47 protein-coding genes (1 of these 47 running past the window's edge) are annotated in these 48,334 nt (G+C 67.2%); 23 read left to right on the forward strand and 24 right to left on the reverse strand.

All coding sequences use genetic code 11. The annotated features are described in order from the left end of the window. The 3 genes in view from AC1RM6_RS14070 to AC1RM6_RS14080 are tightly spaced (each overlapping or abutting the next) and all read right to left on the reverse strand, a layout consistent with a single transcriptional unit that may run on beyond the window. Window positions 1-1,323: the 5' portion of a sensor histidine kinase gene (locus tag AC1RM6_RS14070; protein WP_493102190.1), read on the reverse strand. Its footprint begins 309 nt before the window's first position; the window shows 1,323 of its 1,632 coding nt (coding positions 1-1,323); its start codon is at window positions 1,321-1,323; its stop codon lies off the left edge, out of view. After that, window positions 1,320-2,045 (reverse strand): response regulator transcription factor, encoded by a 726-nt coding sequence (locus tag AC1RM6_RS14075; protein WP_493102192.1) that lies wholly within the window; start codon window positions 2,043-2,045, stop codon window positions 1,320-1,322. Before AC1RM6_RS14075 ends, AC1RM6_RS14070 begins: the two co-directional genes overlap by 4 nt. Then, window positions 2,042-3,658, reverse strand: coding sequence for a DUF4153 domain-containing protein (locus AC1RM6_RS14080; protein WP_493102194.1), 1,617 nt, complete (start codon window positions 3,656-3,658; stop codon window positions 2,042-2,044). The genes AC1RM6_RS14075 and AC1RM6_RS14080 overlap by 4 nt, the downstream gene beginning before the upstream one ends. 286 nt (window positions 3,659-3,944) lie before the next feature. Here AC1RM6_RS14080 and AC1RM6_RS14085 point away from each other — a divergent pair, with 286 nt between their 5' ends. Further along, on the forward strand, window positions 3,945-4,529 hold the full coding sequence (locus tag AC1RM6_RS14085; RefSeq protein ID WP_493102196.1) for a YdeI/OmpD-associated family protein: 585 nt from the start codon (window positions 3,945-3,947) through the stop codon (window positions 4,527-4,529). An 84-nt stretch (window positions 4,530-4,613) separates the two neighbouring features. Next, window positions 4,614-5,138: a CAP domain-containing protein gene (locus AC1RM6_RS14090; protein ID WP_493102197.1), complete on the forward strand. Its 525-nt coding sequence runs from the start codon at window positions 4,614-4,616 to the stop codon at window positions 5,136-5,138. 60 nt (window positions 5,139-5,198) lie between these two features. On the opposite strand, the gene AC1RM6_RS14095 is transcribed toward AC1RM6_RS14090, so the two are convergent. From AC1RM6_RS14095 to AC1RM6_RS14110, 4 genes are all read right to left on the reverse strand, one after another. Continuing rightward, window positions 5,199-7,727 carry a calcium-binding protein gene (locus AC1RM6_RS14095; RefSeq protein ID WP_493102199.1) on the reverse strand — a complete coding sequence of 843 codons (2,529 nt, stop codon included), beginning with the start codon at window positions 7,725-7,727 and terminating at the stop codon, window positions 5,199-5,201. 193 nt (window positions 7,728-7,920) lie between these two features. Beyond that, window positions 7,921-10,425: a hypothetical protein gene (locus AC1RM6_RS14100; protein ID WP_493102201.1), complete on the reverse strand. Its 2,505-nt coding sequence runs from the start codon at window positions 10,423-10,425 to the stop codon at window positions 7,921-7,923. Window positions 10,426-10,719: 294 nt separating this feature from the next. After that, window positions 10,720-12,684 carry a calcium-binding protein gene (locus tag AC1RM6_RS14105; protein ID WP_493102203.1) on the reverse strand — a complete coding sequence of 655 codons (1,965 nt, stop codon included), beginning with the start codon at window positions 12,682-12,684 and terminating at the stop codon, window positions 10,720-10,722. Window positions 12,685-13,018: 334 nt separating this feature from the next. Then, window positions 13,019-13,222 carry a hypothetical protein gene (locus AC1RM6_RS14110; RefSeq protein WP_493102204.1) on the reverse strand — a complete coding sequence of 68 codons (204 nt, stop codon included), beginning with the start codon at window positions 13,220-13,222 and terminating at the stop codon, window positions 13,019-13,021. A gap of 170 nt (window positions 13,223-13,392) precedes the next feature. Between AC1RM6_RS14110 and AC1RM6_RS14115 the strand changes: the two genes are divergently transcribed. Next, a complete protein-coding gene (locus tag AC1RM6_RS14115; protein WP_493102206.1) occupies window positions 13,393-14,451 on the forward strand; it encodes a GGDEF domain-containing protein in 1,059 nt (352 codons plus the stop codon). Between the two features lie 127 nt (window positions 14,452-14,578). Here AC1RM6_RS14115 and AC1RM6_RS14120 read toward each other — a convergent pair whose 3' ends face one another. The 3 genes from AC1RM6_RS14120 to AC1RM6_RS14130 are packed head-to-tail and all read right to left on the reverse strand — an operon-like array spanning window position 14,579 to window position 18,776. Beyond that, entirely contained in the window at window positions 14,579-16,294 is a 1,716-nt protein-coding gene (locus AC1RM6_RS14120) for an ATP-binding protein (RefSeq protein ID WP_493102207.1), read from the reverse strand. Next, entirely contained in the window at window positions 16,291-16,872 is a 582-nt protein-coding gene (locus tag AC1RM6_RS14125; RefSeq protein WP_493102209.1) for a TOL_0243 family YfiR-like periplasmic protein, read from the reverse strand. The genes AC1RM6_RS14120 and AC1RM6_RS14125 overlap by 4 nt, the downstream gene beginning before the upstream one ends. Beyond that, entirely contained in the window at window positions 16,860-18,776 is a 1,917-nt protein-coding gene (locus AC1RM6_RS14130; RefSeq protein ID WP_493102211.1) for a TOL_0244 family TonB-dependent receptor, read from the reverse strand. The genes AC1RM6_RS14125 and AC1RM6_RS14130 overlap by 13 nt, the downstream gene beginning before the upstream one ends. Window positions 18,777-19,065: 289 nt before the next feature. Between AC1RM6_RS14130 and AC1RM6_RS14135 the strand changes: the two genes are divergently transcribed. Beyond that, window positions 19,066-19,377 carry a hypothetical protein gene (locus tag AC1RM6_RS14135; RefSeq protein WP_493102213.1) on the forward strand — a complete coding sequence of 104 codons (312 nt, stop codon included), beginning with the start codon at window positions 19,066-19,068 and terminating at the stop codon, window positions 19,375-19,377. 306 nt (window positions 19,378-19,683) lie between these two features. On the opposite strand, the gene AC1RM6_RS14140 is transcribed toward AC1RM6_RS14135, so the two are convergent. Next, a complete protein-coding gene (locus tag AC1RM6_RS14140) occupies window positions 19,684-22,098 on the reverse strand; it encodes a TonB-dependent receptor (RefSeq protein ID WP_493102215.1) in 2,415 nt (804 codons plus the stop codon). 148 nt (window positions 22,099-22,246) lie between these two features. On the opposite strand from AC1RM6_RS14140, the gene AC1RM6_RS14145 reads away from it, so the two are divergent. Next, window positions 22,247-22,423 (forward strand): hypothetical protein, encoded by a 177-nt coding sequence (locus AC1RM6_RS14145; RefSeq protein ID WP_493102216.1) that lies wholly within the window; start codon window positions 22,247-22,249, stop codon window positions 22,421-22,423. 331 nt (window positions 22,424-22,754) lie between these two features. On the opposite strand, the gene AC1RM6_RS14150 is transcribed toward AC1RM6_RS14145, so the two are convergent. Next, window positions 22,755-23,483 (reverse strand): class I SAM-dependent methyltransferase, encoded by a 729-nt coding sequence (locus AC1RM6_RS14150; protein WP_493102218.1) that lies wholly within the window; start codon window positions 23,481-23,483, stop codon window positions 22,755-22,757. Between the two features lie 246 nt (window positions 23,484-23,729). Between AC1RM6_RS14150 and AC1RM6_RS14155 the strand changes: the two genes are divergently transcribed. The 4 genes from AC1RM6_RS14155 to AC1RM6_RS14170 all read left to right on the forward strand — a co-directional run bounded on the left by AC1RM6_RS14155 (window position 23,730) and on the right by AC1RM6_RS14170 (window position 27,435). Beyond that, window positions 23,730-24,434, forward strand: a complete 705-nt coding sequence (locus AC1RM6_RS14155; protein WP_493102220.1) for a DUF899 family protein — start codon at window positions 23,730-23,732, stop codon at window positions 24,432-24,434. Window positions 24,435-24,444: 10 nt separating this feature from the next. Further along, entirely contained in the window at window positions 24,445-25,947 is a 1,503-nt protein-coding gene (locus AC1RM6_RS14160; protein WP_493102221.1) for an ABC1 kinase family protein, read from the forward strand. 148 nt (window positions 25,948-26,095) lie between these two features. Then, window positions 26,096-26,617: a winged helix-turn-helix transcriptional regulator gene (locus tag AC1RM6_RS14165; RefSeq protein ID WP_493102223.1), complete on the forward strand. Its 522-nt coding sequence runs from the start codon at window positions 26,096-26,098 to the stop codon at window positions 26,615-26,617. Window positions 26,618-26,622: 5 nt separating this feature from the next. Continuing rightward, window positions 26,623-27,435 (forward strand): SDR family NAD(P)-dependent oxidoreductase, encoded by an 813-nt coding sequence (locus AC1RM6_RS14170; RefSeq protein WP_493102225.1) that lies wholly within the window; start codon window positions 26,623-26,625, stop codon window positions 27,433-27,435. 93 nt (window positions 27,436-27,528) lie between these two features. Here the strand turns inward: AC1RM6_RS14170 and AC1RM6_RS14175 are convergent, their stop codons facing one another. Then, the gene (locus tag AC1RM6_RS14175; protein ID WP_493102227.1) at window positions 27,529-28,431 is read right to left on the reverse strand and encodes a helix-turn-helix domain-containing protein; all 903 of its coding nucleotides are present in this window, start codon (window positions 28,429-28,431) and stop codon (window positions 27,529-27,531) included. 131 nt (window positions 28,432-28,562) lie between these two features. On the opposite strand from AC1RM6_RS14175, the gene AC1RM6_RS14180 reads away from it, so the two are divergent. From AC1RM6_RS14180 to AC1RM6_RS14190, 3 genes are read left to right on the forward strand one after another with little or no spacing between them, the layout of a single operon-like run. Continuing rightward, on the forward strand, window positions 28,563-30,617 hold the full coding sequence (locus tag AC1RM6_RS14180) for a TonB-dependent receptor (protein ID WP_493102231.1): 2,055 nt from the start codon (window positions 28,563-28,565) through the stop codon (window positions 30,615-30,617). A 4-nt stretch (window positions 30,618-30,621) separates the two neighbouring features. Continuing rightward, entirely contained in the window at window positions 30,622-31,728 is a 1,107-nt protein-coding gene (locus AC1RM6_RS14185; protein ID WP_493102236.1) for a PepSY-associated TM helix domain-containing protein, read from the forward strand. Continuing rightward, window positions 31,725-31,904, forward strand: coding sequence for a hypothetical protein (locus AC1RM6_RS14190; RefSeq protein ID WP_493102238.1), 180 nt, complete (start codon window positions 31,725-31,727; stop codon window positions 31,902-31,904). Before AC1RM6_RS14185 ends, AC1RM6_RS14190 begins: the two co-directional genes overlap by 4 nt. Before the next feature lies 1 nt (window position 31,905). Here AC1RM6_RS14190 and AC1RM6_RS14195 read toward each other — a convergent pair whose 3' ends face one another. Continuing rightward, window positions 31,906-32,622 carry a DUF4386 domain-containing protein gene (locus tag AC1RM6_RS14195; protein WP_493102240.1) on the reverse strand — a complete coding sequence of 239 codons (717 nt, stop codon included), beginning with the start codon at window positions 32,620-32,622 and terminating at the stop codon, window positions 31,906-31,908. Between the two features lie 67 nt (window positions 32,623-32,689). Here AC1RM6_RS14195 and AC1RM6_RS14200 point away from each other — a divergent pair, with 67 nt between their 5' ends. Then, window positions 32,690-33,163: a hypothetical protein gene (locus tag AC1RM6_RS14200; RefSeq protein ID WP_493102242.1), complete on the forward strand. Its 474-nt coding sequence runs from the start codon at window positions 32,690-32,692 to the stop codon at window positions 33,161-33,163. Between the two features lie 155 nt (window positions 33,164-33,318). On the opposite strand, the gene AC1RM6_RS14205 is transcribed toward AC1RM6_RS14200, so the two are convergent. Continuing rightward, a complete protein-coding gene (locus tag AC1RM6_RS14205; RefSeq protein ID WP_493102244.1) occupies window positions 33,319-33,810 on the reverse strand; it encodes a lasso peptide biosynthesis B2 protein in 492 nt (163 codons plus the stop codon). Window positions 33,811-33,863: 53 nt separating this feature from the next. Next, window positions 33,864-35,144, reverse strand: a complete 1,281-nt coding sequence (locus AC1RM6_RS14210; RefSeq protein WP_493102246.1) for a cytochrome P450 — start codon at window positions 35,142-35,144, stop codon at window positions 33,864-33,866. A gap of 175 nt (window positions 35,145-35,319) precedes the next feature. On the opposite strand from AC1RM6_RS14210, the gene AC1RM6_RS14215 reads away from it, so the two are divergent. The 3 genes from AC1RM6_RS14215 to AC1RM6_RS14225 all read left to right on the forward strand — a co-directional run bounded on the left by AC1RM6_RS14215 (window position 35,320) and on the right by AC1RM6_RS14225 (window position 37,185). Next, the gene (locus AC1RM6_RS14215) at window positions 35,320-35,610 is read left to right on the forward strand and encodes a type II toxin-antitoxin system RelE/ParE family toxin (protein ID WP_493102248.1); all 291 of its coding nucleotides are present in this window, start codon (window positions 35,320-35,322) and stop codon (window positions 35,608-35,610) included. 39 nt (window positions 35,611-35,649) lie between these two features. Next, window positions 35,650-35,946, forward strand: a complete 297-nt coding sequence (locus AC1RM6_RS14220) for an addiction module antidote protein (RefSeq protein WP_493102250.1) — start codon at window positions 35,650-35,652, stop codon at window positions 35,944-35,946. Window positions 35,947-36,015: 69 nt separating this feature from the next. Further along, window positions 36,016-37,185, forward strand: coding sequence for an SGNH/GDSL hydrolase family protein (locus AC1RM6_RS14225; protein WP_493102252.1), 1,170 nt, complete (start codon window positions 36,016-36,018; stop codon window positions 37,183-37,185). Between the two features lie 3 nt (window positions 37,186-37,188). Here the strand turns inward: AC1RM6_RS14225 and AC1RM6_RS14230 are convergent, their stop codons facing one another. Continuing rightward, window positions 37,189-38,250 (reverse strand): SDR family oxidoreductase, encoded by a 1,062-nt coding sequence (locus AC1RM6_RS14230; protein WP_493102254.1) that lies wholly within the window; start codon window positions 38,248-38,250, stop codon window positions 37,189-37,191. Window positions 38,251-38,350: 100 nt separating this feature from the next. Between AC1RM6_RS14230 and AC1RM6_RS14235 the strand changes: the two genes are divergently transcribed. The 4 genes from AC1RM6_RS14235 to AC1RM6_RS14250 all read left to right on the forward strand — a co-directional run bounded on the left by AC1RM6_RS14235 (window position 38,351) and on the right by AC1RM6_RS14250 (window position 41,186). After that, window positions 38,351-38,728 (forward strand): winged helix-turn-helix transcriptional regulator, encoded by a 378-nt coding sequence (locus AC1RM6_RS14235; protein ID WP_493102255.1) that lies wholly within the window; start codon window positions 38,351-38,353, stop codon window positions 38,726-38,728. Between the two features lie 264 nt (window positions 38,729-38,992). Beyond that, on the forward strand, window positions 38,993-39,760 hold the full coding sequence (locus AC1RM6_RS14240; RefSeq protein ID WP_493102257.1) for an enoyl-CoA hydratase-related protein: 768 nt from the start codon (window positions 38,993-38,995) through the stop codon (window positions 39,758-39,760). Window positions 39,761-39,794: 34 nt separating this feature from the next. Next, window positions 39,795-40,205, forward strand: coding sequence for a VOC family protein (locus tag AC1RM6_RS14245; protein ID WP_493102259.1), 411 nt, complete (start codon window positions 39,795-39,797; stop codon window positions 40,203-40,205). Between the two features lie 93 nt (window positions 40,206-40,298). Then, window positions 40,299-41,186, forward strand: coding sequence for a hypothetical protein (locus AC1RM6_RS14250; RefSeq protein ID WP_493102261.1), 888 nt, complete (start codon window positions 40,299-40,301; stop codon window positions 41,184-41,186). Here the strand turns inward: AC1RM6_RS14250 and AC1RM6_RS14255 are convergent. From AC1RM6_RS14255 to AC1RM6_RS14285, 7 genes are all read right to left on the reverse strand, one after another. Then, a complete protein-coding gene (locus tag AC1RM6_RS14255) occupies window positions 41,183-41,614 on the reverse strand; it encodes a hypothetical protein (protein ID WP_493102263.1) in 432 nt (143 codons plus the stop codon). The genes AC1RM6_RS14250 and AC1RM6_RS14255 overlap by 4 nt on opposite strands. A gap of 5 nt (window positions 41,615-41,619) precedes the next feature. Beyond that, complete coding sequence (locus tag AC1RM6_RS14260) at window positions 41,620-42,048, reverse strand: GFA family protein (protein WP_493102264.1); 429 nt, start codon at window positions 42,046-42,048, stop codon at window positions 41,620-41,622. Window positions 42,049-42,132: 84 nt separating this feature from the next. Next, entirely contained in the window at window positions 42,133-42,714 is a 582-nt protein-coding gene (locus AC1RM6_RS14265) for a carboxymuconolactone decarboxylase family protein (RefSeq protein ID WP_493102266.1), read from the reverse strand. Window positions 42,715-42,752: 38 nt separating this feature from the next. Beyond that, on the reverse strand, window positions 42,753-43,616 hold the full coding sequence (locus tag AC1RM6_RS14270; protein WP_493102268.1) for an alpha/beta fold hydrolase: 864 nt from the start codon (window positions 43,614-43,616) through the stop codon (window positions 42,753-42,755). A 13-nt stretch (window positions 43,617-43,629) separates the two neighbouring features. Continuing rightward, window positions 43,630-44,607, reverse strand: coding sequence for an MBL fold metallo-hydrolase (locus tag AC1RM6_RS14275; RefSeq protein ID WP_493102270.1), 978 nt, complete (start codon window positions 44,605-44,607; stop codon window positions 43,630-43,632). After that, window positions 44,604-45,443, reverse strand: a complete 840-nt coding sequence (locus AC1RM6_RS14280; protein ID WP_493102272.1) for an alpha/beta fold hydrolase — start codon at window positions 45,441-45,443, stop codon at window positions 44,604-44,606. Before AC1RM6_RS14280 ends, AC1RM6_RS14275 begins: the two co-directional genes overlap by 4 nt. A 136-nt stretch (window positions 45,444-45,579) precedes the next feature. After that, on the reverse strand, window positions 45,580-46,404 hold the full coding sequence (locus tag AC1RM6_RS14285) for an SDR family oxidoreductase (protein WP_493102274.1): 825 nt from the start codon (window positions 46,402-46,404) through the stop codon (window positions 45,580-45,582). A gap of 87 nt (window positions 46,405-46,491) precedes the next feature. On the opposite strand from AC1RM6_RS14285, the gene AC1RM6_RS14290 reads away from it, so the two are divergent. The 3 genes from AC1RM6_RS14290 to AC1RM6_RS14300 are packed head-to-tail and all read left to right on the forward strand — an operon-like array spanning window position 46,492 to window position 48,106. After that, window positions 46,492-47,412 (forward strand): AraC family transcriptional regulator, encoded by a 921-nt coding sequence (locus tag AC1RM6_RS14290; protein ID WP_493102276.1) that lies wholly within the window; start codon window positions 46,492-46,494, stop codon window positions 47,410-47,412. Window positions 47,413-47,468: 56 nt separating this feature from the next. Continuing rightward, window positions 47,469-47,888: a hypothetical protein gene (locus AC1RM6_RS14295; protein WP_493102277.1), complete on the forward strand. Its 420-nt coding sequence runs from the start codon at window positions 47,469-47,471 to the stop codon at window positions 47,886-47,888. A gap of 2 nt (window positions 47,889-47,890) precedes the next feature. Further along, the gene (locus AC1RM6_RS14300; RefSeq protein WP_493102279.1) at window positions 47,891-48,106 is read left to right on the forward strand and encodes a helix-turn-helix transcriptional regulator; all 216 of its coding nucleotides are present in this window, start codon (window positions 47,891-47,893) and stop codon (window positions 48,104-48,106) included. The last annotated feature ends 228 nt before the right edge of the window (window positions 48,107-48,334 follow it).

Genomic DNA, 48,334 nt, shown 5'->3' on the forward strand with positions numbered 1-48,334 from the left:
CGCGGGCACTGCCGCCATCGGCAGGCCGGGCGTCGCACTCGCCGCGATCGCGAAGTCGCGCCCCGCCCAGGCGTCGATCACCCGCGCCACCGCCAGCGCGACGTCGCAGCGCGCGTCCGGATCGGGCTGGGCGACGTCGGCGCGCGCCAGGTCGAGCAGCCGGGTGACGAGCTGCGACAGCCGCCCGGCATCGGCGGCGATATTGGCGAGGAAGCGGGTCCGCTCGGCCTCGCTCATGCTGTCATGATGGTCCTGCAGCAGCTCGATCGCGCCGCTGATTCCGGCGAGCGGGGTCTTGAACTCGTGGCTCACCGCCGCCGCGAAGTCGCGCAGATAGCGCGATCGCCGGCCGATCGCCTCGGCCATGATCGCGAAGTCGGCGAACAGCGCCTGGATCTCGACCGCCGCGGTCGGCGGCACCGGCGGGATCGCGCCGCCGCCCGCCGCCACCGCCCGCGTCGCCGCGCTCAGCTGGCGGATCGGCTTGCCGATCCCGCGCGACAGCAGGATCGCGATGACGGTCAGCAGCGAGAAGATCAGCACGATCCCGATCAGGATCTTGTCGAGATCCTGGTACAGCCCCTTGAACAGCGCCCGCGGTGACCGCGAGAACATCAGCACCCCCGCCACCTGCCCGCCGACCATCACCGGCCGGACATGGTGGATGCGCAGCGCCGACGCCTTGCTCAGCCATTCGAACGAATAACGCGGCCGATAATCGCCGTTGCGGCGCAGCACCGTGCTGGTCCGCCCCGCCAGCGCCGCCGCCACCTCGGGCACCCGGGCATAGCTGCCGCCCTGGCCATAGCCGATCAGCACCCGTCCTTCTGCGTCGGTGAACTGGATCGCCGCCAGCGTGGTCCGCGCGGTCTTCGCCAGGATCGGCGCCAGCCGGATCGCGACCTCGGCCGCCGCCGGATCGGGCGCGCCCGCCGCCGCCGTCGCGCGCGGCCGTTCGGGCAGGATCGGGGTCGATCGCAGGTCGATCGTCGGGGGTTCGGGCCGATAGCGCCGGTCGGCCGGCGTCGCGGCGACCGGGGCATAAGGATCGTCATTCTCGACCGCGCGGGTGAAGGCGTCCGCCGGTTCGGGGACATCCGCCACCGCCCCCGGCCAGATCGCCGTGGTGGTCGCCGCCAGTGCCGCGCCCTGCGCGACCAGCTCGGCCTCGGTCTGGCGCACCAGCACATTCTCATAGACCCGCAGGAAGATCGCGCCGATCCCCGGCAGCACCGCCGCGAACAACAGGGTCCCGATCAGGATCGTCCGCAGCTTCAGCCGCGGCCAGTGCCGCTTCGCCCAGTCCTTCAGCGCGCGGATCACCCTGGCACGGCCGCGCCGTTACAGGCGCCGATCCGATAGCCGATCCCGGCGCGGGTCTCGATCAGGTCGTGCGCGCCGACGCCTGCGAACTTGCCGCGCAGGTTGCGGACATGGCTGTCGATCGTCCGGTCGGTCACCGCGAAGCCCGGCCCGTGCAGCCGGTCGATGATCGCATCGCGCGAGAAGATCTTCGACGGCATCGCCGCCAGCGTCCGCAATATCCCGAACTCGGTGACGGTCAGCACCACCTCCTCGCCGCGCCAGCAGGCGCGCCAGCCGTCGACGTCGATCGACAGCAGCCCGTGCGCGATCCCGGCCTGGGTCTCGACCGCCACCGGCTTGCCGGCGCTGCGCCGCAGGATCGCCATCGACCGCGCCACCACCTCGCGCGGGGAGAAAGGTTTGACGACATAATCGTCGCCGCCCAGCTCGATCCCCAGCACCCGGTCGATCTCGTCGTCGCGCGACGACAGGAACATGATCGGCGTGTCGCCCTCGGCGCGCAGCCGCCGGCACACCTCCAGCCCGTCCATCCGCGGCATGTTGATGTCGAGGATGATCAGGTCGGGCTTCGCCTTGCGCGCGGCCTCGATCGCCGCCTCGCCATCGGCCGCCTCGATCGCGTCGAGCCCGGCCTTGGCAAAGGCGAACACCAGCAGCTGGCGGATGTGCGGATCGTCGTCGGCGATCAGGATGGTGCGCGGCATGGGGCACATGATCATTGCCCATCCCCTTTCGTCAATGGGGCCTTCGACGACGGGGCAGGGGGCGGGGGCGATGCGGCAGGCACCTGTGGGGGTGCTACGATCTCGACCGGCGGCACCGGCGGTGCGGGTGCGATCAGTTCGCCGTCGCAATCGCGATACCAGCCCTTGCGCGCGATCGGTTGCCGCAGCCGCCCGATCGCCGCGATCCGGTCCAGCCGCCGTGCGTTGCGCCACGTCCAGCCGCCATGCGCCATCGTCCACAGCATCTGGCGCTGGGTCTGCGCGCGCACCGCGGTTACCCGGTCGCGCAACACCGGATCGGACGCCACCCGCTCCAGTTCGGCCAGCGACACCAGCGCCGATGGCCCGAGCAGGGACAGATAGCACAGGTCGATCGCCGGCCCGCCGCCGCCGACCTCGCGGGCATGACGCACGTTCCAGTTCGCCGCCACCGAACCCAGGTCGATCGCGGTCGCCACGGCCAGCACCACCAGCAGCGCCACCGCATTGGCGTTGACCAGCCACGCCCCGCTGCGCCCGCGGATCAGCCGCCAGCAGATCAGCGCCAGCCCGACCGCGACCAGCGCCATCCACGCCAGCGCCGCGATCCGCAGCACCGTCAGCGAATAGGCCCCGACATAGTCGATCGTCCGCAACATGCTCGACGCGACCAGCAGGATGTTCTGCGCGGTCCACGCCATCACCAGCCGCCGGATCGCCGGCACCCGCGCGGTCTCGCTGCCCGGGCGCAGCGTCACCAGCACGAACAGCCCGGCGAGCAGCGCGGTGACGATCAGCGTATAGGCGCCGCGATGCGCATAATCGGCCAGGGTGACATGGCCGGGCAGCGGCTGACCGCTCCACAGAAAGGCGATGTCGAGCCCGTTCTGCACCGCGAACACCAGGTTGAACAGGATCAGCGACAGCCGGATCGCCGCCGGGCCGGTGCCGGGCAGCACCCATGCGACCCGATCGGGGTCGGCGTCGATCCGCATATGCATCCGGCTCGGTCGCAGGCTCCCCCACACCAGGATCGCCAGCACCGCCCAGATCACCAGCCGCGGCAGGTCGAGATCGGGCAGGGCGATCCGCCCCAGTACGTCGCCGATCAGCGGATTGGCGTTGGCGAACAGGGTGATGAACAGCAACGTCCCCGCCAGCGGCAGCGCGATCACCGGCAGCAGCCCGCGGACCGGCACGCGCCGCGACGCTCGCCGGCTGCCGCCGACCTTGCCGATATCGATCACCGGCATGCCCAGGCTGGTGGCGCCATGGACCAGCAGCCGCACCGCCCAGCGCGCGGCGTCGTCGAACCGCGCCGCGCACGGCAGCAGCGTCGCCAGCGTCAGCGCGATCCAGAACAGGCACCACCCGAGCAGGCTCGGATCGTCGATCATCAGCCCCGCCGCAAGCGTCGCCGCCACCAGCGCGATCAGCGCGCGCCGGTCGCGCAGTATCGCCGGGCGGAACAGCGCGGTCACCACCGTCCAGGCGAGCGCGAACGCCCCGATCGCCGACCCTGGCCCGCCGCGCTGCCAGAACAGCCAGTCACCCAGCGCGACCAGCGCCCCCGCGCCCGCCACCTTCCCCCAGAACCGCGACCGCATATGCCTTGCCGATGACGCCATGACCCGTCTCCTTCGCCGCCGGGAATGCGCCCGGCGCGGGCAGGGCGATGCGCGCCCGGTTTCGAGCGGCGATGCGCTTGTCGTGCAGATCCTGTGCAGAGACGATGGGAGAGGTCGCCCGCTTTCCACCACCACGTCACCCCAGCGAAGGCTGGGGCCCATGGCTATCTCCCCTCACGCGGTCATTTCCCGTGGAAAGAGACATGGACCCCAGCCTTCGCTGGGGCGACGAGAGGGAAGGATCCACCCTCTGGCGCCCACCCCCGCTTCGCGTCATCATCCGCCGATGACCGAAACCCGCGCCGGCCTCCCGATCCATCTCTTCGCCGACGCCACCGGCTTCGACGCCTGGCTCGCCGCGCAGCCCGCCGGCAGCTCCGGCCTGTGGCTGCGCCTCGCGAAGAAAGGCTCGGGGATCGCCAGCCTGGCGAAGGCCGAGGCGATCGACGCCGCGCTGTGCCATGGCTGGATCGACGGCCAGCTCGATCGCTATGACGACACCTCCTGGCTGATCCGCTTCACCCCGCGCAAGCCCCGCAGCAAATGGTCGGAGATCAACCGCACCCGCGCACTCGAGCTGATCGCCGAAGGCCGCATGGGGCCCGCGGGCCTTGCCCAGGTCGACGCGGCGAAGGCCGATGGCCGTTGGGACGTCGCTTATGCCCCGGCCAGCACCGCCGAGGTGCCTGCCGATCTCCAGGCCGCGCTCGATGCCAGCCCGTCGGCCGCCGCCTTCTTCGCGACCCTCACCGGCGCCAACCGCTACGCGATCCTCTACCGCATCGGCGCGGTCAAACGCGCCGACACCCGCGCCCGCAAGATCGCCGGCTTCGTCGCGATGCTCGAGCGCCGCGAGACCATCCACGGGTAGCGCAGCGCAGCGCGGGGCTTACGATATCTTCATCCCGCCATGCGATGGCCGGTTTCCCCGCCGTTCAGGGATCGTTGCTTACCCATGTCCGCAAAGACCGCGCGCCGCTTCGCCGCGCTGGCGCTCGCCGCCATCGGCCCACTGCTCCAGGGCGCGCTCGATCCGGGAGCTCATCTCGACGACCGGCTGCTCGCCGCGCACAACCGCGAACGCGCGGCGCTCGGCATCGCCCCGCTCGCCTGGGATGCGGCGCTTGCGCGCAATGCCGATGCCTATGCCCGCCAGCTCGTGGCGACCGGCCAGTTTCGCCATTATCGCTCGGGCCCCGAACCCGATGCCCAGGGCGAAAATCTCTGGATGGGCACCGCCGGCTATTTCGCGCCCGAGACGATGATATCCTATTGGACGGCGGAGAAGCGCAATTTCAAACCCGGCATCTTCCCCGACATCGCGATCCGCGGCGACTGGGCGCAGGTCGGCCATTATTCGCAGATGATGTGGCGCAGCACCGGCACGGTCGGCTGCGCGATCGCCAGCGGCGGCGGCCGCGACATCCTCGTCTGCCGCTACCGCGAGGCCGGCAACGTCTATGGCGAGCGGCCTTATTAGAGCATTTTCAATCACCTGACGGCTCGGGCTGGTCGATGCGCGCATCGGCCAGGCGGCCGCCTACAGGAAATAGTCCTGCAGCACCGAACCGTTCGTGGCGTACAGCGTGACATGCTGTTCCCAGGGCTGGGTATTGGCCTGGTCGATGTCGATGATCGAGCGGGTGCCGTTGTCGTTGTTGATATCGTAGAAGTCGATGCGCCCCTGTGTATCGAAATAGGTGAGCTGACTGGTCCAGGGCTTGTCGCCGGCCTGGTCGACATCGACGATCGTGCGGGTGCCGTTGTCATTGTTGATATCGTAGAAATCGACCCGGCCGGCCGTGTCGAAATAGATGAGCTGGCTGGTCCAGGGCTTGTCGCCGGCCTGGTCGACATCGACGATCACTCGGGTGCCGTCATCCTTGTTGATGTCGTAGAAATCGACGCGGCCGGCGGTGTCGAAATAGGTCAATTGCGACGACCAGGGCTGGTTGCCGAGTTGATCCTTGTCGACGATCACCCGGGTGCCGTCGTCATTCTGGATGTCGTAGAAATCGACGCGGCCGATCGGATCATAATAGGTCAGATATGATGACCATGGCTGATCGTCGTTCTGATCCTTGTCGACGATCACCGAGGACGTGTTGTCCTTGATGATCACATGATAGTCGATCCGGCCGTTCGGCGCATAATAAGTGGTCTGCCGAAGAAAATCGGCCGTCCCCGCCTGGTCGTAGTCGACGACGATCCGCAGGCCGTCGTCTCCGGTGGTGTCGGTGAAATCGACCCGTCCCTGCACGTCATAATAGGTCGTCTTGTAGCGATAATCGGATGTCCGTTCATAAGGGTCGAACAGCGACATCGATCGCGTACCATCATCGAAGAAGGTCTCGCCCGTCAGCTGCCGCCCCGATGCATCGGCGATATTCCTGAAATAGGAAAAGGCCGCGCTGTTGCTCAGGTCGTTGGTGACGCTCTCGACGAACTCGAAGCCATGCGCCGCGACGTCGAAGCCGGCGGCGAGGCTGCGGTCGACCAGCACCAGCGTGTCGCTACCCGCGCCGCCGATGATGTTGGCGGGGTTGTCGGCGGCGTCATAATAGATGCGGTCGTCACCGTCGCCGCCGTCAAGCAGGTCGGCGCCGGCGCCGCCTTCGAGGATGTCGTCGCCGGCACCGCCCAGCAGCACGTCGTCGCCGCCATTGCCGACCAGGTGATCGTTGCCGAAGCCGCCTTCGATCCGGTCGTTGTTGCTGCCGCCGATCAGCGTGTCGTTGCCGGCATAGCCCGATATGGTGCCGCCGACCGTCCCGGCGCTGCCGTCGAAATAATCGTTACCGACGTCGAGACTGACCTCGCCGGCGATCGTCGCCGCACTGGTGATGCTGAGCGATAACGTCGTATTGCCGGCCGTGGCACCCAGCCGGCCGGCATCGGTGGGGCCCGTGATGCGGCCGACGAAGGTCGAGGAATCGAGCGTCACCGCGGACTTGTCGGAGATCTGCACCAGGGCACCGCGCAGATCGGTTCCCTCGATGCTGATCGGTGCGTTCGAACCCGACGAACTGATGAAGACCGACGAGACGTCGCGCAGGTTTTTGACATGCAGCGGCAAACCGGGAGTGCGGGTGATGCCGGGTATGGTCGCGCTGGAAATATAGGCCTGTTCGAAATTCCTGATCGCGGCGGCATCGATCGTATCGCCGCCGAGCAGCTGGATGAAGAGCTTGTCCTCGCCCGCGCCGCCATCCATGAGGGCCGGCGGTTGGGTCGGATCGGCTTCCGGGTTAGGAAATTGGCTCGCCGTGATGATCAGCGCGTCGTTTCCGCCCTTCAGGTCGATCTGGCCAAAAATGATCGTATCGCGGCCGACACTGACGGACTCGGCACTATCGGTTCCAATGATCGAATGGAGTAGCGACTGGTTGTAGATGGTCAGATATTGGATGGCCGAACCGCTCGAACCGCCGAACAGGATATCGGCATCCGGCGACGACAGCCGCTGAATGACCGTCGGCATCGCCTTGTCGCGCCCGATCTCTATCCGTGACAGGCCGCTGATCGAGCCGAAATTCACGCCGCCGCGGATTTCGAGAATTTCGAAATCCTCGAAATGGGCCAGCACGCCGCTGCCGGTGCCTTCGATGATGGCGCGATCGATGCCGTTTCCGCCCGTCACCTGGATCGAATAGGTGTTCGTCGATCCCGTGGATAATCTTATCACATCGTCGCCATCGCCCAGATCGATATCGCCCTGCGTTACCGCCCCATCGCCGAGCTCGACGAGATCGTTGCCGGAGCCGGTGTCGATCCTGCCGATGATCGTACCGAAATTGCGCACGATGTCGGCCCCCGCGGACCCCGTAATCGCGAAACCGTCCGGTGAATCGGTCTCCGGATCGGTACGGATCACCCCACCGGCCTGATTGATGACGGTGCCGCTGGCGTACATCGCCACGGCCTGCACATAGGACTCGTTAGAGCGGATGACCCCGCCGCTATGATTGACCAATGTGGCATTGACGGCGTTCAGAACTAAGGCCGGTGCGCCTTCGACGGTCGAGACATTCTCATAGGGTGTCGTGCCCTGCGTAATCGTGACAGTCAAAGATCTGCTCCCCCCGAAGCCAGGCGAAAAATGGTCCGTTCAGCATCGTAATATGAAATGGATGATGGGCAGGCTAGCGCGTTTTCACGTCAGGTGGAATCATCTGACGAATCGGAAAATGCAGCAAACAAGGGCAATTAGAGCATGTCCTGCTTCGGGTGATCACGACATGCTCCAGAGGCCGGTGCGACCGTCAGAGGAAATAATCCTGGAGTATGGTCGTCCGGTCGGCGGCGTATAGCGTGACATGCTGCGACCAGGGCTGGGTATCGGCCTGGTCGATGTCGATGATCGTGCGGGTGCCGTTGTCGTTGCTGATGTCGTAGAAGTCGATGCGCCCCTGGAGGTCGTAATAGGTCGACTGGTTCGTCCAGGGCTGGTTGCCGGCCTGGTCGACATCGACGACCGTGCGGGTGCCGTTGTCGTTATTGATGTCGTAGAAATCGACCCGTCCCTGGGTGTCGAAATAGGTGAGCTGCGACCGCCACGGCTGGGTATTGGCCTGGTCGATATCGACGATCGTGCGTGCGCCGCCGTCGCTGACGATGTCGTAGAAATCGATCCGGCCCTGGGTGTCGAAATAAGTGAGCTGCGACCGCCATGGCTGGGTGTCGGCCTGGTCGATATCGACGATCGTCCGTGCACCGATATGGCTCACGATATCGTAGAAGTCGATGCGCCCCTGGACATCGTAATAGGTGGTCTGGGTCGCGAAGTTCTGGGTAAAGCCTTGGTCGATATCGATGACCGTGCGCGTCCCGTCGTCGTTGGCGATATCGTAGAAATCGATCCGGCCCTGAAAGTCGAAATAGGTGAGCTGGCTCGTCCATGGCTTGGTGCCGGCCTCGTCGAGATCGACGATGGTGCGGGTGCCGTTGTCGTTGTTGATGTCGTAGAAATCGATCCGCCCCTGCGTATCGTAATAGGTGAGCTGCGACCGGAAGCTCTGGGTGTTGGCCTGATCGAAATCGACGATCACCCGGCTGCCGTCATCCTTGTTCTGGTCGACGAAGTCGAGCCGGCCCAGCGTGTCGTAATAGCTCAGCTCCGACGTGTTCGGCGTGACGTTGGCGAGGTCGAAGGTGGCGAGGACGCGCGACCCGTCGTCGTTGACCGTCGTCCGCTGCTGCAGCCGCCAGTCGGCGGCGTAGATATTCTCCATCGTCGCCCAGATGTTGCCGCCCGGGTCGGTCAGTTTCTGCTCGGCGCGCTCGAATCCCTGCGCGGCCAGGTTGAAACCGGTCGGCGTGGCGATCCCGACGACCAGCGTGTCGATGCCGGCCCCGCCGAAGATATTGGCGCCGTTGTCGGCGGCATCGTAGATGATCCGGTCGTCGCCCGCGCCGCCATCGATGCGGTCGGAACCGGTCCCGCCGTCGATCATGTCGTCGCCGGCTCCGCCCTGGAGGTCGTCGTCGCCCACGCCGCCGTCGAGATTGTCGTTGCCGCCGCCGCCGATCAGAATGTCGATGCCCGCGCCGCCCTTCAGCGTGTCCACGCCCTCGCCGCCGTCGAGATTGTCGGCCCCGTCGCCGCCATCGAGCAGGTCGTCCCCGGCACCGCCCTTGATGACGTCGTCGCCCTCGTCGCCGAAGAGGCTGTCGTTGAAATCGCTGCCGGTGATCTGGTCGTTGCCGGACCCCGCATAGATGCCGCTTCGCGAACCGCCCGCGTCGAGGATGTCGTTTCCGGAATAGCCCTGGATCGCCTGGTAGGTCAGTCCGCTGATTCCGGTGATGCGATCGTCCTGCAGCGAACCGCCGATGCTGACATTTTCGATATTCCGGAAATAGCTGCCCTGCGCGACCGCGGTCGTCAGATTGAACGTCATCGAGGAATAGAAGTCGTTGGCGTTGAAGTTGATGCTGTCATAGCCGGCGCCGCCGTCGACATAGAATTTCGGCCCGCCGGGAAGCAGGATGAGATCATTGCCGTCGCCGCCGTTGATCGTGTTCGATCCGGTGATCATGCTCGTGCGGACGATGTTCACATAATCGTCGCCCGCGCCGAGGTTGATCAGGTTGGTCCCGCCGCCTTCCAGGATCGTCACCGAATCGCGGTTCGGGCCCGCGGTGATGATGTTGTTGCCGCCGATCCCCTTGATCACGCTCGATTGGGCCAGGCCGACCTGGGTCAGCGTCGCCGTGGCCGCATCCCACGAAAAGCTCGCGACCTGGGTGCCGTCGGTGCCCGCGGCGCCGTAGATCTTCGTGACCGCCGCCAGGTCGAGCGTGCCGAGCGTCGTCCCGGCAAAGCCACCGCTGTTATAGGACATCACCGTGCTGCTGTAATTGTCCAGGTCGGCGGCCAGGACGTCGCTCCCCTCGAACGAATGCTTGAAGCCCAGGAAATGGCCGATCTCGTGCAGCAGGATATGCTTGTCGCCCGCCAGCGCGGTCGAATAGAAAATGAAATTGCCGTCGACATAGGCGGCGTTGCCGGTCGACGCGATGTCGAACTTGCCGAGCACGACGTCGCCCATGCCCGCCGGCACTTCGAAAAAGGTCAGGCCGCTGGCATTGGCCCACTCGCTGAAAGCCGCGCGGGCGAGATCCTTTTCGCTTTCGGAAAAGGGGACGAAGCTGTTCAGCAGCGACGGCGCATAATTTAGCTGGCCCTTCGACGCCTCGATCGATGCTGCGGTTTCGAAGGAAAAGGACACGAAAGCGGGGCGATTGGAGGCCGCGGCTTCGGTCACCCCTGTTATGACCAGCGATCCGGCGGTCGAAAGACTGAAAGGGGGCGATCGCAATACCGCGCGTTCGTCTCTTACGATTGGCACCCGCTACGCTCCCCACGAACATGGACGGAAGGAGAATCGGTTATTCGATCTGCTTTGGCCGTCTCTATTTCGATATGTCGCACCGAATGACGGCTTGTCTACGATCACCGGGAAAAATTCGATGGATCGAACCAAACTGGGACAGGGCGGGACGTCGTCGGTCGGTATCGGAAGCGGATCGCCGAGCCGCTTCCGATGCGCGGCGCGCCGTTACAGGAAATAGTCCTGCAGGACCGAACCGTTCGTGGCGTACAGCGTGACATGCTGCTCCCACGACTGGGTGTTGGCCTGGTCGATGTCGATGATCGTCCGCGTGCCGTTGTCGTTGTTGATGTCGTAGAAGTCGATCCGCCCCTGGGTGTCGTAATAGGTGAGCTGCGACGTCCAGGGCTGGGTGCCGGCCTGGTCGGTATCGACGACGGTACGGGTGCCGTTATCGTTGTTGATGTCGTAGAAATCGACCCGGCCCTGCGCGTCGAAATAGGTGAGCTGCGACGTCCAGGGCTGATTGCCGGCCTGGTCGGCATCGACGATCACGCGCAGGCCGTTGTCGTTGTTGATGTCGTAGAAATCGACCCGGCCCTGCGCGTCGAAATAGGTGAGCTGCGATGTCCAGGGCTGGTTGCCGGCCTGGTCGAGGTCGACGATGGTGCGGGTGCCGTTATCGTTGTTGATATCGTAGAAATCGATGCGTCCCTGGGTGTCGAAATAGGTCAGTTTCGACGTGAAGCTCTCATTGCCGGCCTGGTCGAGGTCGACGACGGTACGGGTGCCGTTGTCGTTGTTGATGTCGTAGAAGTCGATGCGTCCCTGGGTATCGAAATAGGTGAGCTTCGACGTGAAGGTCTGGAAACCGTTCTGATCGATGTCGACGACGGTGCGGGTGCCGTTGTCGTTGTTGATGTCGTAATAATCGACGCGATCCTCGGAATCATAATAGGTGATCTGGCTCGTCCACGGCTGGTTGCCCAGCTGGTCGATATCGGCGACGCTGCGCGTATCGTTGGGGTAGCGGGTCTCGTAATAATCGACCCGGCCCTGCGCATCATAATGCGTCGATTGCGAATCCCAGGGCTGCGCGCCCGTCGGGTTGACGTCGATGACGATGCGGGTGCCATCGTCATAGCGCTGGTCGAACAGCGACACCCGGGCATTGGCCGTATAATAGATCTGCTCCGACGCGATCGACGAGCTGTTGTTGACGTCGAAGGTCGTGACGATGCTCGTCTGGTCGTCATAGACGGTCGTCTGCTTCTGCAGCTGCCAGCCGGTCGAATAGATCGACTGCCGGCTCGACCAGTTGTTTCCGGGCGTGTCGGCCTCGTTATATTCGGCGCTCTCGAAACCCTGCGCGGCCAGGTTGAATCCCGTCGGAACGGGGCCGCCGTTGATGACGAGCGTGTCGGTGCCGGCGCCGCCGATCACCGAGGCCGCGCTGTCCGCCGCGTCGTAGATGATCCGGTCGTTGCCCGCGCCGCCGTCGAGGCTGTCCGCACCGGCGCCGCCGTCGAGCGTGTCGTTGCCGTCGCCGCCCGAAAGCTGGTCGTTGCCCAGCCCGCCCGAAAGCCTGTTGGCGCCGGTGTTGCCGACGATCACATTGTCGAGGCCGTTGCCGGTCCCATCGATCGCGAACGACCCCGTCAACGTGAGGTTCTCGACATTCGCGGCCAATATATGGGTCACGCTCGATCGCACCGTGTCGGTGCCCTCGTTCGCATTCTCGACGATGACGTCGGATGCCGAATCGACGATGTAGCTGTCGTTGCCGGTCCCGCCGGTCAGCAGGTCGTTGCCGGTCCCGCCGTCGAGCGTATCGTCGCCCGACCCGCCTTCGAGGCGATCGTTGCCGCCCATGCCGTTGATGATGTCGTTGCCGGCATAGCCGATGACATGATCGGCCAGGGCGGACATGTTGAACGTGTCGGCGCCGCTCAGGATGCTCGAGACGATGCTCAGATCGTCGGCGTTGCCGGCGGTCAGCGCTGCCTGGTAAAGCGGCACGGCCGGCGTCGAGAAATCGCCGAGAAACCAGATGCCGTCACCGATATTATAGCTATATTCCAATATGCCGGTGACGGTTCCGCCGGTGACGTCGCCATTGTTGTTGACGGTGATGCCGGTGCCGCCGAAATTGATCTCCTGGCGGTCGTTGGACGGGCCGGCGATGACCGACACGATGTCCTGGAAAGTCCGCCCCTGGATGGGGTAATTAATATTGTCGTAAAGGTCCGAAGAAATCAGGTTGCGCAAGTAATAATTCAAATCGATGTGATCGATATCGAACGCTACACTTGATTTCGCGACAAAATAGGCCACCGATCGTTCCCCCCGAGATTCGTTCCGCTTGATGTCAGCGGGGGTATCGCTCGTCAATCCTCGAGCCGAACTCGGTTCCAAAATGGATGAAGTTGTGCTCGGCCGGGCTGCGATCCTTGCGGATGTGCAACAATTTCTTCGGCTTGGACATCATCTTCCGTGACGGCCGATGTCGGATCGGCGGCGTCCGCCGTCAACGCCGCGAAATCTGCCGCGGTGCCGACATCTCGATCAGGCGCTCCGCCAGCGTCGGCTGCCATGGCGCCCGCCAGCCATGATCATGGCCCTTGTGCATCGCCACGCCGCAATCGGCGCAATGGCTGGTCTGGGGACCTTCCTGCCAGGGGCGGAAGGCGGCGGCGGGCCAGTGGCGGCCGAACAGGCAGGCGATAGACATTTTCGCTAAGCGCCTGATTCTACCGCAAGTTCCCGATCTTGTCTTCGTTCGCGCCTGCCGATAGGCGCGGTGACGAAGATTTTGGCCGGGTCGAGTCGGTCGCCCATTGGAAAATGGCGAAAAATAGGGAAAAACGCCGCCGCCCTGCGCCATAAGGAGTTTGACGCCCGATGGGCGACGGTTTCGCATTTCTGTTCCCGGTGATGTTCGTCACCCTCGGCTGCACCTTCCTGCTGGTGTGGCGCTGGGGCGCGCCGATCGCCTTGTGGTGGGGCGCGGGCTTTTTCTGCTCGGGAATCGCCGCTTGCGTGCCGCTGCTTCCCCACGCGATCCCGATGATCGTGCGCGGCATGATCGCCAACGGCCTGTTCGGCTTCGCCTTCTTCTGCTTCGGCGAGGCGCTGCTCCGGCGCGCCGGCGCGGGTCGGCTGATACCGCTCCGTGTCGCCCTGCTGATCGTCTCCGTGGGCGGGTCGGTCGCCGCCATGGTGCTCGACAATCTGCGTGCGCAGATATTCTCGGCGGACATGGGTTGCGCGCTGCTGCTCGCGGTCGCGCTGCCGGCGGCCGCGCGCAGGCTGCGCCAGCCGATCGACCGCGCGCTGTTCGCGATCTGCGCGCTCGTCGCCTTCGAAACGTTCCTCCAGGCCGCGACCGTCATGGTCACGGTTCCCGCCGGCGACGGCAACGGCGCCTATCTGTCGTCGCTCTACGCCTTCCTGATGCAGAGCAGCGCGGTGGTGCTCGGCCTGATCCAGGGGCTGATCGCGCTCGCCTCGGCGGTGCTCGATCGCATCGCTGCCGATCGCCAGTCGGCGCTGCGCGATCCGCTGACCGGCCTCGCCACCCGCCAGGGGCTCGCCGAGGAGCTGGCCCAGCGCCCCGCCGGCCCGGCGGCCGCCTGCGTGGCCTGCGACGTCGACAATCTCAAACAGGCCGGCGAGATGTTCGGCCCGCAGACCGGCGAGCGGGTGATCGCCGAGATCGCCGATCTGGTCGGCGCGCTCTGTCCCATCGGCGGCGTCGCCGCCCGGGTCGGCGATCACCAGTTCCTGCTCTATCTGCCGACCGGCGGCACCCGCGGCGCCGAGGCGACCGCCGATCGGCTGCGCAAGGCGATCCTCAACCACGACTGGAAAGCCCGCGAGGTCGTTCCCACCGCGCTCGCCGGCCTCAGCCTCACCGCGATCCTCCAGATCGACTGCCACGTCCAGGCCGCCCCCCGCTGACTTCTTCTAACCCCTCCCTTTTAAGGGAGGGGCGAAGGGGTGGGTGGCGAGCGAAGCGAGCCCTCCGACGGTGCGGCAAAAGCCAAACCCTTGCCCCTCCCTTGAAAGAGAGGGGTTGCGAGAGCCGCTATCCGATCGCCGCTTCGATCGCCCCCGCCAGATCCTCGATCCGATACGGCTTGTGCAGCAGCCTGATCCCCTCCTGCGCTGCCGCGGCCGCCGCCGCGCTGTAGCCGGTCATCAGCACCGCGGGCAGCTCGGGCCGCAGCCGCGCGACCGCGCGGACCAGGTCGAGCCCGCTCAGCGCGCCCGGCATCACCATGTCGGACAGCAGCATGTCGAACCCGCCATCGGCCTCGACCCGCGCGATCGCCGCGTCGCCGCTCGCCACGCGCTCGCTCGCCATGCCTAGCGCGTCGAGCATCTCGGTCACCATCGCCGCGACATGATCGTCGTCCTCGACCAGCAATATTCGCCGCTGCCCATCGACGGCGGCGGGGGCAGGGGGCCTGTCCTCGGTTTTGCGGGGCGGCGCCTTGGCCGATCGCGGGATGATCAGCGCGATCGTCGTGCCGCGCCCGACCGCGCTGTCGACCACGACCTCGCCCGCCGATGATCGCGCGAAGCCGTAAACCTGGCTCAGCCCCAGCCCGGTGCCCTGGCCGACCCCCTTGGTGGTGAAGAAGGGCTCGAAGATCTTCGCGGTCATCTCGGGGGCGATCCCGGTGCCGGTGTCGGTCACCGCGATCCGCACCCGGTCGGGGCGCTCGCCCTCGCCGGGCAGATTGCCCGCGCTCACCACGATCGTGCCGCCGTCGGGCATCGCGTCGCGCGCGTTCAGCGCGATGTTGAGCAGCGCCACCTCCATCTGCGACGGATCGACCTCGATCGGCCATAGCCCGCCGGCGAGTTCGAGCCGCACCTCGACATCCTCGCGCATCGACCGGTCGAGCAGCGTGTCCATGCCGCGGATCCGCTCGCCGGGATCGATCACCTCGGGGTGCATCGGCGATCGCCGCGCGAAGGCGAGCAACTGCTGGGTCAGCTTGGCGCCGCGGTCGACCGCCTGGCGGATGCCGGTGCGCAACCGCTCGCGCTTGGCCGGATCGGTGGTGCGCTCGAGCAGGTCGAGCCCGCTCGACGCCACCATCAGCAGATTGTTGAAATCATGCGCGACCCCGCCGGTCAACTGCCCCATCGCCTCCATCTTCTGTGACTGGCGCAGCGCCTCCTCGGCCTGCTGGCGGCCCTCGATCTCGGTGCGCAGCTTGGCATGGGCGTCGCTCAGCGAGGCATAGGAGGCGCCCAGCACCGCGACCAGCAGCGACGCCATCACCACGATCAGTGCGATCCCCAGATAGCGCAGCGCTCGCCTGGGCCAGCTCTCGATCGATGTGCGCAGATAGACCGATCCCAGCACGGTGCCGGCCTGCGCGACCTTGGCGGTGACGATCAGGTCGCGCCCGTCGCGCACCGGCGCCGTGACCCGGCTGGTCGCGGGCAGGGCGACCCCGGCGGTGCTGTAGCCGGCGACCATGTTGCCGCTCGGACTATAGGCGCCCGCCGCCTGCACCTCGGGGTTGAGCCGCAGCGCGTTCAGGAATTCGCTGGTCGCGTCCTGATCGTCGAACGCCAGCGGCGCCGCGACGCTCGCCGCCAGGATCCGCGCCTGAACCTCGGTCTGGCGCAATTTCTCCTGGGTGCCGATCCGGTCGTTCTGGATCGCCAGCGTCAGCGCGCCGATCAGCAGCGCCAGCGCGATCAGCACCGCGGTCAGCGGGGTGATCGCCAGCCTGCGGGCGGTGCGGCCCAGCATATCGGTGGTGCGGTTCAAGATCGTCATTTTTTCGGCGCCCCGATTGCCAGCCCCAGCAGCTTCGAACTCACCCCGATCCCGTTCGCGCGGGCGGCGTCGGCGTCGATCTGGAAACGAACCCGCCCGGCCTGGACGACGAACACGATCATGCAGCCGGCGGCGCCGGTCGCGCTGTCGCCGATCGTCAGCACCGGCTGGCCGGTGATCGTGGCGGGGGCGACCCCGCCCGCCGCCGAAGGCCGGCCGACATAGAGGATATGGCAGCCGCCGGTGCCGCCGCCGGCTGCGATCCGGCGCAAAGCGACCGGGCGGCCGCGCACCGTCTGGCCGCGCGCGACATCGTCGATCAGCGCGCCGAACGGATCCTGCCCGGCCAGGCAGATCGTGAACGGCGCGCCCGGCGGCGGCATCGCCGCGGGCGGCCAGTCGACGAACGGCGCGAACTTGACCAGATAGCTCGCCTTGACCGCCTGCTCGAGCGCCGGGGTGGCGGCCGGGGCGGGCGCGGCGACGGCAGCCGTCGGCATCGCCGGCGCGAGCATGCCGGCAGCGATCAGCGGCCAGGCCGGCCGCATCCAGGGCGATCGCCGGCTCAGATATGCCATTTCAGCGCGGCGAACATGCTGCGCGATACCGGATTGGCCTGGCTCGCGGGCAGTTCGCGGTGCCGCTTGTGGAGCAGGTTGAACCCCGACACCGATATCTCGGCCTGGTCGCTCAGCATCCAGCCGATCCGCGCGCCCAGCTCGACATAGCCCGATGTCCGCGGCGACGGCAGTGCGCTGACATAGCGCAGGTCGGCGTCGACATTGAGCCGCGGCCCGATGTCCATCGATGATCGGAGCGTCACCCTATGCTTGGGATCGTTAGTGACCTGCTCGATCCCCAGCAGCGGCACCACGCCCGGCTTGAACCGGAATTTCTCGATCAGCAGGCTGTATCCGGGCTTGAGCCGCCACCAGCTCGTCACCCGATAATCGGCCCAGCTGTCGAAACCATAGCTGTGCCCCTCGATGCCGTTGCCCCATTGCAACGGCAGCAGCCCGCCGGGCGCGGGCTCGATGCTGCGCAGATCGTCATAGCGGTTGTAGAAGCCGGAGATCGACAGTGAGGCATTGGCCGACGCGATCAGCCGGGTGCCGCCTTCGAACGCGGTCAGCTTCTCCGACCGGAAGCTCGACGGCCCGATCAGGAACAGCGTCGGCCCGATGCTCTCCTCGACGTCGCGGTCGAACGGGCTGGGGGTGCGGACCGCGCGCGATATCGCGCTCCACAGCAGCAGGGCGGGGTTGGGCTTCCACGACAGCCGCGCCGAGGGCAGCAGCGCCATCCCCGAATAGGGATCATGTTCCAGCTTGAGCCCGCCGATCGCGGTCAGCGTCGGCGCGATCGCGATCGTATCCTGCGCGAAGATATTCGCCTGGAACAGGGTCCGGTGCGCGGGCACGAACGCCAGGCCGTTGGCGCCGACGATATCATAGTCGATGCTGCGCGCGCCGCCGCCCCAGACGATCTTGTGCGCGCCGCCCAGCGCGAAGCTGTGCTGGATATCGAGGTCGAACGTGTCGACCCCGAAATGGCCGCCCTCGTCCTCGGTGCGGCGGCCGCTATGGTCGTAATAGGCCTGAACCTGCAGCGCCGATCCAGATGCCCAGCTCCGGTTCCAGCGCGCGACGATGTCGCGCCCGTCGATATGCTCGTCGCCGGCGGCATTTTGCGACCGGCGGCCGTCATAGGCGTCGCCCTGGATCATCAGCAGGTCGTCGGGCGACACGTTCCAGTCGATCCGGAAGCCGCCCTGGACGCGCAGGCTGTCATTGTTGATCGCGGGCGAACTGTCGGTATTGCGGTGCGCCTTGGCGAACAGCCGGTAACTCAGCGTGTCGCCGATCCGCCCGCCATAGCGCAGCCCGGCGTCGCGGGTCTTGTCGCCGGCCACCGCGGTCGCATAGGCGCCCTGGGTCTGGCCGGCATGGCGGGTGATGATGTTGATCACCCCGTTGACCGCATTGGTCCCCCACAGGGTCGCGCCCGGGCCGCTGATCACCTCGATCCGGTCGATATCCTCGGGCAGCACGTCCTGCATGTCCCAATAGACCCCCGAATAGATCGGGGTGTAGACGCTGCGGCCGTCGATCAGCACCTGCAGCTTGTTCGAGAAATTCTGCGCGTCGGCATTGCCGCCCAGGCCGCGCGCGGTGATCACATAGCCGCCATTGCCGCCACCGCGCATCACCTGCAGATTGGGCGCCAGCCGCAGGATGCCGGGCAGGGTCAGCGTCCCCGACCGCACGATATCGTCATGGGTGATGACGTAGATCGATGCTGGCGCATCGCCCAGCGCACCGTCGGACTTGGTCACCGACGACACGTCGAGATTGGCCAGCGACGTGATCGACATGTCGCGCAATTCTTCGATGCTCTGCGCGGCCGCCGGCACCCCCTGCATCCCCAGCAACGCCAGTCCGATTGTCCGGCCGATCGCGCCCGCCCTCGGCTTCGCTCCCATTCTTCCCCCTTCGCGCGTACGCAATCCGCGCGATACGCTTGAGGATGCCATGCGGTTCCGCTCCGGAGCAATGAATGTTTCGGATCGGTTACGGTCGTTAAGCCTGTGCGGCGCCTGAGCAAATCGATCGCCTATGCCTTGGCATCCTCGCGATCGCGGGCAGAATCCCGGAAATCCTCGATAGTTCTGACTATGAACTATCTTGCGGCGGATCGGTCGGCGCTTTATGATCGGGGGAGGAGAGGCCGGGCGCGAGTCCCGGTCCCGTCTGAAAGAAAGGTTTATCTTGATGCGTGCTCTGACTGTCGCCGCGATGCTTGCTCTGTCGGCCGTTCCCGCGGCCTCCTTCGCGCAAGCCGCGCCTGCGGCCGCCGCGACCGGCTATAATGTCGAGGACACCGACATCGGCACCCTGCTCGACGATCCCGCCGCCAAGGCGGTGCTCGACAAGCATCTCCCCGGCTTCACCGCCAATCCGCAGATCGACATGGCGCGCTCGATGACCCTCAAGTCGATCCAGCAATATGCCGCCGACACCGTCACCGACAAGGCGCTCGCCGACATCCAGGCCGACCTGGCGAAGCTGCCCGCGAAGAAGTGATCCGACCTTAGGGTCGTGATGCAAGAGGGGGCGCGGCCTGCGAGGGCCGCGCCCTTTTTGTTGGCGGCGAAGAATGAAGAAAACAACACCGCCCCCATCTTCGTCATGCTGAACTTGTTTCAGCATCCACTCTTCCTCTCGGGAACGGCCCCTTGTCGCACGGTGGATGCTGAAACAAGTTCAGCATGACGAGTGAGATCATGTGGGCCGCCGCCTGTCCCCTTCGCCGGAACAGGATAAAAATCGGCCGGCCAGTCCTGCGACTGGCCGGCCAGGTCATCCCAGGGCGGGATAGGTCGTCAGTTTTTAACGCGACCCGAAGGCGTAGCGGATGTTGAGGCCGAACTCGCGCGGCTGGGTGAAGGTGATGCCGCGATAGCCCGAACTGCCGATCGCCCCGGTGGCGCCGATATTATAGGTGGTGGTCAGCGGGGTCGGGCTCCGGCTGAGCACCCGCTCGGTCTTGGTGATGTTCTTGCCGTAGATCGACACCTCCCAGGCCCCGCTCGGCGAACGGATGCCGGCGAAGAGGTTGAGCAGCGCATAGGCCTTCACATCGTCGACCGCGTTGGTCGGGTCGTTCTGCGACTTGCCGTAATAGGATAGCAGGCCGCGCAGATAGCCGTCGACCATCGACGAAATCGGCATCGAATATTCCGACGTCACCGTCCCGCTGAACGGCGGCGCCAGCGATGCGCGCTGGCTGACCGCGCAGGCCGCGATCGTGTCGCCGCCGGTCGCCGCCCGGATCTGGGCGACGGTCGGCACCGTCGACACGCTGTCGGGTTTGCCGTCGGTCGGGAAATAATCGTTGCAGGGGATCACGCCGCCCTTGATCTTGCTCCGGGCATAGCTGCCGTTCATGCCGATGTCCCAGCGGTCCATGACCTTGAACGACGCTTCGGCTTCGATTCCGTCGACCTTGACCGGCACCGCCGCGACGAAGTTGAACTGGTTGACCGACTGGACCAGCGTGATCGGGTTCGTCGCCGTGTTGGCGGTGGTGTTGATGAAGAACACCCCCGACGACGACCGGTAGGGATAATTTTTATAGTCCTGGTGATAGGCCGAGACGTTCAGGCGGATCCGCTTGTCCATGAAGCTCGATTTGAAGCCGGCTTCATAGGATTTCGACTTTTCGGGCGGCAGGTTGACGAAGCTGCTTTCGCGCGCCGACCGTGCCAGGCTGAAGTCGCCGGTCGCCGTCACCGGCGGGCGCCACGAACTGCCGACATTGGCGTAGAGCATGAAATCGTCGCTGAAGCGGTGCTTGACCGATCCCGAATAGATCACGGTGTTCTCTTTGACATTCTCGGCCGCGGCGGCCAGCACATTGCCCGAGACGCTGAGGCTGCCGACCGCCTTGTAATCGATATAACGCAAGCCGCCCGAAATCTCGGTCGCCTCGCCCAGATGCATCGTCAGGTTGCCGAACGCCGATTTCTCCTTGTTGCCGCCGCCGCGCACGACCGGGGTCTGGACGACGATGCCGGCGACCGTCGGCGAGGGCAGGCCGAACAGCACCGGGGTCGGGCTGGTCAAATTGGTCGGGAAATCGCCCTTCTGGTAGAAGGCGCCGACGATATAGTCGAACATCCCCGCGATCTGCTCTTCGGACGACAGCCGCACTTCATGCGCCCAGGTCTTCGAATTGCTGTTGGTGATCTGGCCATAGCCCTGCAGGAAGGCCGGGAAAGTCGGTCCGAAGAAATCCCCGGTGTCGGAGATCTGCACCGAATAGAAATGCTGCTTGTTGCGCTCGCCGACATAGTTGAGCTTCTGCCCTGCGAACGCCCATTGCGCCTGCAGGTTGTAATTCTCGAACTCCTGGCGGATCCGGCGCGGCGCATCCTCGATCGCGCGACGATCATTGCCGTCGATGAAGATCCGGCTCGGTGCCGCGGTCGGGTCGGTCGCCTGCAGCGATTCGACCTGGTCGTAGCTGTGAAGCCGCTGCACCAGCTTCTGATAGCTGCCGTTGAACGACAGCGTGTCGGTCGGCTCGAACCGCGCGGTGACGCGGCCGCCCTTGGTGCGCGAATAGGGGTCGGTGCCGTTGGTGACCTTCTTGACCCGGCTGCCCTCGTTATTGTCGATGATCCCGGCGACGCGGATCGCCAGCATGTCCTTGACCAAAGGCACGCCCAACGCCCCGTTGACGTTGATCCCGCCGATGCTCGTGCCGGTCGCGGTCATATAGCCGCCGATATCCTGCAGGCTGGCGCGGTGGGTGGTGATCGTCATCGACCCCGATGGCGATGCCCGGCCGCGCAGTGTGCCCTGCGGCCCGCGCAGCAACTCGATCTGGCCGATGTCGAACAGCGCCTGGAACAGGTTGCCGGCCGAAATCGGCGCGTCGTTATAATAGAATTCGATGGTGCCGTTGTTGCCCGACGCGTTGACGTCGTAATTGACGCCGCGCACCGATGCCGTCGCGCCGATGCCGTTGGCGTTGTTCGCCAGCGTCAGGCCGGGGACGATCGTCGAGATGTCCTCGAAGCGGCGGATGTTGAGCTTGGCCAACTCTTCGGCCTTCACCGCGTTGATCGTGATCGGCACGTCCTGAAGGCTTTCCTCGCGGCGCCGCGCGGTGACGATGATCTCGTCGTCGATGCTCGCCGTCTCTTCGGCGGCCGGTGCCGACTGGGCATGCGCGGCGCCCGCGGCGATCATCGCCAGGCTGGTTCCCGCGAGCAGTTCGATGATTTTTATGGATTTCATTATCTTCCCTCCCCTTGTCGAATTTTTTCGATGTTCGCTCATGTGGCGGAAACGAGTCGCTTCGCTCCCGATCCCGGGTTCAGCCCCGGAATGTCGCTGCCTTTCCGGATGCGCCGATGCGGGGCGATCCTCTCAAGGCAAAATTGGCATGACCAATTTTATCGGACGGATCATGTCCGGTTACCCGAACACGGCCAACGCCATGAAAAAACTGGAAGACTATATTTTCGAGCGCGGGGAGGTGCCAATGGCAGGCGGTCGCCTCGAACGAGGCGAAAAATGCCCAGATGCTATGACGGATCGACGATATGATCATCGCGCCTGACGGCTCCCCTCCCTAGACGGGCGCCTGCTTTTAGTCAGCGGGTCGTCCCTGTTTCATGGGGTAAGCCAGCCTTATTTGGTCTGTCAATTACGCATAATTGGTCAAACCCATTAGTAATGGACAATACAGTTTGCGATAACTGAGAGCATCGCAGATTTCCGCGAAAAATGACGGGCTGTCATGTTCGCACGCGCCGCGGCTTTTCTTCGGATGATCGCCTGAGCGTTAGGTGCGATTGCCATTGTGGATAAATGCGGCCGGCGACGTCAAGGGGGACAGGCGATGACTCAGTCCGTCGCCCGCCCCTACGTGCCTCTTCTTATGACCCCGATCACCGCTTCGGCTTGCGGAACCGCAGCACGAACTGGTCGGTCTTGCCGCGCACCCCGGTCTCCTGGACCTTGAGGCTGTGATCGTCGCCGGCATGCGCCAGCAGCGGGCTCGTCGCGTCGAGCTTGAACCCCGCCGCCTCGACCTCCTGCTTGACCACGACATCCTCGATCCGGTGCAGCGTCGACGTCTGGGTCGCGCCGGCGCCCTTGGCGGTCTGGTGATCGACGATCAGATAGACCCCGCCGGGTTTGAGCGCCTTGTACGCCGCGGCGTTGATCAGGCTCGCGACATCGGCGTCGCCGACCTTGCTGTTCTTGAAGTCGTGATAGTTGAGCGTGGTCCAGACGATGTCGACCGGCTCGGGCGCCTTGATCTCGCCCGGCTGGATCGTGACCACCGCGACATTGGGATGCGCCGCGGCATAGTCGGTCAGCGCCTGCGACGGCTTGCCGGCCATCGCATAGACCTTGCCCGCCGGCCCCACCGCGGGGCTCAGCAGCCGGGTGAAATAGCCGCCGCCCGGCGCCAGCTCGGCGATCTTCGCGCCCGGCTTCACCCCGGCGAACGCCATCAGCTCGGCCGGCTTGCGATCGGCGTCGCGTGCCTTGTCGGCATCGGGGCGCCCGGCATCGGCCAGCACCGCCGCCAGATCGACCTTCGCCGCCACAGCCGCGCCGCCCATCACCAGCGCCACACCCAGCGCGCCCGCCAACATCCCGCGTCCCATCGTCCACTCCCTGTTCGGTTGCGGCGGCAATAGGCGCTGTCGGCGAGGCGGGGTCAACCCAAACTCGTCGCCCCGGCGGAGGCCGGGGCCGCCCAAGATTGAAGCACATCATTGACGTGGGCGGCTCCGGGCCGATGCCTGTCCTCGGACGGGGCACAGCCCCGAGCCGGGGGCCGGAGCGACGACAGGAGCGGAACGCAACCCCAATCCGCACATTATCCTCCGACGCAACCGAAGAGGCCCCTCATGGCGACCCACACCCTCGTCCCCGCCGCCCAGCTGGCGGCCGGATTGAACCTCCCATTCCCCGGCGCGAGCCCGGCCTATCGCGATGCGCGCGAACAGTTGCTTGCCGAGGAGATCGAACTGCGCCGCCACATGACCCGGGTCGTCGCGCAGCGGCAGGCGCTTCCGCCCGGCCCGCTGATCGCCAGGGACTATCGCTTCAAGGACGCGAACGGCACCGATCTCGGCCTCGCCGATCTGTTCGGCGGCAAGGATGTGCTCGTTGCCTATTTCTGGATGTACGGGCCCCAGCGCGAGCGGCCCTGCCCGATGTGCACCAACTGGCTCGGCGCGGTCGACGGCAACGCCGCCGACATCGCGCAGCGGGTCGCGCTCAGGATCTTCGGCCGCAGTCCGGTCGAGCGCCAGCGTGAATTCGCCCGGGAACGTGGCTGGCGTCATCTCGATTTCGTCCAGACGGTCGGCGACGATTATGCCCGCGACCTCGGCCTGCTCAACGCCGACGGCAGCGAGAATCCCGCGCTCACCGTCTACCGGCGCGACGGCGACGCGGTCCGGCTGTTCTGGTCGAGCGGGATGACCGGCGCGATGGCCGATCCCGGCCAGGATCCGCGCGATGCCCCCGACATCGCTGCGCTCTGGTCGATCCTCGATCTCACCCCCGGCGGCCGCGGCACCGACTGGTATCCGAAGCTCGACTATTGATGACGCGCGGATGATCAAGACCATCATCGTCGCCGCGCGCGACCGCGCCCGGCTGGGCGAGATCGCCGCGATCGCCACCCGCTTCGGGCTCGATACGCTGCTCGCACGGCTCGGGCTCGAACGCAAGCAAGGCGACGAGGGCGAGGCCGCCGATCTCCCGCGCCGCACCCGGCTCGCGCTCGAGGCGCTCGGGCCGACCTTCGTCAAGCTCGGCCAGATCCTCGCCACCCGCGCCGATCTGCTGCCGCCCGACTGGATCGCCGAGCTCGAACATCTCCACAGCCGCGCGCCGACCCTTCCGTTCGACGAACTGCGCGACGCGGTCGAGGCCGCGCTCGGCCAGCCGCCCGAGACCGCCTTCGCCAGCTTCGATCTCGAACCGATCGCCGCCGCCTCGATGGCGCAGGTCCATCGCGCCGCGCTCCAGGATGGGCGCCCGGTGGTGCTCAAGATCCGCCGCCCCGGCATCCGCCCGCGGATGGAGGCCGATCTCCGGCTGATCGCCCATCTCGCGACGATCGTCGAAAAGGCCAGCGCCGAGGCACGCCGCTTCGCCCCGGCCGCGCTCGTCCGCCAGCTGGCGCAGGCGGTGCTCGAGGAACTCGATTTTTCGAACGAGGGCCGCAACGCCGATCGGCTGCGCGAGGATTTCACCGGCAATCCGAACGTGGTGATCCCCGAAATCCACTGGGCATGGACGTCCGAGACGCTGCTGGTGATGGACTATATCGACGGCGTGCCCCCGCGCGACGGCGCCACCCTGCGCGCGGCCGGGATCGATCCGGCGGCGATCGCCGGGCTCGGCGCCGACATCGTCCTCGACATGGTGCTGGTCAACGGCCGCTTCCACGCCGATCCGCACCCCGGCAACCTCCTCTGCCTGCCCGGCAACCGCCTCGCCTTGCTCGATCTCGGCTCGATCGGCCATGTCAGCCCGCGCCGGCGCGAGGAGTTCATCGGCTTCGTCCGTTCGCTCAGCGCCGGCGACCCCGCCGCGCTCGCCGACACGCTGGCGCTCTGGTCGGCGGGCAGCGGGGTGCCGCGCGAGCGCATCCTGATCGCCTCCGAACGGATCATTGCCCGCCATGGCGGCGGGCGGATCGTGCTGTCGGCGCTGATGGCCGATTTCTTCCCGCTGTTGCGCGAGGAAGGGCTGGCGCTGCCCCCCGATCTGCTGCTGATCTTCAAGGCGATGGTGACGATCGACGGGGTGCTCACCGGGATCGAGCCCGGCTTCGACCTGTCGGGCGCGATCGAACGGTCATGGCTCCGCCTCGCCGGCCAGCGCCTCTCGCCCGACCGCTGGGCGCCGACCGTCACCGCCTTGTTCTGGGAGCTCTCGAAGATCGGCGAGGACGCCCCCCGCCTGCTGCGCGCGCTGATCCGCCGCATCGAGGCGCCCCCGGCCCATGACGGCGCGATGGTCGCCGACGCGATCGCCGGGGCCGGGCGATGGATCGCGATCGCGATCCTCCTCGCGGGACTGATGGTCGCGGCGGCGTTGGTGCTTTGAGGCTGTCGCGAAGAGGCGACACCACCCCTTCCGTTCGTGTCGAGCGAAGTCGAGACGCCCCGCGCACCATCTCCCTTTCTCGTCTTCCCAGCGAAGGCTGGGATCCATGTCTCTCTCCGGGGAAATGACCGCGCGAGGGGCAGAAGCCATGGATCCCAGCCTTCGCTGGGAAGACGAGCGTCACCTCGTCACTTGCAACCCGCAACCGACGCGCTATCTTCCCCTCATGGACCCCGAACGCTTCTCCGATGGACCTTGCCCGGTCGGCCGCGGCCTCGCCCGGGTGGGCGACGCCTGGAGCATGCTGATCCTGCGCGACGCCAGCTACGGCATGACCCGCTTCGACCAGTTCCGCACCAGCCTCGGCATCGCCCCCAATATCCTCACCCGCCGGCTGAAGGCGCTGACCGAGGACGGGCTGCTCGCAAAGAGCCGCTATTCCGAACGGCCGCCGCGCGACGAATATCTGCTGACCGCGGCCGGGCGCGATTTCCTGCCGATCCTCTACGCGATCGGCGCCTGGGGGAAGCAGCATCATGGCGGTGGCGAGATGACCTATGCGGTCGACGAAGCCACCGGCCTGCCGATCGAGCCGGTCGTCGTCGACCGCCAGAGCGGCGCCCCGCTCGGCTCGCGCCCGCTGCGGCTGGTCGTGCCGCCGAAGGGGTGAGGACCATGCAGCCGCCCCGGCCGACCAGCCTCGTCACCGGCGCCTCGTCGGGGATCGGCGCGGCCTTCGCCCGGGCGCTGGCGGCGCGCGGCCACGACCTGATCCTCACCGCCCGCCGCGCCGACCGGCTCGAGGCGCTCGCCACCATCCTGCGCGCCGATCATGGCACGACGATCGACGTCATCCCCGGCGACCTCGCCGCGCCCGGCGGCGCCGCCGCGCTGGTCGCGGAGATCGAGGCGCGGGGCCGCCGCGTCGACTGGCTGATCAACAATGCCGGCTATGGCGTCCCCGGCGCGTTCGACGCGAGCGCCTGGCCGGTCCATGAGGCCTTCATCCGGATCATGATCGAGGCGCCGACCGAACTCGTCCGCCGGCTGCTGCCGGCGATGCGTGCGCGCGGCTATGGTCGCATCGTCAACGTTTCGTCGCTCGCGGCGCATGTGCCCAGCACCGCCGGCCACAGCCTCTATCCGGCGAGCAAGGCCTATCTCGTCAAATTCTCGCAGTCGCTCGCGCTCGAAAATGCCGATGCCGGCGTCCATGCCTGCGCGCTGTGCCCCGGCTTCACCTGGTCCGAATTCCACGACGTCACCGGCACCCGCGCGACGATGAACAGGATGCCGTCCTATATGTGGCTCACGGCCGAGGAAGTTGTCGCCGACGGCATCGCCGCGGTCGAGGCCGGCACCGCCGTCCGCATCCCCGGCCGCCTCAACCGCGCCATCGCGGCGTTCGTGCGGCTGATCCCGCCGGGCCTCGCCTTCCGCATGACCGCCCGCCAGTCGCACCGCTGGCGCGACGCGAGCCGCGGCTGAAGCGGATCACCGCTCCCCCCGTTCGCCCTTAGAGCATTTTCAAGTCAGGTGGAATCACCTGACGGCTCGGAAAATGCGGAAAACAAAGACAATTTAGAGCATGTCCTGATCAATCTGATCGGGACATGCTCTAGCGAAATCCGACGGCAACGCGCCGGTGACGCGGCGGAAGGCCGCCGCGAATTTGCTGGGATTGGCATAGCCGACCGCCAGCGCCGCGGCGGTCACGCTCTCGCCGCGGCCGAGCCATTCGGCGGCGCGCTCCATCCGCCGCCGGGTCAGATATTGGAAGGGCGCAAGGCCGGTCGCCGCCTTGAACGACCGGCCGAAGCTGCCGATGTCCTGTCCGGCCTCGCGCGCCAGTTCGGCCACCGACACGTCCTCGGCCAGCCGCGCGTCGATCAGGTCGAGCACCCGGGTGAGCCGGGCGCCGGCGAGCGGCCAGATCCGCCGCGCCGGCGCCGGTGCCGCGCGATAATGCTGCAGCCGCCCGACCAGCAGCGCCAGGCCATGGTCGAAAAAGGCACTCGACAGCCCATGCGCCTCGCCGTCGCGCCACAGCGCGGTCATCACCGCGGTCAGCAGCGGATCGTCGTGCAGCGCGCCGGCGGCGTCGGCGAGCGACAGCGGGTCGACGCCGTCGTCGAACCGGTCGGCCAGCGCCGCCGGATCGAAGCCGATCCCCAGCATCTGCATCCGCGACCAGCGCACCCGCGCTCCGTCGTCGGGCAGGGTGACGCTCAGCGTGCCCGGCCGCATCACCCCGTCGACCCGGATCTCGCCCGATCGGCGCGCGAACGCGCCGGCGTTACGCGTGCACAGGTTGAACAGGATATAGCCCGCTTGCTGCTGTTCGCCGGCGAAGTCGCGATAGTCGAGCAGCGCCATCCGCACCGAACCGGGATCGTTCATCCGCATCATCCGCGGCACCGCGCCGAACCGGGCGGCCCGGTCGCGCAGCGCGATCATCTCTCGCTCGTTCGACGCTTCAGCCATCAAGCCTCGGACATTTTGGGTTGGATCGGAGCATGTCGCACCGGATCGGAGTGGCAGTGCCGGATATGTCCGATTAAGGCTCTCGCACTTGCAAATCAATCGCAATAAACAATTGCACATTGGGGGCACCGATGAACCATATCCACCGCGCCGCCGCGGCGCTGACGACCGCGCTCGCGACACCCGCATTCGCCGCCGGGACTGCCGACCTCGACGAGATCGTCGTCACCGCCGAACTGATCCGCCGGCCGCTGCTGGTGACCGGCACCAGCGTCGAGATTCTCGATGCGGATACGCTCGCTCGCCGGCCCGGCCTCGCCACCGTGCGCGACGTGCTCGACACCATCCCCAACCTGTCGATGGTCACCGGCACCGGCAAGGCGCCGACCGTGCGCGGGATCGACGGCACCGGCCCGGCCGAAAATGCCAATGCCTTCTTCGCCGGCAGCCGCGCCCGGCTGAGCTGGCGGATCGACGGTCGTCCCGCCAGCTATAACGAGGTGGTGTTCGGCGATATCGGCATCTGGGACGTCGACCGGATCGAGATATTGCGCGGCGCGCAGAGCAGCCTGGTCGGCCGCAATGCGATCGCGGGCACGATCGTCGTCGAGACCCGCGATCCGTCGTTCGACACCGAAGGCGCCGCCCAGGTCGCCGCCGGCAACCGCCACCAGCGCCGCGCCTCGGCGATGCTCAACCTGCCGATCGCCGCCGACAGCGTCGCGTTGCGCCTGTCCGCCGACTGGTCGCGCCGCGATTCCGCCACCCATTATACCGCCTATGCCGGGGTCGCCGATCCGGCGCGCGGCGAGGGGCTGGTGCTGCGCGGCAAGCTGCTGCTGGCGGCACCGTCCGATCCCGACCTCCGGCTGGTGCTGACCGCCGCCCATACCGACTATCGCGGGCCCAATGGCGAGATCGTCGTGCGCCCGTTCCAGGACCGGGTCTCCAACTTCCCGCGCCAGCCGGTCCACAAGCCGCGCACCGACAGCCTCGGCGCCGAATTCAACGCGCCGCTGGGGCAGGGGCTCGCGTTCGAAGGCTTCGTCTCGGCGACCGATTTCCACTTCGCGCGCAAGGCGGTGCCCGGATCGACCAACGCCACCGTCGACACCACCGAATATATCGTCGAACCGCGCCTGCGCTACGCCGGCGAGAACGGCCTGTCGGGGGTCGCCGGCATCTACAGCTTCCGCGCGCGGCAGAAGGAGTTCATCGAGTTTCTCGGCGGGCAGAATTTCCGCGACCGCAGCGACACCGTCGCGCTCTATGGCGAAGGGGTGGTGCCGCTGTCGCCGGCCTTCGACCTGTCGCTCGGCGCACGCTACGAGCGCGAGAAGCGCCGGCGCAACGGCGGCGATGCCACCGGCACGCTGGTGCGGATCGCCGCCGACGAGACCTATCATGCCTTCCTGCCCAAGGCGGGGCTGACCTGGAAGCCCGATGCGCGATCGGCCTACGGCCTGCAGGTCTCGCGCGGCTATAATTCGGGCGGCGGCGGGGTCGCCTTCGTCTTCCCGATCGTCAATTACGAATATAAGGCCGAATATGTCTGGACCGCCGAGATCTTCGGCCGCCAGTCCTGGGCGGGCGGGCGCGTCCGCACCACCCAGAACCTGTTCGTCTCGCGCTATCGCGACATGCAGCTGCCGTTCGACCTGACCCCCAACGATTCGCGCGACGAGGCGTTCGTGGTGCGCAACGCCGATCGGGTGCGGACCTGGGGCGCCGAACTCGGCGCCTCGGCCGATATCGCCAAGGGGCTCGGCGCGCGGCTTTCGGTCGGACTGCTCGGCACCGACGTCGCCCGCTATCCGGGCTCGGGGATCGAGGGCAACGACCTGCTCACCGCGCCGTCGGTCACCGCCGGCGGTGGGCTCGACTGGACCTCGGGGCCGTTCAGCGCCTCGACCAGCCTGCGCTATTCGGGCGGCTATTTCACCGACGTCAACAACCGCCCGCGCGGGCGCACCGACCCTTATCTGGTCGCCGATGTGCAACTCGCCTGGCAGCTCGGCGGGTTCCGCCTGTTCGGATCGGTCCGAAACCTGTTCGACAGCGAGAAGCCGGTCGCCCGCTATCCGGGGATCGCCCCCACCGGGTCGACCCAGCCCGACAGCGCCTTCGACAGCGCGGTGCTGCTCCAGCCACGGACGCTGACGGTCGGGCTCCAGGCGAAATTCTGATCCGATGCTCTCGAACCGGGCGATAGGCGGCTGGTCGGTGGTGCACCGCTGGACCAGCCTGGCCTGCACCGCCTTCCTGCTTATGCTGTGCCTGACCGGGCTGCCGCTGATCTTCCATCAGGAGATCGAGGCGGGGTTCGGCCGGCACGCCGATCTGCCGCCGGTGCCCCCTGGCACCCCGCCGCCGTCGCTCGACCGCATCGTCGCGGCGGTGCTGGCGACCCGGCCGGGCGAGGTCGTCCAGATCGCCTATTTCGATCCCGCACGGCCGGTGATCGCGATCGCCACCGCGCCCGCGATCATGGCGCCGCCGGACCGGGCGCATCTCCAGTCGGTCGATCTGCGCACCGGACGGCTGTTGCCGCCGCCGCCACCGCAGGCGGCCTTTCTCGATCTGATGCGCCGGCTCCACACCCAGATGCTCGCCGGCCTGCCCGGAACATTGTTCCTCGGCGCGATGGCGCTCGTCTTCATCGCCGCGCTGGTGTCCGGCGTGGTGCTCTACGCGCCCTTCATGCGGCGGCTCGCCTTCGGGACGGTGCGCGGGACGCGCAGCCGGCGGCTGGCATGGCTCGACCGCCACAATCTGCTCGGCATCTGCCTTGCCGCCTGGCTGCTGCTGGTCGCGCTGACCGGCGCCTTCAACACGCTCGATGCGCCGCTGGCGATGCAGTGGCGCCAGGGCCAGCTCGCCGAGATGATGGCGCCCTATCGGCACGCGCCGCCGCCCGTGCGCCACGCCCCGCTCGATCGCATCGTTGCCGCCGCGCGCACCGTCGCGCCCGGCATGACCCCCGGGATCATCGCCTTTCCCGGCTCCTTCTTCGCCACTCCCAGCCATTATGATGTCTTCATGACGGGGCGCACCCCGCTGACCGCCCGGCTGATCCGGCCGACCCTGATCGACGCCGCGACCGCCCGGCTCGTCGACAGCCGCGACATGCCGCTCCACATCCGCGCGCTGTTCCTGTCGCGGCCGCTCCACTTCGGCGATTATGGCGGGCTCGCGCTCAAGATCGTCTGGGCGCTGCTCGATATCGTCGCGATCGTCGTGCTGGCCAGCGGCCTCTATCTGTGGGCGGCACGGCATGTCCGCGGAGCCGCTGCGTGACGCGCCGCGCCGGCCTCTCGTTCGCGGCGATCTTCCGCATCCCGTCGCTGGTCGCGGCGCTGACCCTGGCCGGGGCGATCGCCGCCTTGCTGTTCGACGGTGCGATCGACCTGCTGTGGAGCGCACTCGTCGCGACCCCCTTGCTCGCGATCGGCCTCGCGCTGCGGTGGCGGTGACCTAAACCCCGTCGATATGCGGGGCAGGGGCGTTCGCGATCGGTGGCCGCGCCCCCCTGATCACCAGCCACAGCATGATCGCCAGCTCGCCATAGCGCGCGGGCGCCGACAGTGCGAACGCCCGGTCCTGATAGGCCGGCGCCAGCAGCCCGATGACGCTGATCGCGACATAGGCGACCCCGTTGATCGCCAGCCACAGCGCGATCAGCCGCGGCGCGAAGCGCGACCGGTAGACCAGGATCGCCAGCGGGATCAGCCACAGCCCCCACAAAGTCTCGGCGACGGTATATTGCTGGCTGTGCAGGCGCAGGAACAGCATCACCAGCGCGTCGCGCTGCGGCGCGCTGAACGCCGCGAGGAAGTCGGCGCCGCTCGCCGCCATCAGCGCGCCGGCATCGGTCACGACATTGGTGAAATGGATCGTCGCCGGCATCACCCCGCCCAGGATGATCACCAGCGCCGACCAACGCCGGTCGACGCCCGCGAACAGCCGGTGGAACGCCATCACCAGGAAGATCAGCAGCACCGCGATGACGATCTCGTCGACCATGCCGAGCCGGAACAACGTCTCGTGCGCGACGATATTCCGCGCGGTCGCCGCCGGATCGCCGGTCACGAACAGCGTGTGCGGAATATAGATCAGCCGCAGCGGCCCGGCGAGGATCAGCAGCAGATACCACAGCCCCGCGGCTCTGCCGGGATTGAAGAAAGACTTCATGGCGCCCCCCTTGGGAGGCTCGTGATCGCATAGTGGCGGCGATGCGACAATGACGACCGGCGGTCCTGTGCGTTCGCGGCTTGTCCGCGGTCCGGCGATCTGCCTATCGTCGCCGATGGAGCATCTGTCCCCCGCTTATATGTCGGCGCTCGCCGCGCAACTCGCGACGCTCAGCGCCTTTCTCGGCGGTTTCGCGGCGACCTTCCTCGCGACCCTGCTCACCCTCGGCCATCAGGGGCGGCTGATGACGATCACGATCGGTTTCGCGGCGACATCGTCGGTCGCGTTCATCGTCACCGTCGTCGCGGCGACGATGCTGACCGCGATCTTCCATCCCGACGCGCCGCCGATGATGGCGACCGCCGGCGCGGCCGGCCCGCGGGCGATCATGACCCTGGGCTTTTCGGTCGGGGCGCTGTCGCTGCTCGCCAGCCTCGGCTGCAGCGGCTGGACCCGCTCGCGCAGCATCGGCTGGATCACCACCATCGCCGGGCTGGTCGGGGCGATGTTCATCATCGGGATGACGGTTCGGGTGGCTTGAGCCCGTCGATCGAGGATGCGTCTTGACGGCTCGGAAAATGCGGCAAACAAAGACAATTTCGAGCATGTCCTGATCAATCTGATCAGGACATGCTCTAGGAAACATCGGTTGGCTCCAAGCCCGTGGGTATATGCGAAACGATCGTCGCGATCGCTTCACTCCGATCCGATCTCGACGAAACAGCCGATCTCGACCATGCCGGCATCCAGCGGATAACCCGTCACCCGTTCGCCGGCGGCATCGAGCCACGCATGCGGGGTCAGCGCATTCGCTTCGTCCCGGCCGGTGCCGAAATGCATGATCGCGGTTATGCCGCGACGGTGCAGCATGGCGTGCGCCGCCAGCGCCTGCTGAAGGCAGACCGACCTGAACGGCAGCCAGGGCGCGACCGACCGCACCGCCCAGCCGACGTCGCGGGCGGTCGCCGCCGCTTCATGCGACATCGGATGCGAACGGATCCGCGGATCGCCGGGCGGCACCAATGTTCCCAGCCGCGACGCTATCCGGCGAAAGGGCAGGATGGCGAGCTTGATGCGCGCGGACGCCAGGCGAATGACCGCCTCGGCGACGAGAAATTTGCGCCGTCCGCCTGCCGCGGCCAGCGTCCGCAGCTTACGCCTGGCGATACGCCAATCACCTGTCCGCATATGCCCGCCAGTCTCGTGCCCGGTCCTGTGCACTACCCCGTGCCCGATCCCTGCTACGCCGCGATCGGCGTAAACTCCAGATGCAACCGCCGCACCCCGCGCAGCACATAGCCTGGTTCCTGCCGGAACGTTCGCGCCTCCGCCGGCCCATGATGCTCCTCCGACAGGCGGATATCGCCCATCCGGTCGAGCAGCCGTTCGAGGCTGATCCGCACCTCGGTGCGCGCGAGCTGCGCGCCGACGCAGGTATGCGCGCCGCGCCCGAAGGCGAGATGTTCGCGCGCCCGCGGCCGGCCGAGCCGGAATTCGTCGGGCGCGTCGAACTTCGCCGGATCGCGGTTCATCGCCCCGCTCAGCAGCGCGACATGGGTCCCGGCCTGCAGCGTCACCCCGCCCAGCTCGACCGTCCGGCGCACCAGCCGGCTGCTCGTCTTGACCGGACCCTCATAGCGCAGCGTCTCCTCGATCAGGTCGGGGATCAGCTTGCGGTCGGCGCGCACCTGCGCCTGGAGGTCGGGCCGTTCGGCGAGGATCTTCATCGCGCTGCCGAGCAGCCGCGCGGTCGTGTCCTGCCCGGCGCCGAACAGGAAGGTCGCCAGCGTCACCACCTGGTCGAGCGTCGGGATGCTGCCGTCCGACAGCGTCGCATTGGCGATCTCCGACAGCACGTCGCCGGTCGGCCGCGCCCGGCGCTCGACCATATAATCGGTGAACTTCTCGTCGAGAAAGGCGAGCGGATTGTAATTCTCACGATCGCCGGCCTGGTCGAGCCGCGGGCGCGAATTGAACATCTCGCGGAACCAGGCGCGGTCCTCGGCGGGCACGCCGAGCAGGTCGGCGATCACCAGCCCCGCGAACGGTACGCCATAGCCGCGGATCAGATCGACCTTGCCGCTGTCGGCGAACTCGTCGATCAGCCGGTCGGCGATCGCCGCGATATTGGCGTCGATCTGCCGCAGCCGCGCCGGCGTGAACAATTGCGCCGCCAGCGCGCGCAACCGCAGATGATCGGGCTTGTCGAGCGTGACCAGCAACCCCGCCATCGGCAGGTGGGCGCGGTGCGCCTCCAACTGCTCGCCGATATCGTCGCCTTCGGGGAGGAAGGGGAGCGGCGGCAACGGCCCGTTGGTCGCGTTGACCGACGAATAATGCTCCTGGTCGGCATAGACCTCGACCCCCTGCTGGAAGCCGGTCACCAGCACCACATCGTGCTGCCCATGCCGATAGACCGGCGAACGGCGGCGGATATGGTCGTAATAGGGAAAGGGATCGTCGATCACCGCCCGATCGGTGAAGAAATCGAGCGCATCATAGTCCGATGCCGGCCGTTCCATCGCACCTTCTCCCTGCTCGCCCATTTCATGAGCATGCTTTGCAATAGGGGTAGGATTGGGGATGGGCGGGGTCAATCGGCGCTGACGGAGTTTGCTCTGATAACGCAGTCGTGAAATGTCGCTTAAAAGCGACGAATATGTTGATCTATCAATCTTTGTCGTTTATAAGTGACATGTGGAGACCCAGCAAACACCGGAATTTGCCGATTGGTTGAACAGTCTTGCCGACGTGGCTGGGCAGGCCAAAATTCGGGTGCGGATCGCCCGGATCGAAGCCGGCCTTATGGGTGACGTCAAATCGGTCGGCGACGGCGTAAGCGAGGTTCGGATCGACTTCGGGCCAGGATATCGGCTCTATTTCACCCGTCGCGGTCGCGTGCTGCTGATCCTGCTCATCGGCGGCGACAAGGACAGCCAGGCCCGCGACATCGCCCGAGCCAAGGAAATGGCTGCTCTGATACCCTGAGGGGCTGCCCGGGAACGTCAAAGGACAAGGAGTTAGACGATGGAAACCATTCCCTATGACAGCGCGGCGGGCTTCACCGACCCCGCCGCCCAGGCGGAACTGCTCGCCGATGCGATTGCGGAAGGCGATGCCGCCTATCTGGCGCACGCGCTCGGAATCATCGCGCGCGCGCGCGGCATGGTCGAGGTGCAGCGTGCGACCGGCCTCAACCGCCAGGCGCTCTATCGCGGCCTTAGCGCCGACGGCAACCCGACGCTCGATACGGTGCTGAAGGTCGTCAAGGCACTCGGCCTCAAGCTGACGATCGAACCCCAGGCCGATCCGCTTGCCGCGTGAATGCCGGAGTTGTTCGATTCATTGCCGCGATAGGGCGACGACTATCACATACGGCGCTAGACCGGCGTCATGACCCGCGACTGGACCACCACCCCGATCACCGCCGACATCGTCCGCGGCGCGATCGAACTCGAACCCGTCGACGGCGCGATCCGTCCGCACCGGCTCCCGGCCTGGGCGCGGGCCCAATGTGCCGATCCGCAACTGGCGATGGTCGAGGCCCAGCCTTCGGGCATCCGCCTCGTCTTCCTCACCCGCGCGACCGTCATCGAACTCGACGCGCTGCGCACGAAGCGCGTCTACACCGGCATGCCGCCCCGGCCCGATGGCGTCTACGACCTGCTCGTCGATGGCCAGATGATCGCCCGGTCGGGTGTCACCGGCGGCCATGTCCTGCGCATCGACATGGCCACCGGTACCGCGGTTACCGAGCCGGGGCCGGTCGGCACGCTGCGCTTCGCCGGCCTGTCCGAGGGCCTGAAGCAGGTCGCGATCTGGCTGCCGCACAACGAGGCGACCGATCTCGTCGCGCTGCGCACCGATGCGGCCGTCGAGCCGGTCGGCGACGACGGGCGCCGGCGCTGGCTCCACCATGGCAGCTCGATCAGCCATGGCTCCGATGCCGCCAGCCCCAGCACCACCTGGCCCGCGGTCGCGGCCGGGCTCGGCGGAGTCGAACTGCTCAACCTCGGCTTCGGCGGCAGCGCGCTGCTCGATCCGTTCGTCGCCCGCACGATCCGCGACACCCCCGCCGAGCTGATCAGCCTCAAGCTCGGCATCAACCTCGTCAACACCGATCTGATGCGGCTGCGGGCTTTCGGCCCGGCGGTCGACGGCTTCCTCGACACGATCCGCGAGGGCCATGAGGCGACGCCGATCCTGCTCGTCTCGCCGATCCTCTGCCCGATCCACGAAGACACGCCCGGTCCGACCGGCTTCGACCCGCAGGCGCTCGCCACCGGACAACTGCGCTTCGTTGCCACCGGCGACCCCGCCGAGCGCGCTGCGGGCAAGCTCACCCTCAACGTCATCCGCGACGAACTCGCCCGGATCGTCGCCCGGCGATCGGTGGACGATCCGCACCTCTTCCATCTCGACGGCCGCGATCTCTACGGCGAGGCCGACGCGGCGGCGCTGCCGCTGCCCGACCGGCTCCACCCCGATGCCGCCACCCACCGCCTGATCGGCGAACGCTTCGCCTGGCAGGCCTTCGCGCCGGATGGTCCGTTCAGCGCATAAGCTTCACGGGATCAGCCGGTCCGCGCTCAACCGCGCGAACAGGTCGAAGAACGCGTCGTCGGTCGGCTGATAGTCGAGGAAGCCCAGCCGCCGGCTCTTGCCCATGTCGGTCACCACCTCGATCGGCCGGCCGAGATCGGCGTCGCTGTGCCACGGCGAGGCCAGCCGCGACAGATCGGGCTCGGCCAGCCCCTCGCGCTCGGCGATCCGCCGCCAGATCGGGGCATCGTCGGCCATCTGCACCTCGAGCGGCACCACCGTCCCGTCGAACGGCGCCGCCGCGATCCCGAACCAGTCGGCGATCCGTCCCCACATCCAGCTCCAGCGGAAGACGTCGCCATCGACCACGTTGAACGCCTCGTTGCGCGCCGCCGGCGTTGCCGCCGCCCAGCGCAGATGCTTCGCCAGCAGCCGCGCGTCGGTCATGTCGGTGAGCCCGTTCCACTGCGCCGCCGATCCCGGAAAGCGGAACGGCCGTCCGGTCTCGCGGCACAGCGTCGCATAAGCGGCGAGGGTCGATCCCATGTTCATCGCATTGCCGACCGCCTTGCCGATCACCGTGTGCGGACGGTGGACGCTCCAGCCGAAGCCGTCGCGCGCGGCGGCGGCGAAGACCTCGTCCTCCTGCGCATAATAGAAATTGGCGACGTCGAGCCGGCCCTGTTCCTCGCGGAACGGAGTCTGCGGCAACACGCCCTGGCCATAGGCCTCGAACGGGCCGAGATAATGTTTGAGCCCCGTGACCAGCGCGACATGGCGCACCGTCCCGGCCGGGCTGAGCGCGTCGAGCAGGTTGCGGACCATCGCCGCGTTGACCCGGATATTCTCGGCCTCGTTCGCCTGTCGCGCCCAGGTCGTGACGAACACCGCATCGGGACGGATGCCGGCGAGCGCCGCGGCGGTGGCGCCGGCATCCTGCAGATCGGCCGCGACCGGTCGCACCCCGGCCTGCGCGACCGGCCGCCGCGCCAGCCCATGGACGGTCCAGCCGTCGCCGGCGAGCAACTCCGCCGTCGCGCTGCCGACGATCCCGCTCGCGCCCACCACCAATGCCGTTCCGGCCATTGTTCGATTCCTTCGCTGTAGAGGCCGGGAACTAGGCAGCGGTCGCGGCATATTCTAGACGGCACCTTCTGGGGACATAGCCACCATGAGGTAACCACCGATGCGACCGGGAACCCCCGACGAGGAATGGCGCGAGGACTGCGCGCCGCGTCGCGTGCTCGATCTGTTCGTCACCAAATGGACGAGCATGATCCTCCACAGCCTCCACGCTCGCCATGACGGCGTCGCCCGCACCGGCGTCCTCCAGCGCAGCCTGCCCGGCATCTCGAAGAAGATGCTGACCCAGACCCTGCGCCAGATGGAGGATAGCGGGCTGGTTACCCGCCATGTCCACGGCACGATCCCGCCCGCGGTCGAATATCGGCTGACCGCGCTCGGCACGCGCTTCATCGAGCCGGTCGAACTCCTCTACGCCTGGGGCCGCCGCAACGCCGACGCCCTCGACCAGCTCGGCAGCCGCCCGACCTCGCGGCGGTGAGCGCTCCGCGCATTCGCCCGTTTGCGGGCAAAGGAAAGCTGGGGTCTCCTTCTTTTCGTCATCCTGAACTTGATTCAGGATCCAGAGCCGCAACATCGCGCTTCCTGCTTCGACGTAGCGGTTCTGGATCCTGATTTTCATCAGGATGACGGTAGAAGTGATCTATGCGTTCGAGGGGGGGCGCCCGGCTCGCCCGAGCGACCCTCTGGAAACCCGAACCGCTTTGACGCTAGTCATGCGCAAACCAGATATCCGGAGAGCCGCATGACCGACCATATCAAGACGACCATCGCCGACGGCATCCTGACGCTGGTGATGGACCGGGTCGACAAGAAGAATGCGCTCACCGATGCGATGTACGCGGTGCTTGCCGATGCTATCGAGGCGGCGCAGGACGATGCCGCGGTGCGGGTGATCCTGATCCGCGGCGAGGGCGAGATGTTCTCCGCCGGCAACGACATCGCCGAATTCGCGAAGGTCGCCGCCGGCGCCGCCGGCCCGCAGAATGTCTGGCGCTTCATCAAGGCGCTGGGCACCAACATCAAGCCGCTGGTCGCCGCGGTGCAGGGGCGGGCGGTCGGCATCGGCATGACGATGCTGCTCCACTGCGACTATGTCGTGCTCGCCGAGGATGCGCTGCTGACCACGCCCTTCGTCAATCTCGCGCTCGTGCCCGAAGCGGCGTCGAGCCTGTTGCTGCCCGCGCGGATCGGCCATGTCCGCGCCTTCGCCATGTTCGCGCTCGGCGAGGCGGTCGGCGCCGCCGACGCGGTCGCCTGGGGCCTCGCCAACAAGAGCGTGCCGCTCGCCGATCTCGCCACGACCGCGCAGGATGTCGCCGGCCGCCTCGCCCGCCAGCCGCTCGGCGCGCTGATCACCACCAAGCGGCTGATGCGCCCGATCGACACGATCGCCGCGCAGATGGACGTCGAGGGCGAGCAGTTCGCCGCGCGGCTCGTCTCGCCCGAGGCCGGCGAGGCCTTCGCCGCCTTCGCCGAACGCCGCGCCCCCGATTTCACGCGCTTCTCCTGAAGGGCGGTCGCCGCGACATTCTCCCGGTGGATCGATGAAGCAGCGCCTGTTCCTCACCGCCGTCCTCGTCGACGACTATGACGAGGCGATCGCTTTCTATGCCGGCAAGCTCGGTTTCGAGGTCCGCCTCGACGAGCGCCTGTCCGGCACGAAGCGCTGGGTCGTGCTGGCGCCGCCGGGTGGCGGCCAAGGGTGCATCCTCCTCGCCAGGGCCGAGAGCGAAGAGCAGTCGGCGCTGATCGGTGCGCAGACCGGGGGACGTGTCTTCCTGTTCCTCGACACCGACGATTTCGAACGCGATTTCGCTGCCCACACCGCGCGCGGAGTGATCTTTGTCGAGCCACCGCGGACCGAGCCTTATGGTATCGTCGCGGTCTTCGAGGATCTTTATGGCAATCGCTGGGACCTGATCCAGCACAGCGGCTATTTCGGACTGAAAGCATAGTCCTCGCCGGCGATGTCACCCATCGGCCGAACTTCGCCGTCTTGCCGCCGCAATATTGGGCGAAGACGGTCCGTCTCCCCGAAGGATCGGCCTATGGTTTCGACGACCCGATTATCGCTCTGCCTCGCCGCCGGGCTGCTCGCCACCGCCGCCGCGCCGCCAGCACCGCCGCTGACCGTGGCGCCGGGCGAACTGGTCGACGCGACCGTCGATGGCCATAAGCTGCGCTTCGCGGTCCAGGCCAACGGCCTGTCCTATCCGGTGCTCAACCCCGATGCCGCCAAGGCGGCGGGGTTCAAGCCCGGGCTGTTCGCCGCGGCGGCCGGGGTCGGCCCGATCAAGGTGCCCGGTTACAGCATGGTGGCCCGGCTGCAACTCGGCGCCGGGGACGGCAAGCGGCGGATGCTGTGGTTCGACCGCGCCTTCGCGCCGCGCGCGGACGGATCGCTCGGGCCCGGCGCGGTGCCCCAGCCGGTGGTCAGCTTCCGGCTGCGGGCAAGTGTTGCCGACGAGCGCCGGGTGGTGCTGCCGATGACGGCGCAGAATGGTGGTCTCGGCACGCTGGTTTCGGCCAATGGGCGCGCGATCTTCGTGACATGGGATCTCGAACGGCCGGCGTCGCTGGCGACCGCGGCCGCCGGCCAGGCGCTCGCCGGCGACACCGGCCATCTCGAAGGGGCGCCGATGCGCGAACCGATCCGGTTCGGCATCGATCGGCCCGCGCGCTGGCTGGCGCTCGCGCAGCCCTTCGCGGTCGGCCCGCTGCGGATCGCGCGGCTGAAGGTGCGGACCACCGATTATGGCGATACCAGCCGCATCGCCGACGCCGATCAGGATCCCGGCGAGATCGTCGTCTCGGCCAAGGGCAAGCGCGGAAAATCGCAATCCTGGCTCGCGATCGGCGCCGCCGACATGGCGAGCTGCTCGACGCTGACCTTCGACAAGCCCGCGAAGCAGATCATCCTGTCCTGCCGGCTTTAACGTAGAATCCCCCGCCGCCGCATCGCCCAGGCATAGAGCAGGAACAGCGTCAGCAGCGCGGCGATCACCGCGTTGGTGATCGCCATCGGCGGCCCCATGATCGTGCCACCGTCGCTCAGCATATGGATGTACAGCAGATCGAGCAGGAACGCCGCCAGCGCCACCGCGAAGATCGGCGCCGCCAGCCGGTTGCGCAGCAGAATCAGGATCGACGCCAGCAGCGCGCCCAGCGTGCCGATGCCCCACACCGCCATCATCCACAGCGGCAGGCTCTGATAATAAGCGATCTGCGCCGGCGTCATCCCCGCGCTCGCCATATAGGTCGCGCCCTGCAGCAGGTTCATCACATAGTCGAACGCGCCGATCGCATCGAACAGCACCGCGATCGCGCCCACCAGCCAGAGGTGCCACGGCGCCCTGATCGGCATGTCGCTCATCCTTCCCGCTCGAACCGCATCGTCCCGATCACCTTCAACGCGCCGCCGCCATGGTCGAGCGGATGATGGACCCCGTCGACCACCGGCACCATCGCGAAGTCATACGGACTCATTCCCTCGATACAGGCGACGTTGATCGCATATTGGCTGGGGTCGAACCGGCGCCGGTGATGGGTGTAGATGCCGCAGCGGCTGCAGAAATAATGCGCGGCGACCCCGCTGTTGAAGCGGTAGCTGGTCAGCAGGTCCTCGCCCGCGACGATCCGCAGCCGGTCGATCCCCGCGAACACGATCACCGCCCCGCGCATCCGGCAATAGGAACAGGTGCAGCGGATCGCGCTGCGCAGCCCGTCGGCCAGCCGCGCCTCGAACCGCACCCCGCCGCAATAGCACTGGCCGCGGACATCGTCGATATCGTCGTTCATCGGTCCGCCCCTCCCAGTCCGGTACAAAGCGAGCCTATACCAGCCGGGAGGGGCGCGCGAGCCGGGCGATCAGCCCAGTATCGATCAGCCTTGTATGTCGCCGTCCGCGGGTACCTCGATCGCGAAGCCGTTGAGCGTCATCGACACGAAGGCATAATGGCCGACCAGATAGATCAACTCATTGGTCCCCGCCTGGCCGAAGCGGTCGATCGCGCGGGCGTAGAGCGGCGCCGGCAGCGGCCCGCCGCGCAGCAGCGCCGCCGCCACGTCATGCGCGGTCGCCTCGTCGTCGTCGAGATCGTCGGGGCGCTGCCCGGCGGCGAGCGCGGCGATCCGCCGCGCGCTCATGCCATGCTTCGCCCGCGCGACCGCGGCATGGGCATAGATCTCATAGGCCGCGCCGAAATGCGCGCCGGTCACCAGGATCGCGACCTGCCGCGCCGGATCGGGGATGCGCCTTGCCTTGGTCATCGCCTGGGTCACCGTCCAGAAGGCGGCGCCCAGTTCGGGATCGTGCAGCCAGGCATTCCACGGCCCCAGCAGCGCGCCATCGTCGCGGGTGGTGGTGAAGTCGGCATATTTGGCGGCGACGCCGGCGGTCATCGCCTCGAACAAGGGCTTCTGGTCGTCGGTCAGCTCGGCGGGCGCGATGGGGGCGAGGCGCATGGTCGGTCTCCTATGGGGATGCGAGGGCAGGGGCGGCGTCAGCCGTTCCAGCCGTTGAGGAATTCGAGCAGCAGCGCGTTGACCGCCTCGGGCCGCTCCTCGTGCGGCAGATGGCCGCAGCGCGCGATCGGCACCGCGCGCAGGTCGCTCGCCATCTCCGCCCAGACCTTGGGCATGTCGAACATCTCGCCGACCGCCCCGAAATTCTCGCCCCACAGTGCCAGCGTCGGGCAGGCGATCAGCGTGTCGGCGTCGGCCAGGTCCTGCGCGATGTCCTCGGCATTGGCGCGATAGTCGGCCATCGCCCCGCGCACCGCGCCGGGTGCCTTGTAGGCGCGGACATAGGTCTCGAACGCCTCGCCGCTTATCGCCGCCGGATCATAGGTCCAGTCGGAAAAGAACCAGCGCAGCCACGGCTCCTCCTTGCCCGCGATCAGCGTCTCGGGAAGGTCGGGGATCAGGTGGAACAGGAAGAACCAATAGGCCTTGGCGATCCGGGCATCGAGGTCGCGCGCGACGATCCGGGTCGGGACATTGTCCATCACCACCAGCCGGTCGACCCGGTCGGGGAAATCCTTGGCGAAACGGGTCGCGACCCGCGCGCCGCGGTCGTGGCCGACCAGCGCGATCCTGTCGATCTCGAGCGTGTCGAGCAGCGCCGCGAGATCGTTCGCCATCGTCCGCTTGTCATACCCCGCCGCCGGCTTCTCGGTCTCGCCATAGCCGCGCAGGTCGGGGGCGATGATGCGGTGGAGTTCGCCCAGTACCGGGATCTGGTGGCGCCAGGCGAAATTGGTCTCGGGAAAGCCGTGCAGCAGCACGACCGGCGCCCCGGCGCCGGCGTCGATATAATTTTGGCGGATGCCGTTGGCGCGCAGCGTGTGGTTGGTCTGGGCAATCATCGGATCGGGCCTTTCAGCGGTTGAGCGTGTAATTGGCGGGAACCCAGCGATAACGGCCCCCTTCCGCGGCGCGGACATGACCGATTCCGGGGAAGGAGACATGCGCGCCGGCGACCCACCAGCCTTCGCGCGCGGCGAGCGCCAGCGCTTCGCGGCGCGCGGCGATCGCCATCGGCACGTTCCAGTCATATTCGATCGCGATCTTCGGCTCGGCGATCTGCACCGGCAGCATATGGACGGTGTCGCCCCAGAACAGCATCGCCTCGCCGCCATCCTCGATCAGATAATAGCTGTGTCCCGGCGTATGGCCGGGCGCCGCGATCGGCCTGAGCCCCGGCAGCAGCGGCGCTTCGCCTGCGAACGTCCGCAGCCGCCCGCTCGCGACATAGGGCGCGACCACCTTCTGGATCGCCGGGAAGAACGGCTTCAACAGGTCGCCGACCGTCGCCTGGTTGCGGTCGTCGAGCCAGAAATCGGCGTCGCGTTTCGAAACATGGACGATCGCCTGCGCGAACACCGGCTGGCCGTTCAGCATCAGCCCGCCGGCATGGTCCTCGTGCAGATGGGTGATGAAGATGTCGTCGACCTGCTCGGGGGCATAGCCCGCCGCCCGGATCGCCGCGACCAGCCCGCCGCCATCCTTGCCGTAGAGATTGCCCGCGCCGCTATCGATCAGCACCAGCCGGTCGCCCATATTGACGAGGAAGGCGTTGATCATCCCTTCGAACGGCGACGCCAGCCCCTGCGCGCCGAGCAGCGCGTTCACCTCGCCAAGCTTCGCCCCGACCGCGAGCTTTTCGGCCTGGAAGGGATGGGTACCATCGAGCAGCGCGGTCACCTCGAACCGGCCGACATGCATGCGGTAATAGCCGGGGGCCTGCCCGCCGACCGCCGGCGCGGCCGCCTGGGCCGGGGCGGCCGGCAGCATCGCCGCGGCCGGCGCCAGCAGGATCGCCGCGAGCGTCGCCGCGGCGGTCAGCCGGCGGTTCATCGTGCCGACGCCCGGACGGTGGCGGCGACCGCATCCTCGATCACCGCGGCGACCTCCTGCGGGTGCGACAGCAGCGACATATGGCCGGCCTGCAGCACCGTCGTCTTCGCCTTCATCCGCGCGGCGAGATCGCGCTCCATCTGTGGCGAGATCACCCGGTCGTCGGCGGACACCACATACCAGGACGGCACCGTCCGCCATGCCGGCACGGTGACCTTGTCGCCGAAGGTGCTCGCGGCGAGTGACCCCTGGGTGACGAACAAGGTGCGCGCCTCGGTCTCGGGCAGGTCGGGGGCGATATTGTCGATCATCCCCCGTTCGGTCTGGCGCAGGAAACCATGGCCGTCGTCCCAGATCGTCCCGAGCGCGGGCGTCCTGGGATAGGCGCCGACCAGATCGCCGCCCGACTGGCCCTCCTTGTTGGCGAAGCCTGCGACATAGACCAGCGCCTTGACCTTGGGATCGGTCCCGGCCTCGGTGATCACCGTTCCGGCCCAGCTATGGCCGACCAGCACGACCGGACCGGCGACGTCCGCCAGCACCCGCCGTGTCGCGGCGACATCGTCGGCAAGCGAGGTGAGCGGGTTCTGCACCCCCATCACCGCGATCCCCTTGGCCTGCAGCAGCGGGATCACCCGAGCCCAGCTCGATCCGTCCGCCCAGGCGCCATGGACCAGCACCACGGTGACCACCGGCTGCTTCGCCGCCGAAACCCCGGCGCCGGGCGCTGCCGTCGTCGTCGCTGCGGCGGGGGCGGCAGGGGCGGCGAAGGCTCCGGTCGCGGGCACGGATATCGCGGCGGCGGCGGCCAGCAGGGTGCGGATATATCGGGTCATGGAGCAGTCATCCCTTGGTTCGACGGCGGCGGTCGCCACCTGCCGGACCGAGGTAAACGCCATCGGCATTTCCGAATATTTGGAAAATATATCAAAAATTGTTCGATAATGCCGAAAAGTCGTGCCGCCCCTCCTTCTATGCGGCGGCCGGCGCGAACATCGCCCGCATCCGCTCGCGATAATGATCCTCCGACGTCGTCCAGCGCAGCGCCGCCAGCATGGCGGTGTCGGCACCGGCCGGAAAACGGATCGCGGGCCCGGCGTCGGTCGCCGCCGCGAACACCGCGTCGGCAACCTCGGCCTCGGTGCAATAGGCCGCCGGATAATCGGCCATCCGCGCGAAACAGGCCTGTGCGAACCCAGCATAGTCGGGCGGGATCAGCCCCTCCATCCGCGCGCCGCCATTGGCGGTGAAGTTCGTGGTCGGCGCATAGCCGGGCTCGACCAGCCGCGCCCTGATCCCGAACGGCGCCAGCTCGTAGGACAGCGATTCGGTGAAGCCCTCGACCGCCGATTTGCTCGCGGTATAGGCGGCGACCAGCGGCATCACCCCGATCGTGCAGCTCGACGTGACGTTGACGATGACGCCGTGCCCCTGCGCGCGCATCCGCGGGATGATCGCGCGGCAGGTCGCCAGCATGCCGAAACAATTGGTCTCGAACAGCTCGCGCACCACCGCGTCGGGCGTCGCCTCGAAGGCGGAGGCGAGGCCGATCCCGGCATTGTTGACCAGCACGTCGATCGCCCCGAACGCGGTGACGGCGTCGCCGATCGCGCGCGCGATGCTGGCCGCGTCGGTGACGTCGAGCGGCAACAGCGTCAGCCGGTCCGATGCGGCGAACAGCCCCGCATCGGGGCGCCGCATCGTCGCGACGACGTTCCAGCCGCGATCGAGGAAAAGCTCGGCGATCGCCTTGCCATAGCCCGACGATGTTCCGGTGATGAGGATGGTGCTGGTCATGTCTGTCTCCTTGTCGCCGACCAGCATAGACAGGCGTGCGATATGATCGATAATGGATCGGCCGTAAATCATTATGGATCGTCCAATATGGATCCGCTCGCAGACATCATCGCCCTGCTGCGCCCGCACGCCGCGCTGGCGAAGCCGATCACCGGCCGCGGCGAATGGGGTGTGCGCTACGCCGCCTATCGCCAGCCCGGTTTCGCGCTGATGCTCGCCGGGCGATGCTGGCTGACGCTCGCCGGCGGCGATCCGGTGCGGCTCGATCGTGGCGACTTCGTGCTGCTGCCCTCGACCCCGGCCTTCACCCTGGCGAGCCGCCCCGGCGCGGCATCGATCGCGGTCGAACCCGCGGACCGCGCGGTGCGCCATGGCGACCCCGATGGCGATCCCGATGTCGCGATGCTCGGCGGTGCCTTCCGGATCGATCCGGTCAACGCGCCGCTGCTGGTCGGGCTGCTGCCGGCGCTGATCCATATCCGCGCCGCCGATGCCGGGCGGCTCGGCGGCATCGTCGACCTGCTGATCGACGAATGTGCCGGCGATCGCCCCGGCCGCGACCCGATCCTCGAACGGCTGCTCGAGGTCATGCTCGTCGAATGCCTGCGCCGGCCCGGTGTCGACGAAAACCTGCCAGCACCCGGCCTGTTCGCCGGGCTGCGCGACCCCGCGCTGGCGCGGGCATTGCGGGCGATGCACGCCGATGTCCGCGCTGGCTGGGACGTCGCGGGGCTCGCCCGGATCGCGGGCATGTCGCGCTCGGCCTTTGCGGCGCGGTTCGCGGCGGTGCTCGGCTGCGGCCCGATCGAATATCTCGCGCGCTGGCGGATCGCGCTGGCCCGCGACGCCCTCGCCCGCGGCGGCCTCTCGCTCGATCGGATCGCCGCAGAGATCGGCTATGAATCGGCCAGCGCGTTCAGCACCGCCTTCCGCAAGCGCACCGGCAGCGCGCCCGGCGCCTTCGCGCGGGCACGGCGCGCATCATTGTCCGAAGTTAAAAATATTTGACATCGGTCATGGTGTGGCGCATCCCGTGTTAGAAATTTTTAACACGGGAGTCTCCCATGTCGTTCCGCGAAGTCTCCGCCTGGGTGATGGGCGCGCTGATGGTCGTCGCCGGGCTCTATTATCTCGATCTCTATATCGATGCGGCGCGCGCGCTCGGGGCGGTGCCGCCGCCGCGCGGGATCTTCATCCCTTACACGGCGTTCGTCGTCACCGCCGCGATCGTCGTCCAGATCGTGCTCGCCAGCGTGAGCCCCGACGATGTCGAGGTTCCGCCCGACGAGCGCGAACGGCCGCTGCTCGATCGCGCCGGCAACTGGTCGGGCCTTCTTCTCGGCGGGCTGGCGGTGTGCGCGCTGCTGCACTTCATGCATTATGGCGATGGCAACGCGCTCTTCCATCTGGTTGTCGGCAGCCTGATCGTCTCGCAGATCGCCGAATATGGCCTCCAGCTCATCTTGCTGCGCCGGGGCGTCTGAGGATGGGCAAGAGCCCCCCGATCACCAATCGGGTGCGGGACTATCGCGAGCGTCATGGGATGAGCCAGGCCGAACTCGGCCAGGCGATCGGCGTCACCCGTCAGACCGTCGCCGCGATCGAAAAGGGCAGCTACTCCCCCAGCCTCGAAAGCGCCTTCCGCATCGCCCGGCTGTTCGGCGTCGGGCTGGAGGACATGTTCGGCTGGGAGGGGCGGTGAGGCGGGCGTCCGCCAGTTCAATCACTTACCGTCGCCCCGGCCTTGTGCCGGGGGCCATGGTTGGTGCGTCAGGCGATAAGCTTTTGCAAATCACGCTTCGGTGCGACCGCGCCCAGCCATAGGCGTTGGCCCGTGCGGCGAGAGCCATGGACCCCGGCCTCCGTGTATGGACCGGGTACAAGGTGAACAGCGTTCGGAGACATGGTGAACACATTGGCATGGGCAGGA

This window comes from Rhizorhabdus sp. GW822-FHT03C02 (genome assembly GCF_058801765.1).

Coding starts and splice junctions, on each gene's coding strand:
- AC1RM6_RS14085 (WP_493102196.1), top strand. CDS start 3,945: ATGACCGAAACCCGCGCCGGCCTCCCGATCCATCTCTTCGCCGACGCC.
- AC1RM6_RS14115 (WP_493102206.1), top strand. CDS start 13,393: ATGGGCGACGGTTTCGCATTTCTGTTCCCGGTGATGTTCGTCACCCTC.
- AC1RM6_RS14135 (WP_493102213.1), top strand. CDS start 19,066: ATGCGTGCTCTGACTGTCGCCGCGATGCTTGCTCTGTCGGCCGTTCCC.
- AC1RM6_RS14155 (WP_493102220.1), top strand. CDS start 23,730: ATGGCGACCCACACCCTCGTCCCCGCCGCCCAGCTGGCGGCCGGATTG.
- AC1RM6_RS14110 (WP_493102204.1), bottom strand. CDS start 13,222: ATGTCTATCGCCTGCCTGTTCGGCCGCCACTGGCCCGCCGCCGCCTTC.
- AC1RM6_RS14090 (WP_493102197.1), top strand. CDS start 4,614: ATGTCCGCAAAGACCGCGCGCCGCTTCGCCGCGCTGGCGCTCGCCGCC.
- AC1RM6_RS14185 (WP_493102236.1), top strand. CDS start 30,622: ATGCTCTCGAACCGGGCGATAGGCGGCTGGTCGGTGGTGCACCGCTGG.
- AC1RM6_RS14170 (WP_493102225.1), top strand. CDS start 26,623: ATGCAGCCGCCCCGGCCGACCAGCCTCGTCACCGGCGCCTCGTCGGGG.
- AC1RM6_RS14120 (WP_493102207.1), bottom strand. CDS start 16,294: ATGACGATCTTGAACCGCACCACCGATATGCTGGGCCGCACCGCCCGC.
- AC1RM6_RS14130 (WP_493102211.1), bottom strand. CDS start 18,776: ATGGGAGCGAAGCCGAGGGCGGGCGCGATCGGCCGGACAATCGGACTG.
- AC1RM6_RS14300 (WP_493102279.1), top strand. CDS start 47,891: ATGGGCAAGAGCCCCCCGATCACCAATCGGGTGCGGGACTATCGCGAG.
- AC1RM6_RS14145 (WP_493102216.1), top strand. CDS start 22,247: ATGACCAATTTTATCGGACGGATCATGTCCGGTTACCCGAACACGGCC.
- AC1RM6_RS14280 (WP_493102272.1), bottom strand. CDS start 45,443: ATGACCCGATATATCCGCACCCTGCTGGCCGCCGCCGCCGCGATATCC.
- AC1RM6_RS14270 (WP_493102268.1), bottom strand. CDS start 43,616: ATGATTGCCCAGACCAACCACACGCTGCGCGCCAACGGCATCCGCCAA.
- AC1RM6_RS14250 (WP_493102261.1), top strand. CDS start 40,299: ATGGTTTCGACGACCCGATTATCGCTCTGCCTCGCCGCCGGGCTGCTC.
- AC1RM6_RS14175 (WP_493102227.1), bottom strand. CDS start 28,431: ATGGCTGAAGCGTCGAACGAGCGAGAGATGATCGCGCTGCGCGACCGG.
- AC1RM6_RS14290 (WP_493102276.1), top strand. CDS start 46,492: ATGGATCCGCTCGCAGACATCATCGCCCTGCTGCGCCCGCACGCCGCG.
- AC1RM6_RS14160 (WP_493102221.1), top strand. CDS start 24,445: ATGATCAAGACCATCATCGTCGCCGCGCGCGACCGCGCCCGGCTGGGC.
- AC1RM6_RS14240 (WP_493102257.1), top strand. CDS start 38,993: ATGACCGACCATATCAAGACGACCATCGCCGACGGCATCCTGACGCTG.
- AC1RM6_RS14225 (WP_493102252.1), top strand. CDS start 36,016: ATGACCCGCGACTGGACCACCACCCCGATCACCGCCGACATCGTCCGC.
- AC1RM6_RS14075 (WP_493102192.1), bottom strand. CDS start 2,045: ATGATCATGTGCCCCATGCCGCGCACCATCCTGATCGCCGACGACGAT.
- AC1RM6_RS14245 (WP_493102259.1), top strand. CDS start 39,795: ATGAAGCAGCGCCTGTTCCTCACCGCCGTCCTCGTCGACGACTATGAC.
- AC1RM6_RS14255 (WP_493102263.1), bottom strand. CDS start 41,614: ATGCCGATCAGGGCGCCGTGGCACCTCTGGCTGGTGGGCGCGATCGCG.
- AC1RM6_RS14230 (WP_493102254.1), bottom strand. CDS start 38,250: ATGGCCGGAACGGCATTGGTGGTGGGCGCGAGCGGGATCGTCGGCAGC.
- AC1RM6_RS14165 (WP_493102223.1), top strand. CDS start 26,096: ATGGATCCCAGCCTTCGCTGGGAAGACGAGCGTCACCTCGTCACTTGC.
- AC1RM6_RS14140 (WP_493102215.1), bottom strand. CDS start 22,098: ATGAAATCCATAAAAATCATCGAACTGCTCGCGGGAACCAGCCTGGCG.
- AC1RM6_RS14180 (WP_493102231.1), top strand. CDS start 28,563: ATGAACCATATCCACCGCGCCGCCGCGGCGCTGACGACCGCGCTCGCG.
- AC1RM6_RS14150 (WP_493102218.1), bottom strand. CDS start 23,483: ATGGGACGCGGGATGTTGGCGGGCGCGCTGGGTGTGGCGCTGGTGATG.
- AC1RM6_RS14205 (WP_493102244.1), bottom strand. CDS start 33,810: ATGCGGACAGGTGATTGGCGTATCGCCAGGCGTAAGCTGCGGACGCTG.
- AC1RM6_RS14275 (WP_493102270.1), bottom strand. CDS start 44,607: ATGAACCGCCGGCTGACCGCCGCGGCGACGCTCGCGGCGATCCTGCTG.
- AC1RM6_RS14265 (WP_493102266.1), bottom strand. CDS start 42,714: ATGCGCCTCGCCCCCATCGCGCCCGCCGAGCTGACCGACGACCAGAAG.
- AC1RM6_RS14125 (WP_493102209.1), bottom strand. CDS start 16,872: ATGGCATATCTGAGCCGGCGATCGCCCTGGATGCGGCCGGCCTGGCCG.
- AC1RM6_RS14210 (WP_493102246.1), bottom strand. CDS start 35,144: ATGGAACGGCCGGCATCGGACTATGATGCGCTCGATTTCTTCACCGAT.
- AC1RM6_RS14285 (WP_493102274.1), bottom strand. CDS start 46,404: ATGACCAGCACCATCCTCATCACCGGAACATCGTCGGGCTATGGCAAG.
- AC1RM6_RS14195 (WP_493102240.1), bottom strand. CDS start 32,622: ATGAAGTCTTTCTTCAATCCCGGCAGAGCCGCGGGGCTGTGGTATCTG.
- AC1RM6_RS14220 (WP_493102250.1), top strand. CDS start 35,650: ATGGAAACCATTCCCTATGACAGCGCGGCGGGCTTCACCGACCCCGCC.
- AC1RM6_RS14235 (WP_493102255.1), top strand. CDS start 38,351: ATGCGACCGGGAACCCCCGACGAGGAATGGCGCGAGGACTGCGCGCCG.
- AC1RM6_RS14080 (WP_493102194.1), bottom strand. CDS start 3,658: ATGGCGTCATCGGCAAGGCATATGCGGTCGCGGTTCTGGGGGAAGGTG.
- AC1RM6_RS14295 (WP_493102277.1), top strand. CDS start 47,469: ATGTCGTTCCGCGAAGTCTCCGCCTGGGTGATGGGCGCGCTGATGGTC.
- AC1RM6_RS14260 (WP_493102264.1), bottom strand. CDS start 42,048: ATGAACGACGATATCGACGATGTCCGCGGCCAGTGCTATTGCGGCGGG.